This window comes from Glycomyces arizonensis DSM 44726, from assembly GCF_000482705.1.
GTDB classification, from domain to species: domain Bacteria; phylum Actinomycetota; class Actinomycetes; order Mycobacteriales; family Micromonosporaceae; genus Glycomyces; species Glycomyces arizonensis.
The window spans coordinates 1-53,743 of record NZ_AXWO01000032.1; the positions used below are offsets into that span (position 1 = coordinate 1).

Genomic DNA, 53,743 nt, shown 5'->3' on the forward strand with positions numbered 1-53,743 from the left:
GCTGATCCTGCCGGTCTGCTTCTCGGCGTGGAACCTCATCGTCTTGCGCACCTTCTTCATGACCAGCGTCCCCGGCGAGCTGATCGACGCGGCCAAGATCGACGGCGCCGGGGAGTTCCGGACCATGTTCAAAGTGGTGCTGCCGATGTCGAAGGCGATCCTGGCGGTCATCGGGCTGTTCTACGCCGTCGGCTACTGGAACACCTACTTCATCGCCGTGCTCTACACACCCGGACTGGAGACCAAACCCATCCAGGTACTGATCCAGCAATGGCTCATCGCCTCCACCCAGCCGGCCGGCCAGAACGCCGCCGCGGCCGCGGCCATCTCCTCGGGCATGGACAACGCCCCGGCCGCCTCACTCAAAATGGCCGCCGTCGTCTGCACCATCATCCCGATCGTGATCATGTACCCCTTCATCCAAAAACACTTCACCAAAGCCGTCATCACCGGCGCCATCAAAGGATGACCGAACCCGTCAGGCGTCCTTGCTCGACGGTCCTCACACCGGCCTCAGAGGCCTTGGCGGTCGAGGAAGTCCAGGACGGTGCGGTGCCAGGCGTCGGGCTGCTCCGCCATGAGGACGTGGCCGGCCTTGATCTGGGCGTACTCGGCGCCGGGGACGTGGTCGGCCAGATAGCGGTGGTTGGCCGGATCGACGAGCAGGTCTTCGGTCGCGGCGATCACCAGGGTCGGGACCGCGACGGAAGCGAGGTCGGCGGTCGTGTCGACCGCTCGGCCGAGGGCGACCTGGGCGGGGATGCCGTCGTGGACCCTCGCCGCGAGCGCCTCGACGGCCGCGGTGACCGCTTCGGGCGCCAGGCCGTTGGTGAAGTCCGCGCTGAAGGCCGCATGGAGCAAGAGCCGGGCGAAGGCGTCGTGGTCGCCCGCCCGCAGCAGCGCCGACCACAGGTCGAACGCCAGACGCAGCCGGTTGTCGGCCCGGGCGATCCCGGCGGCCAGCACCAGGCCGGAGACGCGGTCGGGGTGCCGCGTCGCCGCCCGCACCGCGACGGCGGTGCCCAGGGAGAAGCCGATGACCGCGAAGCGCTCGGTGGCGGCCGCATCGACCAGGGCGTCGGCGAGGCCGTCGAGGTCCAGTGGCGTGTCGTCGGTGGGGTAATCGGAGGCGGTGACGGTGTGGTCCTCGGCGAGCAGCGGGATGAGCGAGCCGAAGTTCGACTCGATGCTGCCTGCCGCGCCGTGGGCGAGGACGATGCCGGGGCCGGAGCCGGTGATCTCGGTGGCGAGGGCGATAGGGTTCGCGGAAATGTTCGTCATGGCGCCGACGTTATGGCTTCACACCAGTGTGAAGGTCCAGCAGAGGTGACGGAGGACATGATGTTGATCGGCGAGCTGTCGCGTCGGACGGGGGTGAGCGCCCGGCTGCTGCGCTACTACGAGGAGCAGGAGCTGCTGGTGCCGCAACGGGACTCGAACGGCTACCGCACCTACGCCGAGGACGCCCCCGCCGTGGTCGAGCAGATCCGGGGCTTCCTCGACTCCGGTTTGACCACGCGCGCCATCCGCGAGCTCATGCCCTGCCTGTGCGAGCAGGGCCTGCGGCACTGCGACCATTCCCGGGCGGTCCTCGACGACGGCCTCGACCGGCTCGAACGCCGGATCGCCGAACTCACCGAGCAGCGCGATCTCCTTGCCGAGCGGGTCGACGGGGTGGCGCGGCAACCGCTCAGGCCCGGACCGGGCTAGCTCAGTACGCGGCGGGGTTCGAACCCGGTCATCGCGGCGAGGGCGCGCCGCAGGGCCGCGGCGTCGGCGGGATCGAGGTCGGCGGTGAGGTCGGTGTCGATGGCTTCGGCGATCCGGTTGCAGGACTTGAGGAGCGCCGTGCCGTCGGCGGTGAGGGCGAGCACCTGGCGGCGGCGGTCGCCGGGGTCGCGCTCGCGGGTGAGGGCGCCGAGGTCCTGAAGCCGGTCGGCGAGGCCGACGAGGAGGCTCGGTGCGACCCCCATGGCCTCGGCCGCTTCCGCCTGCGAGCGCGCGCCCTGGTTCGCCAGGAGCGCGAGGAGGCCCGCGTGCTTCGGTTTCAGGCCGAGTGGGGCGATGCGGGCGGCGAACAGGTCGGTGATGGTGGTGCCGAGTACGCCGATTTGAAACGCCAGGGTGCCGGTCAGCTCAGCGGGCGATTGCTTGGACATGACGGCAATGATACATTGCAATAATGATTCACAATATGAATGATTCAACTCTTGCATCGAATGCGGACGCTCGCGTCCTGAGAGTCGCCCTGATGCTCAACCTGGTGCTCGCCACGGGCACCGCGGTTTCGGCGCTCCTCGCGCTGTGGCGACCCGAGCTGCTGCTCAACGGCACCCCGGCCGAGGCAGGCGCGGGGTTCTATGCGGCGGCGTACGCGGCGCGGGCGATCCCTCTGGGGATGGCAATCGCGCTCCTGGCCGGCGCGCGCGGGCTTCGGCCGCTCGAACCGCTGCTCCTCGTCGGCGCCGTCGCGCAGCTCGGCGACTTCGCCATCGCCGCGGCGGTCGCGAACCCGGGCATGGCGATCGGTTCGGCACTGTGCGCCGCGGGCCATCTCTTCGGCTGGCGGGCGCTCCGCGTCCGGCGACTGTCCGAGCGCCACCGGGAAGCCCCTGCTGAATCCGTGGTGCGGCAATAAGATTCGGACAACGGGAGGCTTCCTCGGCACGTCTGTCCGGGCGCGAGTATCTGACCGACGAGCAGCGGGAACGCCCGCGCCGGTGGGTCCCGGCCCGACCGCGGGCCGACCACCGGGCCGAGCCCGGCGTGGTCGGCGCGGGCCGGGTCGGCGATGCCGCGGAAGGGGACGTCGGTTTGCCGTCGCCTCCGGTCGGGTACATGCCGCGGCAAGCCAGTGAGGGACGTCTTGAAAGGCAGGTCGAGATGGCGTCGCGCACGATCAGCGTCTCCGGCCGCGATATCGACGTATCGAACCTGGGCAAGGAGTTCTACCCCGACGACCACGTCAGCAAGGGCGAGGTGATCGACCATTACCGGTCGGTCGCCGAGGCGATGCTCCCCCACCTCGCCGGTCGCCCGCTGACCATGCGCCGCTACCCCGACGGCATCGGCACTCAAGGCTTCTTCCAAAAGGACGCCTCGGACTACTTCCCCGACTGGATGCACACCGTCGAGGTGCCCCAGCGCGGCGGCGGCTCGGTCGACCACGTGGTGTGCGACGACGCCGCCGCACTGGCGTACCTGGCCAACCAGGCCACCATCGAATTCCACATCGCCTTGTCCACGATCGATGACCTGGATCGCCCCGACCGGCTGGTGATCGACATCGACCCGCCGCCCCAGACCCCGGTGGCCGTGCTCCGATCGGTGGCACGCCGAGCGCGGCACCTGTACGCCGAGATCGGCCTCACGCCGTTCGTGCAGGCCACCGGCGGACGCGGCTACCATGTGACCGCGCCGCTGGACCGCACCGCCGACTTCGCGTTCGTCCGCGACCTGGCCGCCGACATCGCCGACCGCCTCGCCGCGCGCGACCCCGACCTGCTGACCACGGCACAGCGCAAGCAGCGCCGCGGCGACCGGATCTTCCTGGACGCGGGCCGCAACGCCTACGGCCAGACCTTCATCGCGCCGTACTCGCTGCGCGCCAGGCCCGGCGCACCGGTGGCCACGCCCCTGGACTGGCACGAGCTCGGCCGATCCACCCCCGACGGCCACACCGCCGCGACGATCCGCAACCGCCTGGCGCAAAAAACCGATCCGTGGTCGGCCATCGACCACCACGCCACCGCACCAGACGCCGTCCGGAACCGGCTGGACACGATCGAACGCTGGTAAGCACCGCTCGCCGGGGCGGCCAACACCCCGACCCCGGGAGGCGGGCTGTGATTCGGGCTGTGTCAGGATGCGCAGTGGACTCACCTTTGCCTCTGAGAGGACACGGTTTCAATGCGACGTGTGTCAAGAATGGTCCGCCCCATCAACGCGGTGATGCAGCCGGCGTCCAACCGCCAAAGGAACGACGTCGACGCCGTCTTCGACAAGACCGTTCGCCGGGCCGAGGCCGCTTCGGGCGGCAGCGCCGCGGGCGACGAGGCCTTCGTCGAGGAATACCGCTTCCTGATGCGCCAGATCGCGGCCGTCCCAACGGTCTCGGGGCTCGGCTGGACGGGCATCGTCGGCGACATCCGCGGACGCATGACCAACCGCTTCCGCGTCCGCCGCCTGCTCGCCGAGCACCCCGAGATCGCCGACGAGCCGATCGAGCGGCCCATCATCGTCACCGGCCTGCCCCGCACCGCCACCACCCTCGCCCACAAGATCCTCGCCAGGCCCGAGTCCAACCGGGCCCCGCTGATGTGGGAGCTCCAGGCCACCGACCGCGCCGACATCGACCCGGCGATCCGTAAGCGCCGCATCAAGGTCGCCACCCAGGCGGCCAAGTTCGGCCACGGCTTCTCACCGGTGCTGCCACAGATCCACCCCATGGAACCCGAATCGCCCGAAGAGTGCGTCTTCGCGCTGCCCCACGGCCGCAACTGGCTGGTGTGCTTCCGCATGCCCGGATACCGCGACTGGCTCGCGTCGCACGACTTCCTGCCCGACTACCGGTACTACCGCCAAGTGCTCCAGGTCCTCCAGTTCGGCGGGCCTCGGAAACGCTGGGTCCTCAAGTCCCCGTACCACATGGAGCACCTCGAGTCCCTCCTGAAAGTCTTCCCCGACGCGACGATCATGTGGACCCACCGCGACCCGGGCACCGTCATGGGCTCGTGGTGCTCGCTCATGGAGACCGGCGTGGCCCTGTGCAACCGCGAATACGATCCCCACCAGATCGGCCGCGACTGGCTCGAGATGCTCGGCGACATGGTCCGCATCGGACGCGACGTGCGCGCCAGACTCCCGCGCGAGCGCGTCGTCGACGTCTCCTACCACCAGCTCACCGCCAACCCCTACAGCGAGCTGCCAGGCCTGTTCGCGAAGCTCGGCATGCCATGGACCGGCGCCGACGAGGACAACCTGCGCGACGTCCTCGCCCGTCCGGGCATGAAGCGCGGCCACGAGTACAGCCTCGCCCACTACGGCCTCGACGTCGACATGGTCGACCACACCTTCGGCGACTACGTCCGCATGGTGCACAACATGCGCGGCTGATCGTGAATGGAGGGGGCCTTGCCGCGTGTCGCGCTCTCCGGCGCTCGGACGGCTGCCGCTGAAGCGAGGGCGTCGCGGTCCCGCACTTCCGCAATAAAAGTACACCTCTTGGTGAATACACAGATCAGTGTATTGTTCAGTCATGGCTGTACTCACATACGGGGAGGTGCTGGCCCGCTTCGGTCACGCCCTCTCCGACCCCACCCGCTCGCGCATCCTCCTGGCCCTGCGCGACGCCCCCGGCTATCCCGCCGATCTGGCCGAGACTCTTGGCGTCTCGCGGCAGTCGCTGTCGAACCACCTCGCCTGCCTGCGCGGGTGCGGGCTCGTCGTCGCCGTCCCCGAGGGCCGCCGGACCCGGTACGAGCTCGCCGACGCGAAGCTCGGGCACGCCCTGACCGACCTCCTCGGTGTGGCCCTGGCAGTGGACCCCGAGGCGTGCGAGGCCACCGCCGAGGAAGGCTGCTGCTGATGGCCCGGCTCCCTCTCGCTCCGATCACGCCCGGCCGCCGCGATCGCCTCACCCGCATCGTGCGCGCGCTGGTCGCCGCCACGATCACCTACAACGTCGTCGAAGCGGTCATCGCCCTGTGGGCCGGGACGCTCGCCTCCTCGACCGCGCTGATCGGCTTCGGCCTCGACTCGGTCGTCGAGGTCTCCTCGGCCCTCGCCGTCGCCTGGCAGTTCTCCGCTCGCGACCACGCGGCCCGTGAAGCGCGCGAGCATCGCGCCCTGAAGGTCATCGCCGTGTCCTTCTTCGCCCTCGCCGCCTACGTCACTTACGAGTCGGCCACCGCCCTGTACTCCGGTCACCAGGCCGAGCACTCTGCCGCGGGAATCGTCCTTGCCGCGGTCTCCCTCGCGGTCATGCCGTTCCTGTCCTGGGCCCAGCGGCGCGCGGGCCGGGAACTCGGATCCGCCACCGCCGTCGCCGACTCCAAGCAGACCCTGCTGTGCACCTATCTGTCCGCCGTCGTGCTGGCCGGCCTGGTCGTCAACAGCCTCTTCGGCTGGTGGTGGGCCGACCCCGTCGCCGCCCTCGCCATCGCCGCCGTCGCCGTCAAGGAAGGCCGCGAAGCCTGGAAGGGCGACAACTGCTGCGCCCCCGCCGGTCTCGCCGCGACCGCCGACAGCGCCGAGGACGCCGGGTGCGCGGACGGATGCTGCACCCCGTCACCGGCCGCCGCGCCGCCCGCCCCGCTCCGGCTCGGACGCGAGGGCGGCAGGGTCGAAGAGTCCTCGCCGCGTCCGCTCTAGCAGTCGCACCCGGCGGCTTCGGTGGCGTTGGAGAGTCCGGCGAGGGCGCGCATGGGGGCGGTGAAGGCGTCGCAGCACAGCGCGTAGACGTTGCTGCGGCCCTGAGGCGTCACGGTGACCAGGCCGAGTTCCCGGAGCGGTGCCAGGTGGTGCGAGACGAGGGTCTGGGCCAGGCCGGTGGCCTCGGTGAGCTCGCGCACGGTCCGGTCGCGTTCGGACAGCAGCAGCACGATCGCGAGCCGGTTCTCGTCCGACAGCGCTTTGAACTGGGGTGCGAGGTCGCGGGCGCGGTCGATCAGGGCCCCGTCGGGCCCGGCGGCGACCGGCTTCGGCTTGCGATCGATCTGGGTGTCCATCCGTCAATTAAACCACGGAACTTGCCATCAACAGTAGATACTGATATTACTTAGATCAGTTGATGCAGTCGCGAGACGCGCGACCGCTGCCGATACCGGAGGACACCATGTCGAACCTCGAAGGCTCCCGCATCCGCACCGTGGCCGTGATCGGCGCGGGCCCGGTCGGGCTCGCCGCCGCCGCGCATCTGGTCGAGCGGGGCCTGACCCCGATCGTGCTCGAGGCCGGGGACGGCCCCGGAGCGGCGATCGCCCAGTGGGGGCACCTCCGCCTCTTCTCGCCGTGGCGGTTCGACATCGACCCCGCCGCCCGCCGCCTCCTCGAAGCCACCGGCTGGACCGCGCCGGACGAGGACCGGCTGCCGACCGGCGCGGAACTGATCGAGGACTACCTGGCGCCGCTGGCGAAGGCCCTCGACGAGCACGTCCGCTACGGCACCCGCGTGACCGGTGTCGCCCGACTCGGTGTGGACAAGACCAACACGATCGACCGGGACGGGCGCGCCTACCTGCTGCGCACCGCCGCAGAGGCGGGCGTCGAGGACGTCGTCGCCGACGCGGTCATCGACGCCTCCGGTGTCTGGGCCCACCGCAACCCGCTCGGCGCGCACGGGCTTCCCGCCGTCGGTGAAACCCCCGACGCGCCCTGGCAGGCCGGACCACTCCCCGACGTGCTCGGCTCCGAGCGGGACCGGTTCGCGGGCAAGCGGACCCTGGTCGTCGGGGCCGGCCACTCGGCGGCGAACACGCTCCTGCTCCTCGCCGAGCTCGCCGAGACCGAGCCGGGCACGAGCGTGATGTGGGCGATCCGCGGCACCGACCCGGGCAAGGTCTACGGCGGCGGCGCTGCCGACGCCCTCCCCGCGCGCGGCACCATCGGCACCCGCCTGCGCTCACTCGTGGAATCGGGCGCGGTCGAGCTGGTCACCGGCTTCACCATCCGATCGTTCACCACCCGCCCCGACGGATCGGTGGCGATCCGCGGCGCGACCGGCAGCCTCGCGGTCGAACTCGAAGTCGACAACATCGCCGCCGCCACCGGATTCCGGCCCGACCTGGAGATGCTGCGCGAGGTCCGCCTCGACCTCGACAGCGTGGTGGAGGCTCCGGCGCAGATCGCGCCGCTCATCGACCCGAACTTCCACTCCTGCGGCACCGTCCCCGCGCACGGCGAGGCCCACCTCACCCACCCGGACGCGGGTTTCTACATCGCGGGGGTCAAGTCCTACGGCAGGGCCCCGACGTTCCTCCTCGCCACCGGGTACGAGCAGGTCCGCTCCATCGCCGCCGCCCTCGCCGGCGACCGCGAAGCGGCCGACCGGGTCGAGCTCGACCTGCCCGAGACCGGCGTCTGCTCCTCTTCACGGGCCCTCGATGCGACCAGCATCGCCGACGCCGCCGAGGCGTCCGGGTGCTGCGGCAGCACCGCGACCGCCGAAGCGGACGAGGCCGACTCCGGGTGCGACACCGACGCGTCCGCCTGGGGCACGCCCGCGTCCAAGGAGCCGGTGGCGGTTCCGGCCCGGGGTCTGGCGACCGGGGTCCCGCACGGCCGGGCCGGACAGCGCATCGAACTCCCGCAGGTCAAGGCCAGCGGCGGCGGCTGCGGCTGACTGCGGGGAAATGCAGTGTCCCGGTTCGGGGCGGGCGGGGCGGCGGCTGCCGACTGCCTAGACACTTGTCAAAATAGACGCATGTCGAAACAGCACCTGCCGCTCGTGGACGACGCGGGCTGCCGGGTCCCGCTCGTGGCCGAGCCGCTCACCGCCGCGCAGGCCGAGAGCCTCGCGCCCGCGTTCAAGGCCCTCGGCGACCCGGTCCGGCTGCGGCTGCTGTCCCTCATCGCCTCACACGAGGGCGGCGAGTTGTGCGTGTGCGACCTGACCGACGCCTTCGACCTCAAGGCCCCCACCATCTCCCACCACCTCAAAGTCCTCAAGGCCACCGGCCTGGTCACCGCCGAGCGCCGCAGGGGACGGGTCTGGTACGAGGACCGGTTCCTGCCGAAGATCGGCCCGTTCGCCCTCTACGGACTGCTGTTCACCATCGTCGTCCTCTTCGCCCTTCAAGGTGAGGCGATCATCGCCCGGCCCTGGGACGTCGTCCGGATAGCCGTCCCGCTGCTGGTGTACTTCGGTCTCATGTGGGCCGGGTCCCTCGCCCTCGGCAAGGGCATCGGCCTGGGCTACGAGCGCTCCCCGACGCTCGCGTTCACCGCGGCGGGCAACAACTTCGAACTCGCCATCGCCGTCGCCATCGCGACCTTCGGCGCCGCCTCCGGCCAGGCCCTCGCCGGTGTCGTCGGGCCGCTGATCGAAGTCCCCGTCCTCGTCGGCCTCGTCTACGTCAGCCTGTGGGCCAGGCGGTTCTTCCCCGCCCTCGAACTCCGGGCGGCCAAGTCATGACCGAAACCGGCAAGCCCGAAGGCAAAGGAACACCCGCCATGTCCGCCAAGCCGTCCGTCCTCTTCGTCTGCGTCCACAACGCCGGCCGCTCCCAGATGGCCGCCGGGTGGCTCACCCACCTCGCGGGCGACCGCGTCGAGGTCCGCTCCGCCGGTTCCGCCCCCGCCGATCAGGTCAACCCCGCCGCCGTCGAGGCCATGAGAGAAGTCGGCATCGACATCGCCGACCAGAAGCCGAAGATCCTCGCCATCGACGCCGTCGAGGCCTCCGACGTGTGCATCACCATGGGCTGCGGCGACGCCTGCCCCGTCTTCCCCGGAAAGCGCTACCTCGACTGGAAACTCGACGACCCCGCCGGGCAGGGCGTCGAGGCCGTCCGCCCCATCCGCGACCAGATCAGAATCCGCATCGAACACCTCATCGCCGAACTCCTCCCCAGCGATCAGCCGACTCGCCACTGAGTTGCGGCCGCCCTTGACCTGACTTGACTGCCGTAGCGGCCGACTCGGCGCGACGCGGCACCGCGAAGCCGCCGCAGGACGTCCTCGCACCTCTGCTCGAACGCGGCCCGCCAGGTGGAGAAGCGCGGGTCGAGGAAGGGCCCGAAGCCGGTGCCCTTGATCGCGTCGAGTTCGGCGTTGCGGGCGCCGAGCTGCTCCCAGTAGTCGGCCAGCTCCCCTGGTGAGAGCGCTCCCTCGATGATGCCGATGTTGTCGGCGTCGATGCAGGGCATGAAGAAGTAGGGTGCGTCGCACACCTCCAGGCTCGTGTCGGCGAACAGGACCTCGGGGACGGGGGCGTCGGTGTGCTCACGGATGAGCGCGAGGGAGGCCAGTTCGATGTCCATGGCCCCTTGCTCGTAGGTCATCACCTCGACCCCGGGCGGGGGCGCGATCTTGAGCACGACGTCCCGCCCGCCGCGCAGCCGGATCTTGTAGGCGACGTTGAACCAGCCGTGGCCGAGCTCCTCGGCGAAGTCCTCGCCGGCCGGGACCCGGTCGGGCCCGAACGCTTTGGCGATCATGGCCTTGAGGGTTTCGGGGGTCTGGCGGTTCTCGGTGATGCTCTCCATCGGGGTTCCTCCGCTCATGGACTGGTGGACGGTGGTGCGGGTCAGGTGCCGATCGCGGTGATGCGCCGGACGGCTTCGGCGACGACCTGAGCGTCGTGGGGCTCGGTGTCGAGGGCGCGGTGAATGGTCAGGCCCTCGATGAGGGCGTCGACCATGCGAGCGGTGGCGGGGTCGAAGTGGCGCTCCAGAGCGGTACGGGAGCGGGTCATCCAGGCGTTGGTGAGCGCCCGGAAGGCGGGCTCGCGGGCGGCGAGGGTGTACAGCTCGTGAGTGAGGACGAGGTCGCGCGGGGAGGCGAAGACGGTGTCGGCGATGATCGCGACGACCGCTTCCACGGCGTCTTCGCGAGTGGCGACCGCTGCCATGTGCTGCTCGAACTCGTCGCTCACCGCCGTCGCGAAGCGGGTGAACGCCTCCTGGAGCAACTCGTCCATCCCGCTGAAGTGGTAGGTCATCGAGCCCAGCGGGACATCGGCGGCGGCCGCGACCCTGCGGTGGGAGGTGCCGGCGACGCCCTCCTCGGCGATGACGTCGAGGCAGGCGTCGATGATCCGCTCGCGGCGGTCGGGATCATGGCGGCGCCGCCGCCCCGGCTCACTCATGGCCGGTCCCCAGCGTGCGGATCACCTTGGCGGGATTGCCGACCGCGACGACATCCGCGGGGAGGTCGCTGGTGACGACGGCGCCCGCGCCGACCACGGTGTTGTCCCCGATGGTCACGCCGGGGCAGACGATGACGCCGCCGCCGAGCCACACGTTGTCGCCCAGCGTAATCGGCTTGGCCGCTTCGAGCTTGTCGCGCCGCGGCCCGGCCTCGACCGGGTGGGTGGGAGTCAGCAGCTGCACGTTCGGCCCGATCTGGCAGTCCTCGCCGATCGTGATGGCGGCGACGTCGAGCGCCATGAGCCCGAAGTTCACGAATGACCGCGCCCCGATCCGGAGGTTGGAGCCGTAGTCGACATACAGCGGCGGGCGGATGAAGACCTCCTCGCCAAGCTCGCCGAGGAGTGCGACAAGGTGCCCGCGGGCGGTGTCGTAATCCTCGGCGAACGCGGCCCGGTACCGCTCGGCGAGGACCGCCGCGCGCCGCATCAGCGCCTCGAGTTCGGGGTCGTCGGCGATATAGAAGTCCCCGGCCAGCATCCGCTCACGCATCGACCGATCGTCACCCGCGAAATATTCACCGTCCACCATGAGGACGACCGTACACGAGTTGCGTACGATTGTACCCATGACCCTGCCCCTGCGGCGATCGAGGCAGTGAACTGACCGCTTTCTCCTGTTCAAGCTGCGAGGCCTTCGAGGCAGGGTCGCTTTGCAAGCGCCCCTGTGGACGGCCACCGGGGCCGCCCGCTCGATGCGATCACCGCCTACGTCGAGCAGCGCCTCGCGAACATCGAGCAGTACCCGGCGATGACGTCGCTCCACACCGAGGTCCCTCGGCTGGGGCCTCATCCGGGCCCTCCTCCAGATCGAGGTCGGCTACTCGGGCGAGATGGGATGGGCCGGAGGCAAAGCCGACTGGAAACCCTTCGGCGAGGCCACGCTGCGGCGACTCCTCACCTGACCCCGCTCAGCATCTGCCGATTTCACTGCAACGGGACGGCCCGGACCTCAGCCTCGTGGCGGATCCACCACGGCCCCGCCGTCGCCACTGAGCCTTTCCCGGCAAGGCTCTCGTGACTGCTCGTGATGAGATCCCCTGAGGTGCAACGAAGCCCTGTGGCGCGGGGGGATGCCTGAAATGACGGCCTTGGCGCGCTTCCGGTGCATTGGAGGACCATGGGGGCTTCGGTCGTCGCGTCGTGCGGCCTTGGCGAGATGCGGTCGATGGCCCTCGCTACGGTGGTGCTGTGACCGATGCCAGAACCGCTGCCGAAGCGTACTTCCACAGCCTTGAAGCCCGTGACTGGACGGCCTTGACCGGCCTGCTCGCCGAGGAGGTGGTCTACGAGATGCCCCAGACCCGGGAACGCATCACCGGCCGCGACAGGTTCCTCCGATTCAATCAGGAGTACCCCGGCGACTGGCATCTGGCCGTGTACCGCCTCGTCGCCGAAGGACGGCGGGCCGCTGCCTGGATCGATGCGCGGGTGGCGAAGGAACACCAGGACGCCTGCGTCTGGCTGGAATTCGACGAGGCCGGACGGGTCGTCCGCGTTGTCGACTTCTGGCCTGAGGCATACGAGCCACCGGCCGGGCGGGAGCACCTCGCCGAACGCTACTGAACCACAGCCCGCTGCGGTTCATCGGCATCACACCGGTACCAGCGCTTCCGGCTCTCGCCCACGCCCTGACGAAGCCCTCTGGTGAACAATGGAGTCACCGCACAACACCGTTGCCCCACAACGGCTTCGCTTGTCCGCCAATGTCACATGCCGCTGTGTCCTGCCGGTCGACCGGGAGGTCGTCACCTGGAAGCTCATGCAAAAAGCCGCTTTCGAGCGACGGCGGTGCATCTGGAGTTCGAGCACGATCTGCAGCGTCCGGTCGGCCTTGCGGAGCGGACGGCGGTAGCCGGTCTTCAGGACTTTCCACGACCGCGGGCGCGCGATGCTCCGCTCAACGACCCAGCGGCGCCGGTTCGACCTTTGACCAGGACGATAGTCGCGAAGAAGGCCGGAATGCGGTACCGCCACGGGAACGCCGACAACGGGACGAAGAAGAACGAGTCCTCGCGCTCGTAGGCAATGCGCTGTCCAGTTCGCGGGTCGACATCGACTTCAGGTGTCTGCCGCAGCCGTCGGTTGCACCACCACAGGCCCGCGGCCCCGACAAGGCTGCCGAGCAGCCAGCCGAGGGCGGTCGCCCGTGACTCGCTCAGCGGCGCTGGCTGGAAGCGTTCGACCAGGCCTCAGATCAGAAGTCCCGGAACAAGAGCGACTGTGCCGCTGCCTTGCCGAATCACCATGCCATCGCCCTGTGACCCGGCCTTCCGAGCCGCCTACCGGCTGATGGAGCATCATGAGCCTCGATCATGACCAGGCTTCGCATACGAACCGGCCGTTGCACCCAACGAAAGCCGCGGTCCGCGACATGGCCGACCGTCTTTACCGTTCGGGGTCGATCGCCCTCTCGGGGATCGAGTACTCCAGGGTGCTGGAGTCGTCGCAGCAGGAGTCGGCGGCGTTCACGGCAGCGGTGATCAACGGGTGCCACCGGTTCCGCGCCTCGCAAGGTTGTCGTCGAAATCGAGCACCAGCTGTGCTCCCCTCCTTCCGGCTCTTCGTGGTGATGTGCGGGCGGGTTACCAGGGGATATAGCAAGGGCACGCCGTTCGCTCCAACTGAAGGAGGGCCGGCGCACGCAGCGGCCCCTGCGGCTACCGGAAGTCCCTGGAGCCGCCTGTCGGCGTCTGCAGGTCAAGCGGTCCCAGCTTGTCGGCGATGAGGTTCGGCATGGCGCCGTCGATCGCGTCGGCGGCGTGCTCGACGGTGCCCCGGATGCGCATGGCTTTCGCGCCTGCCGCTACCGTTCGCCAACGCGCCCATAGTCCCGGCGTGCAGATGACGTTGCCGATGCCGGTCTCGTCCTCGATGCTCAGGAAGGTCACGCCCCGGGCGGTCGGCGGCCGTTGCCGGTGGGTCACCACACCGGCGATCTCGACGCGCGTCCCGTCCGGGATGCCCGGGAGGCGGTCGATGGGGACCACGCCCGCGGCGGTGAGGGCTGCTCGTGCGAGCGCGATCGGGTGAGTGCGGGTGGACAGGCCGAGCCCGGCGTAGTCGGCGCGGGCCAGTTCGGCGCGGTCCATGCCCGGCAGGGTCGGGGCTGGGGCGGCCGGTCCGGTGCCGGGGATCATGCCGGGCCCCTCGCGCACCACTCCGGCGGTCCACAGTGCCCGTCTGCGGTCGGGTTCGAGGCTCGCCAGGGTACCGGCGATCGCCAGGGCTTCCAGGTGCGCCTTGCCGAGACCGGCCCGGCGGGCCAGCTCGGCGATGTCGCGGAAGGGCGCCTCGGTGCGGGCGGCGGCGATGCGTCCGGCCGGGTCGGGGCCGAGTCCTTTGACCTGGTCGAGCCCGAGCCGGATCGCCGCGGTCCCCCGCGCTGGGAAGACCGGCGCGGTGCCGGTGTCGACGAGGGACGCGATCGGGCCGCTGGCGTTCACGTCGGGGGCGAGGACGGTGATGTCGTGGCGCCCCGCGTCGGCGATCAGCGATGCCGGGGAGTAGAAGCCCATCGGCTGGGCGGCGAGGAGTCCGGCGTAGAACGCGGCCGGGTAGTGGCATTTGAGCCAGGCCGAGGCGTAGACGAGGTGGGCGAAGCTGGCGGCGTGGGATTCGGGGAAGCCGAAGTCGGCGAACGACTTGAGCTGTTCGAAGATCTGGTCGGCCTGCGCGCCGGTGATGCCGCGTTCGGCCATGCCGGTGTAGAGGCGCCCCTTCAGCTGCTCCATGCGCATCGTGGAGCGTTTGGCGCCCATGGCGCGGCGCAGCCGGTCGGCCTCGCCGCCGTCGAACCCGGCGGCGTCGATCGCCATGCGCATCAGCTGCTCTTGGAACAGCGGCACGCCGTAGGTCTTCTCGAGTGCGGCGTGGAGGATCTGGGGGACCTGGTCGCGCCAGGGTTCGCCTCGGCGGCGACGCAGGTAGGGGTGGACGGCGCCGCCTTGGATCGGGCCGGGCCGGATGAGCGCCACTTCGGCGACGAGGTCGGCGAACTCGCGGGGCCGCAGCCGCGGCAGTGTCGCCATCTGCGCGCGGGATTCGACTTGGAAGACCCCGACGGTGTCGGCCCGGCACAGCATGTCGTAGACGTCGGTGTCGTCCGGTGGGAGCATCGCGAGGTCGATCCGGTCGCCGTGGGCCTCGGCGATCAGGTCGACCATGTGGTGCAGGGCTTCGAGCATGCCCAGGCCGAGCAGGTCGAACTTCACCAGTCCGGCGTCGGCGCAGGCCTCCTTGTCCCACTGGAGGACGGTGCGGCCGGCCATGCGGGCCGGTTCGACGGGGACGATCTCGGCGACCGGCTGCTCGGTGAGGACCATCCCGCCGGGGTGGATGCCCAGGTGCCGCGGGAGGTCGGCCAGTTCGGCGGCGAGGTGTCGGACGTCGGCGGGGAGGCCTTCGGTCTCGGCGGGGTCGAGCCCGTGCCAGTGATGCAGCCGCTTCGACCACGCCACGGCCTGGTCGTGGCCGTATCCGAGGACTTTCGCCGCGTCGCGGACCGCCGAGCGCGGCCGGTAGGTGACCACGTTGGCCACCAGCGCGGCCCGGTCACGGCCGTACTTGCCGTACACGTACTGGATGACCTCCTCTCGTCGGCCGGACTCGATGTCGATGTCGATGTCGGGTGGGCCGTCGCGCTCGGTTGAGAGGAACCGCTCGAACAGCAGCCCGAAGGCGACCGGGTCCACGTTGGTGATGCCGAGGGCGTAGCAGACCGCGGAGTTCGCGGCCGACCCGCGCCCCTGGCAGTAGATGTCGTGCTCGCGGCAGAACGCGACGATGTCGGCGACGATGAGGAAGTACCCGGCGAAATCGAGCCCGGTGATGACGCGCAGTTCGCGGTCGAGTTGCCGCCACGCCCCCGCGACCCGCTCGGCCTCGGGCGGCCCGTAGCGCTCACGCGCCCCGGCGATGGTCAACGTCGCCAGATAGGAGACGTCATCGTGCAGGCCGGGGACGGGGAAGCGGGGCAGGCGGGGGGCGAGCAGCTGGAAGTCGAACGCGCACTCGGCACCGATTCGGGCGGCTTCTGTGACCGCTTCGGGGACGTCGGCGAATCGCAACGCCATCTCCTCGCCGCTGCGCAGATGCGCACCGCTGCTGGCGGGCAGCCACGGGTCGACCTGGTCGAGCGTGCACCTGGCCCGGACCGCCGCTAGCGCGGCCGCGACCTTCGATCGCCGCGGCTCGGCATAGTGGACGTTGCCCGTCGCCACCACCACAACACCGCAGCGGCGGGCGACCGCGGCGAGGGCTTCGATCCGCTCCGCGTCCTCGGGCAGGTCATGGCAGGTGACCTCGACGGCGACGTTGCCGGGCCCGAACCATTCGGCCAGCTCCCGCAACGCCTGCTCGGCGGCCGCGGCGCCACCGGTCTCGAGCGCGGTCGTGACCGGGCCTTTGCGGCAGCCGGCCAGGACCATCCAGTGCCCACCGGCGTGATCGGCGAGCCGGGCCAGGTCGTAGCGGGGCAGGTCCTTCTCACCGCCGGCCAGTTTCGCCTCGGTGATCGCCCGCGAGAGCCGCCGGTACCCGACCGGGTTACGGGACAGGACGATGAGGTGCTGCCCGGCGGGGTCGGCCTGGCCGCGCCGGGCCCGGTCCATGCCGAGGTTCAACTCGGCGCCGAAGACCGTGGGCAGGGCGTGCTCGGCGGCGGCCACGGCGAGCTCGGCGACCCCGTACAGGCCATCGTGGTCGGTCAGTGCCAGGCCGCGCAGACCGAGCCGGACGGCCTCGGCAACGAGTACGGCCGGTGAGTCGGCGCCGTCGGCGAAGGAGTAGGAGGAGTGGCAGTGCAGTTCGGCGTACTCAGTCATACCAGCCGACCACGCTCCACCGTCCGCTCTCGACATACAGGAGCGCGGCGCGGCCGTCGGCCAGCAGCACCTGGAGCCGGGCGTAGCGGCGGGCCCGCTCCGGGTCCCACCAGCGTTCGGTCACCGGCCACGGCCCGGCCCACGCGAGAATCGGGGTCCGCTCGCCGTCCACGGCCACCAGTACCGGAGCGGCCGACAGGTCACCCCGGGCGGCCACCGCGACGGCGGACCCCGCCGCGTCGAGCACGGCGACGTGCTCGCCGGTTCCGGCCCGTGTCGGGAGCGGGTCGGGCAGGGCACCGGGCCACGGCCGCGTCCGATGCGGCGGGACGGTCTCGCCCCAGGGGATCTGGTCGTACTGCTCGGCCAGGTCGCGGCCGCCGGCTTGGAGGACGATCCGCAGGTTGTCGGGCCCGAGGAGGCCTTGGGCGTGCCGCAGGGCGGCCTCGGCGCGGGCGGTGGCGGCGTCCTTGGTCTCCCACAGGCCGCGTCCCGCGTCCATGATGTTGAGCAGGCCACCGGGGGCGAGCTCGATCGCCGCGAGCGCGTCGGTGCCTCCTGCGGTGAGCCAGCCGTCGAGCTGCCAGCGGACCCGCCGCGCCAGGTCGACGGCGTCGGCGGTGGGATCGACCTGCCAGGTGCGCTCCCGCGCCAGGCCGCGCACCGTGTGGGCGGTGACGGTCACACGCGTGCAGGCCAGGCCCCGGCCGGTGAGGGTCGCCAGGAGCCGTTCGGCGAGCGGGCGGGCGGCGAACGCGGCCTGCTCGACCGTCGCGTAAGGCTCGGCGGCATCGACGCGGACGGTCAGCTCCGCCTCGGCCCGCCGGAGCGCGAGCGGACGGGCCAGGTCCCCGGCCGCCAACTGCTGTGCCTGGCGAGCCGCGGCGCCGAACCGCTCGGCCACGGCCGCGCCCGGCAACGCGCAGAAGGCGCCGAGCGTGCCGATGCCCAGGTGCCGAAGCGTCTCGACCGTCTCCTCGTCGACCAGACCGGTGGCCGTCAGGTTCGCGATGTCGAGCGGCGCGAGGAACGCCGCGTCGCCGCCGGGCGGGACGATCCGGCCCGTCCCGGCGGCCATCAGGGCGGCGAAGAGACCATCGGCGACACCGGTGAGGCAGTCCTGGTCGACCAGGCCCTGGACGGTGTCAATGAGCGCCTCGCAGAAGACGGCCTCGTCCCCGGCCAGGGGCCGCAGCGGGATCGCCACACGACCGGGTTCGAGGACTTCGATGTACGGGGTGATGCGGTCGAGTGCCTCAAGCACCGGCTCGAACGCGGCCTGGTCCTCGCTCTCCCAGTCCGGCAGCCAGGCCACGACCGTGCGGGCGGGCGTCATCGGCGCCTCCGCAGATCGATGACGTTGCCGGGCCGGTCGCCGCCGTAGGGCCAGATGGTGGCCTGCCGCGAGGCGCCGCCGCGCCACCTGGCGGCCACCTCCAACCCGCAGGCGTTGAGGCGACCGGCGCCCCATCGGCGCCCGGTGTTGGCGCGCAGGCCCTGCCAGTGCGCCCCGGTCACCTCCAGGCGGGCGTCGGCTCCGGCGACGGGCCGGGTCTGCCACCACACGATCGCGGTCCCCGAACGGCGAGCCCGGGCGGTCAGGCGACGCTCCTGTATGGGCGTGAACGCCGCGCTCGGCGCCACCAGGACCGGGACGCCGCCCGCCAGGGCTGCGGCCGCATCGAGCAGCCGCGGCCCGTCCGCCTCGACCAGGACGAGCCGCGCCAGGTCGACACCGGCCGCGGCCGCCGCTGACGGGTACATCCCCGACAGGCCGACCACCGCGCACCACGCCCCGGCGCTGGTGGGGCCCGCCAGCAGACGCCACAGCAGCGACGTGGCCCCGACCCGTGCCGCGGCGAGCGCGGTCGCCGCGGCCAGGCCGCCGTAAGGCAGGAGCCGGGCGATGTCGGAGGTGACCGGCACCATGGACCGAGAGGAGGTGACGACCCCGCCAGACGCCCGCTCGGCGGGCGCGAGCTCGCCTGCCGTGCGCAAACCGAGCTGGGCGGCCAGCGCGGCCGCGGTCACGTCCTTCGACACCTCGACCCCCGTGAAACATCGAACGTATGTATGAGTTCAACATACCGATCTGAGTCAGCGGCGCAAGATCAAAAATCTGTCGAATCAATCTCAACGCCACGCTCCCTACGGCCGCAGGTTCTCGAGCCCTGAGCCGGCGGGCGTTTCTCATCAGGAGTGACGACGCGAAACCACCCAACGGCCGCGCCGGCCAGCCTCCGCATCTGCCAGCAAGGAGGAGACCCTGCCTCGGCGTGTCGCACAATGTCCGTCGACGACCTCACCGGCACCTGCGCCGAGCCGACCGCCCTGGCGGGCTGCGCCCGATCCCAGCGGGCCCGCGCGAGACCGACGGATGCCACCGGCTCTACCGAGCGGTGATCGTTCGCATGCGACATCACGAACCGACCCGCGCCCACGTCGTCCGCCGAACCGAAGACGGCAAATCCAAAAAGGAGATCATCAGGTACCTGAAGCGTTACCTCATCCGGGAGGTCTACCGAGCGAGGAGGGTGCGGACCTGCTCGGCCAGCCCGCGGATGTCCTCAAGGCCGAAGGCCACCCATTGCAGGAGGATGCCGTGGATGAGGGCGATGGTGACGCGGGCGGCGCCTTCGGGATCGATGGCGGCGGACACTCGGCCGGTCTCCTGGCCGCGCCGCAGGGCCGCGCTGAGGGTGTTGCGCACCTCGTCGAACCCGCTCACGGCCTCTGCTCGTAGCTGTGGGTGGCGCAGGAGCTCGCCCCATGTCTGGACGGCGCATCGGAAGAGCTCCGCGACCGATGTCGGCGTGGCACCGGCGGTCTCCTGGTGCATCGGCTGTACCGCGAGGTCGACGAGGTCGGCGATGCCCGCGATGGTGGTCCCGCCGACGCCCTCGGCCGCGTCGATCACCGGGTCGAAGACCGATCGGAACGCCTGGCGGGCGATCTCGAGGATGATCTCCTCTTTGCTCGCGAAGTACCGGTAGGGCGCCCCGGTCGAGACGCCGGCCTCGGCCGCGATGTCGGGCATCGAGGTCTGGTGGAAGCCGTCTCGCGAGAAGCAGCGCCGAGCGGCCGCAACGATGTCAGCGCGGCGCGCCTCCCGGTTCGCGGGCGTGAGTCGTGGCATGGGCTACTCCAGGGACGCAATCCAAAATGAATGATCGTTCACCTTGACAAGGCTAGCATCCCGAGACACCATCAAAGTGAACAACCATTCACGGATGACTTGGGGGCATCTCATGACCGAGCCGAAATTGACACTCGGCACCTACCACTACGAGCACACCGACGCGCTGTTCGACGGCAGCGTGGGCGTCGAGGGATTCGACGCCGACGTGAGAACCGAAGGGCTCGTCTCCGACCTGTTCCACCACATGGTCCAGGGCGGATACCACGCGGCCGAACTCGGCCTGACCTACTTCGTCCGGCTGTGGAACACGGCGGAGTCGCCGTTCTTGGCGCTGCCGATCTTCCCCAACCGCAACTTCCGCCACGCCTCGGTCTTCGTCCGCGCCGACAGCGGCATCGAGAAGCCGCAGGACCTGGCCGGGAGGACGGTCGGCGAGTTCGCGCTGTGGGGCCACGACCCGGGCGTGTGGATGAAGGGCGTCCTCGCCGACGAGTACGGCGTCACCGCCGACCAGTGCAGCTGGGTCATCGGCGGCACCAACTTCCCGATCCCGCCGTTCGCGTGGATTCCCCAGCCGGTGCCGGACAACGTCACGGTCCGCCACGCCGGTGACGGGCAGACACTGGGGGCGATGCTGCTCTCCGGCGAGATCGACGCCCTCATCTCGGTCGACGTGCCCCAGCAGATCCTCGCCGGTGACCCGCGGGTGCGTCGCCTGTGGGTCGACTACGAGGCCGTCGAGCGCGACTACTACCGGCGCACCGGCATCTTCCCGATGATGCACGTGGTCGCCATCCGCAAGGACTACCTCGCCGACCATCCCCAGGCGCCCAAGGCGATCTACGACGCGTTCCTTCAGGCGAAGGACGCGAAGGCCGCCCACTACCGCGCCCAGGCCTCCAAGCAGCACATGGCCCTCATGACGCCGTGGTTCAGCGAGCTGTTCGCCGAGAACCTGCGGACACTGGGAGAGGACTGGTGGCCCTACGGTGTGGAGAAGAACCGTACCGCCGTCGACACCTTCCTGCGCTACGCCCACGAGCAGGGCCTGGTACAGGAACTGCTGACCTGTGAGGACATCTTCGTGCCCTCGCTGCTGGAGTCCTGATGCCGCTCGACGGGACGAGCAGGGCCTCGCCTTTCTCCCGGCATCACAGCGGGAGACCAGCCGCCTGCTGCTCGGCCTGGCATCGGGCCGTCATGGATGCTTTCCTGCCTGGGTCGCCGACCAGTGCCTTGTGCCGGTTGCGGCGTCCGGAGCCTGGTTTCGAGGATTGCGGCGCCTGGTCGGAGCGGGCAATGAGCCGGGGACGGTCCAGCTCAGGGTCTGTTCGAGGAACCGGAAGGCGTGCTCGACGTCGAACCCGCGCAGCCAAGCCGACCAGAGCGCATCGAGCAGATCAGTGTCGAGGCCGCAGGCGCAGATCCAGAGCCAGCGCGGCCGGGGTGTGCCAGTGAGCGGGAGTCGCTCGGTCGTAAGGCGTATGAGGGCGCCTTCGTGACCGGCGGCATGGAGCCCGATGAGGCGGCCGTTGTCTTCGGGGTCTCGAAGGACTCGATCCGCAACTGGCAGGCCCGCTTCGAGGCCGGCGGCTTCGACGCGCTCCGCTCGGACCGGCCCGGCCGCCAGACCGGGGAGGGCACCAAGCTCACGCCCTCCGAAGAGCAGGCCCTGATCGGCGCCGCCATCGATTACGGTCACCGCTCCCACGAGGCAACCATCTCATGGCGGGTGGGAGCCGGTGGGCGGTGCATGGTCGAGTTCATCGAAACGCATCCAGCGGCCTTGACACCGGGCCTACGGTCAGCATCCCGCTTCCCGCCCCGGCCGGCTCGCCTATCGCAGGGGCGAGCGCCGCTTCGACCTTCCTCATCATCGCCTTGTCGCCCAAGGTGACCGCCGCTCGACCGGTGAGCGCCCACATCGCCTCCATGAGCAGATCACCCGTCGGCACCGGCGTCCGACGCAGCGCGGCTCGCGCCGCTTCGCGGCGTCCCGCCTCCAGTAGGAGCAGCGGCCGTACCCAGGATGAATATGGGCCCCAATCGGTATCGTCCCCGAACCGCAGCGGCCGACCGTGCTGCAAGCGCAGACACAGCAAAGCCAGCGACATCGCCCACCGCTGCACGTGCTGGAAGACGCCGGACTGCCGCGCCGCCTTCGAGGCCGGGGACGACGGCGGCGAGACGCTCCTGGCCATCGGCGAGGCGAAACTGAACGAGACCATGGGCAAGGCACATCTCGAACGACTCGAGCACCTCCGCGGCCTGCTGTCGAACCGCTTTGACACCGAGCACACGAAACTGGCGCTGTGCAGCACTCGGCCGACCGCCCGGACGTGACCCTACTCGAACTCGCCGATCGGTACGACGGCCGAGCGGGATCTTGACCGAGCAGGACCGGCCGCTCCCGCGTGACCGCTGGCGAGTGCTCATGGTCGATGCCGGTATTCGCGTATACAACAATGGCCGAGGCCGGGGACCCCGGGCAGGCGGTCCCATCGGCGTCAGCACAAGCCCTGGAGTCAACGCCTTTTGTCCCGGCTTGACGGGCGCATGTCGCAGGTGTGGGGATCGGCAGTGAGTGTTTCCATCGTGGAGTAGCTTGCCGCTCTATGGGCTCGTTTCGCGCAGGATGCCGCTTGGCCCGCTCGGGAAGTTCAGCGGGAGTCCTGAACAAGCGTGGGCGCAGGCCAGGGATTCGGTGAGGCCTCAGCGAAGCGCGTGCTTCGGTTCCGGAATCCGCACGTCGGGCCGGGCAACCCGGTTGGACACTGGCCGGTCGAGTCGATCTGGACTGTAGTCGGGCAGGACCCAAGGCGAGGGCGGCCCCGGCCGCTGGGGCCGGGACCGCCTGACATCCGCTCGCCTGTCAGCCGATGGTGCAGGTCAGGTCCGGAGCGGTGTTCGAGCCGCCGTACGTGGCGTTGAACCCGAACGAAGTGGACTGCCCGGAGGCCAGCGTGTCATTGTAGGACGCGCCGGTCGCGGAGACCGACGATCCGGACTGGCTCAGCGTGGCCGACCAGCTGTTGGTGACCTGCTGGTCGCCCGGCCACGTCCAGCTGACCTCCCACGATCCGGAGCCGCCGGTGCTGGCAACCTCGACGTTGGCGGTGAAACCCCCACCCCAGGCGTTGGCGACGGTGTAGGTGGCGGTGCACTCGCCGTCGGCCGGCGGGTCGGTCGGGTCGTCGGTGGGATCGTCACTCGGGTCCTCGGTCGGGTCCTCGGTGGGGTCGTCGGTCGGGTCGTCGCCCGGGTCGGGCTGCGAGCCGCCGCCGAACCACACGTCCGAGCAGGAGTAGAAGGTCTGGTCGAAGTGGCTGGCCTGCCAGATCACGTAGACCACGTGGTGCCCCGTCCGACCAGGCGCGCTGACCGGGATGTCGACCGGCTCGCCCGGCTGGTAGACGCCGGTCTCGACGACGCGCTCGAGGTCGCCCCAGTCGAGCGCGTCGGTGGTGGCGTCGTACCCCTGCCGGGTGACGTACACCCAGTAGTAGTCCGCGCCGTGCGTCGCCTGGTCCTCGTAGTGGAGTGTGAAGTCGTTGTCGAGCGAGGTGGTGTGCCAGTTCCCCGGATTGTCAAGCGAGGCGTACTGGGCGTTGTCCCCGGAGCAGAGCTTGTTGTCCGGGATGAGCTGCTCGTGCTGCCCCTGCATGCCCTCGCGGAGCAGGCTCATCCAGCTCCACATGGTGTTGGGGTTGGCTTGGAAGGCCTGGTAGCACATGGGGTCCTCGGTGGCCATGTCGGGATTCATGTGGTCACTTCCCCAGCGTTCCCAGCAGCTGTACTGCCGCGACGCCGGCGAGGTCGCCGTGCCGTGTGCGGAGGCCGCCTGGGTGGTGAAGAACAGCGCCGAGGCACCGGCCATGGCCGCCACCGCGAATGCCAGGATGAGGCTTCTGAGGCGGTGTTTTCTCGATCTGAGCATGATAGCGCTCCCAATAAGATGCTACATTGACATCTATAAATGTAATATAGATATGCCGGAAATGGAAACGTCCCCCGTCAGCAGCGCCGGAGGATGCGAGACCACCACCGGGCGCCGTCGGAAGCGAGGCGGTCGCCCTCGCGGAAGTCACTGCGCCGCCATGCTTCGCCCCTCGCATCGGACGACGTCACCGCCCAGGCGCTGAAGAGCGCTCCGGGTCGGCGTCGCCGGCCCCGTGAACCGCTGCGGCACCATGGCGCTTCGCCAGCGGGGCGGCACTCGCAGGTTGAAGTCGTCGCTCGCGCCTCTGAGGACGAGGGCTTCGACCCGCTTCGACGCGGGTTCGAACGCGTCGAGGGCGAAGAACTTCGTGTCGGCGGTGAGGGCCAGCGTGTTCCTTCTGACGCCGAAGTACAGGACGAGCCCGCGATCGGCCCCGTCGTTCCAGGTGAAGGTGCTCGGCGGTACCGGCGCCTCGCCGTCAGGGCCGGATTCGGCGTGCGCTTCGAGCTCCGGGCCCGTCGCCCACCATCGCGGGTTGTAGACGCAGTCCTCCAGGATGGTGATCCCGCGAGCGTTTCCAACGGCCGCTTTCGACCCGCGCTGCTCCTCGGGGGGTACGAGGCGTGCCGGCAAGCGTTGAGCATCGCCCGATGCGTGTCCTTCAGGAGTCCCCAGAACGATTCCGTCCGCAGACGGACGCCGATCGGCGCCGTCTGCGAGCAGTTCGCGACGGAGCGCACGTTGCCGCGGTCCCCATTGGAGTAGATGAGGAACATGGAGTTCCCATCATGGAGGGTCGGCTCCCCGATCACCACCGAGAACGCCGTGAAGATCGCGGAAGAGGGCGTCGCGCCGCGCGCCTTGTAGATCTTGGCGACAGCGGGAAGCAGCGCGGGCGGACGCAGGCCTCCGGAGCGGTACCGCGGTGTCTCGGCCCGCTCGCGCCTTCCCCAGAACATGGCGGAGGGGACGTTCCGGAACTGCTCGGCATGGTGTGCCAGGCACCGTTCGCCGTGCCTGACCGCGGCGGGCCTTCGCTCGTACCGAAGCCGGTCGCTGGGCCGCCATGCGCCCGCGTACGCCGGGGCGGGGCCTTCCGCGGCAGGTTCCAGGAGCGCTGCCGGCTCCTTTCGGAACGCCTGCATCCCCAAGCCGTCCGCCGCCGTGTGCGACAGTCCGATGGCGACGCTTTGCGGCTCCTGTCCCAGGTGAACACCATGGCCTTTATCAGCGGCCCTTCCTTGAGGTCATAGCGATGGTCTCGCGGTGCCCGCATCGCAAGGACCGACCAGTGGCCCGGATGGGGGTCGTCGGTCTCATCGACGTCCACGACGAACGTCCCCTGTGCGATGACCTCCTGTGTCGGATTCGTGCTCTCCACGTCCGTGGAGGTCTTCTGGCTGTCCGGCTCGGTAACCACTGCGCCGAAGCGTCGACCTCAGCAAGAGGCGGAATCGGGTCCGCGAAATCGGGCGCACCGAGGACTTCGGAGACGCCAGAGCTTTGACTCCGGCGAGGATTACAACGTCGAGTACGGGCGCCACGGGCATGTGGATGCAACCGGTCTGGGCCGGATGAGGCCATGTCTTGATCATGCCGTCGCTGCCAGGCTTCCTCCACTCCGACCTGCCCGACGGGCACCTGACCCGAGCTGCGATCGCCGACACCCTCCACCGCTTGATGACCGATGTCCTGGGATTCGAGCGCTACGGCGCCTTCGGCGGAGACATCGGCGGTGTCGCAACCACATGGCTCGGCGCACTCCACCCCGAACAAGTCACCGGCGTCCATCTGATCCACCCCCCGTTCCCCGCCGGCTTCGACGACCCGCCCCCGACACCGGCCGAGCAGGCCTGGTTCGACGCTGAGACGGCGTACGACAAGCTCGACGGCGGATACAGCGCCATCATGAAGACCCGGCCCGACACGATCACCGCGGCACTGGTCGACTCCCCAGCGGGACTGGCCGCCTGGCTGGTCGACAAATACCGAGACTGGAGCGACTGCGGCGGCGATCTGGAGACCCGATTCGACCGCTACGGCATCGGCCTGACCAGCGTCAAGAAACTGATCCGAGAGGCCCGTCGGTCGGCTCCGGCTCGATGATCGCCGAGTGGCTGTCGCGGACTTCGGCCTCGCGTTCCTCGGCGAGCCGCTTGGCTGCCGCATCGAGCACGACCTGTGCGAACAGCCGCACCTCGATCGGCTTGCGCCACTCGATCCCGACGATGACCGGCTCGTTCTTCATCATGCCCATGATCGAGGCTAGGACCTCAGCTGCCGAGGGTGCCGAAGACCTTGGGCCACCAGGCGCCCTCTTCGAAGGCCCGCTCGTCCACGGCCCGGAGCGTGAACCGCATGCCCCGGTTCAGGACCGCGCGCACGTCCGCGGCGCTGGCGGACTCGACCGCCGCGCCGATCCGGCGGAGGAACTCGACGAACCACCGGTAGTTCGAATTGACCCCGCGGACGGCCACAGCGGCAGGGTCGAACTGGAGGACCTCCGCACTTGCCGGGTCGAGCACGTACAGCAGGCTGGACTGCGGTTCGACGGCGCCCAGTACGATGAACTTGACGTCGAGGTCGGTGCCGTCGGCGCTGACCCGGATCTGGTCGAACGCCCGCAAGCCTTCGGGGAGCTCGGTGCTGAACAGGCCCGGAACGCCGTCGGGGACCTCGAGGTCGTCGGGCAGTGCGGCGGGGTCGATTCCCTTCGCGATCCAGGCCTCGCGCGGGTACTCCATCACACCGTCCTCATCGCAGGTTGCCTTCGAGTTGCATGAGGGCGATCGACCACCAGGACTCCCGGTCGGCGAACGCACCGGGGTCGACTGCGTTCAGGGTGGCGCGGAGCGCCTTGGCCCGCAGGGACCGCCCGGCCGCGCCGGTGTCGGCGTCGACGAACAGGGCGAAGTGGTAGAGGAACTCGGTCAAGGCCTTGAACGTGGCGTTGACGAGTTCGAGCGTGCCCTCCGCGACGCCCAGGAGTAGGACGCGCCCGGTCTTGGTGTCGAGGCAGAACAGCATGTTCTCCCGGTCGGAGGGGACCGCGCCGATCACCTTGAGTCGCATGGTCTCCTCTCCGCCGAGATTGATCGTCGAGTAGAGCTCGAACCGGCCGGTGAGGTAGGAGGTGTAGACGGCGGACATGTCGATGGGCAGGAAGTCGACCTCGGGGTAGGAGGCCGCCGGGGCCGCGAACTCACGCATCCACTGGTCCCTTGGGAAGCGGATGACGTTGTCAGGCTCCCACGCCCGCAGATACGCGTCGCTGTCGGTCACTGCGCCTCCCGTTCCTCGATGAGCCCGGACTCGACCAGGTAGGCGTACCAGGGGTCGGCCTCCCACCAGGGCTCGCGCTGCCGGTCCACGGGGCCGCGGATCTCCTTGTGGCGCGGGCCGAGCGCCACCGTGTCGATGAACTCGGGGACGTCGGCGCAGGTGAGAACCACCGGCGAGTCCCAGCCGTACTTGAAGTAGGAGTTGACGTAGACGATGACCTCACCTGAGGCCTCATCCATGAGGAGGGCGTCTTCGTAACCGATGTCGCCGATCCGCAGCCACGTCCTGTCATCGATCGGCTCACCGTCCGCATCGACCGGCCTCGACGCCGTCACTTGGTCCTCGGGCCGGACGTCCACGCCGCCGAAACTCGCCGCGGACGTCAAACGGTAGAAGTCACCCAAGCCGCCGGGCCACGCTCGCGACGGCTCGGCGCCGTCCGCGATCTCGAGCACGGTGTAGGTCGCGTACGGCGGGTCCTCGTCGGCCTCCTCCCAGCGGCGTTCGAGCGCTTCGGCCGCCCCGGTCGAGCGCAGCAGCGCGATCTTGCGGGCCATCGCGTCGCGGTGGTTCATGGTGCGTCTCCTTCATGGGTTCGCGGTACGGCAGTGCTCACTCTACGATGTTGATTCTGACCAGCGCCCCGTCCGGGACCTGCCGGAGCTGCGAGTTGATCTGCCCGCCCATGCCGTGGTTGGTGACCGATTCGATGGCCCACATGTTGTCCTGGTTGTCCTTGCCGCCGAGCTGGAGTTCGTGGGCGTGGTCGATCTGCTGCCGGTCCAGTTCCTGGAGCCGCTGGTTGACCTCCGCCTGAGTCTCGGAGGTGTGCAGGATTTCATACTCCTTGTCGCGGCGCCACTGGTCGACGGTGCTGCCGCGCTCGTCGCCGTCGCCGGTCTTCTTCGTCAGCTGATCGTTGTCGCCGAGTTCTTTGAGGTGGTTCGCCTTCGCGTCGAAGTCGGCCTGGTCCCAGTCCTCATGCTTGCGCAGGTTGATGTTCCACGAGCCGTCCCGGTTCTGCGTCGGCGGGTCCAGGTCCTTGGTGAACCCCGAGGAGTAGTCGGGCTCCTGCTTCGGTCGATCGGGCGAGCCCTTCTTCGGGATCTCCAGGACGGTGCCGTCGTCCAATTTTCGCTTGCGCCGGTGCGGGTGCTGCGCGGGCGGGCCCGGCTGCTTCGGGCGGGCCGCGGTGATGCGAGTGCGGGTCTCGGCGGCGTCGTCGGAGTGGCTGCGGCCGGGGAGCGGGCTGCGGACGTGGGTGGTGCCGGTGTCGGTGTCGGTGTCCGGGCGGCCGGTGTCCACATCGACATCCACATCGGTGTGCGGCCGGCGGCGGTGGAGGCCGAGGAGTCCGAACAGGATCGGGACGAGAACGGCTTGGCGGAGGAGTCGGCGCATGGTGCTCACCCGAAGAGGAGGTCGCGGAGGGCGGTGATGGAGTCGATGAGGCCGGTGATCCAGCCGAAGATCTTGCCGACCCACTCGGTGATCTTGATGACCGCCTTGGGAATCACCCAGGCCGCTCCGATACCTACCGTGAAGGCGACCTCGGCCGCCCAGGCGATGAGGGAACCGATGCACTCGGCGACGAAGTCGCGCACGAATTCGCGGACCATCGACACCAGTTGCCCCGCACCGCGGGTGGCGGTGCCGAGGGACAGGGCGGTGCCGCCGACGCAGGCCAGAACTTCGGCATTGGCGTCGGACATGCCGCGGTAGGCGTCCGAGGCCGCGCCGGTCCATGACTGGACGTCGGCGAGGATCGAAGTCATCTGCTCCGACATCGCGAAACACTCATTGGCGACGTTGTCCCAGGTCATGGCGTGGGACTCTACGAGCGTGGGGTTCCCGGCGAGCATGTCGAGGGCCTCTTGGAGGGGCTGGACGTGTTCGATCAGCCAGCCCACCCCGGCCGATGCGAGCGTCCCGATCGGATCGATGACCGCGCCGACGGTCTCAAGCGCCACCCCCAACCCGGCGACCGAGGCGTCGATCCAGGAGCCGGAGTCGATGGCCATCGCGAGCCCGGCATAGGACTCGACGATGCCGGCACCGGTGAAGCCGGCACCGGGTTGGGCTGGGACGTCGGATGCGGTGGCTACAAGGTCGCTCATACCGATTCGCCTCAGATCTCGCCTTGGATGCTGTTGTACTCCCCGGCGACGGCCTCGTCGACGGCGTCGTAGTCGTCGGCGGTGCTGCGCACGGCTTCGGCCAAGAGTTCGAGATTCTCCTGCGCCAGGGTGGCAAGCTCCTTCTGCTCGTCCTGCCTGTTGGCGAGGATCGGCGGCAGGAACTGGCAGATGATCCCGTACGCCTCGTTGTCCTGCGAGACGGTGTCGATCGCGCTGAGGACGGCGCTGAACCGCTCGCGCACGGCGTCGATGTTGGCGGCGTGGCCGCGCAGGTCGTCGGGGACGACCGAGAACCGATCGCTCACCGCTCCTCCGCTTCGGGGAAGCGCATCTTGATGCTGTCGACCAAGGCGCGGGCCGTGGGGGAACTGGGATCGAGCCGCGCTTCGACGGCGGCGCGGGCGTTGGCGAGGAGGGCCTTGCCGGCGTTGCCGTAGGCCTCCATGAACTGGCGCTCGGCGTGGCGCAGCTGCATCCGCTGGAACTCGGAGGCGAACTGGACGCCGATGACGGCGCCGGAGGAGTTGAGCTTGACGACCACGACGCCGTTGGCGTCCATGCCGGTCGCGGTCAGCTCCTGGACGGCCTCGGAGGCGGCGATGGCATCGGCGGCCCGCTGCTCGGCGCGTTCCTTCCAGTCCGCGAGCGCGGCCCGTGCGTCCTCGGGCCCGGCGATGTTCGCGAAGGGGTTGTCATTATCCACAGTCGCTCCGTTCCGATTGAAGACCTGCGAACACCGTCGGCTCGGCGGTGGCTACATCTTCAAAATATTAGGCATATTCACTTTCCCTGGGATGCAGCATTGTTGCGAAAGAAGTCCAGTGGCGTGAAACATGATCAGTGGGGTCTCTTTGACTGAGGACTTGGCACGAACTAGGGAGCGAGCGGCCGCCTCCGGTACCGCCCTGGTGGATGGTCGTCTCTGAAGCCGTCATGGGCTCCGGTGAGATCGCCGAGCGTCATCACCGCCTGCCGCGGCACAGCTCCGTTCCCGAGGATGCACAGTTCGGCGGTGCGCGGAAGCCGGCGGCAGGTCACCCGCAGACTTCTCAGCACTGACGTGGCGGACAGCCACGGCTTTCACGAGATAAGCACGCTTGGAACTGTTGTTTGATGTCGGCGATCCCGAGGATCGCGAGTGGTGCGGTGTAGGCCTGGGAGCCGATCCGGTCGCGCCAAGCGGTGACACCGTTGCCGCCCTTGACCTTGATACGGCCGAGGCGTTTGAGGATGGCGATCGCGGCGGCGCGAAGGCTGGCGAGGTTCGCGACCAGGTTTCCGGCCGTGGCCGTGGACCGGTCCTCGTCGAAGACCGCATCGCGCACCCGGTGCCAGGACTCCACGCCCCAATGGCCGCGGATCGCGTCAGCGAACCAGGCCGGCCGCACACCGCGCGCTTCCCGACTGGTCAGATAGAACGTGACATGGTGGGCCACTTCACCGGTGGCCTCCTCACGCGTCCAGCGCCTGATGCGGGCGATCTGGGCCAGGCCCGGGAACGGCAGCCGCACGCCGCCGCCGGCGGCCAGGGCCTTGACGGTGCGGGTCTCGCTGCGTCCGTGCCCGCTCTCGCTGGTCTGGCAGGCGTTGTCGACCTCGTTCCACGGCAGGTGCTTCGCCAGCGCGTGCAGTGTCGGCTGGTTGCCTTTCAACGCGAGGCAGTAATCGGCTCCGGCATCGAGGACCGCCCGCGCGGTCTCCTCGTTGCAGTGCAACGCGTCCGCGCTCACCGGGGCACCCTCCGCGTCGAGACGCTCGCACAGCACCCGGAGCGCTTCGATCTCATCACCGTCATCCACGACGACCTGGCCGACAAGACGGTCCCGGCCCGCCAGAGCGCCCACCAGGATCAGGTTCGAGCCGTCCCCGGCAACACGCCCGGCGCTCACTGGGCGCTTCCGGTCGATCCGCACCGGCACGACCGGGCCCGGACCCTCGTGGGCGGGAACGATCCGGGACGCGAACCGGGCCACCTCGTCGGGATCGAGCAGGGACAGCACCTCGACCATGCGGTTGTACGATGGCAGCGACCACCACGAGGCGCCACCGACCTCCAGGCCGATCCCGCCCAGAGCCTTGACCACTTCCTCGGGCGCGTCCTCGGCCCACCCGGCCCATTCCAGCGGCGTGTTCCTCCCGCACAGCAGGCCCGCCAAGGCGACCGCGACAAACACCGACAGCGGATAACACCGGCCCTGCATCCCACGCGGATCGGTCAACTCCGCCACGCACTCCTCGAACCGAGCCACGCCAAACACCTCACCGAAATCCATACGCGGCAACGACTTCCCCCATTCAGCAACAGCGTGTTCGAACCACTCAACGAGGAAACCCCAGCCGAAGACTCGGCCTCACCACGGCAAACATCAACCCGACCACACCTCGTGAAAGCCGTGGCTCAAACCACACAGAACACAGACGAATCGAGGCTAGTCACGTTCCCCTTGCGTGATTCCATATCAAGGAGTTTCTTTTTATCGTCAGCAGTAGCGAGCTATCGCTGCCATTTGCGGAATGATTTTATGACATCCCCATTTCGGATATTCCCTGCTGACTCTCTCCATGAGTTCGTCAATTGTTCGCCGAGCGAGTCGACATCGAGTCGGCCAGGAGTTCTGGTGGCGACCGACCAAGTCGCGGCCGCTCGGATGCCCTGGGTATCGACGAGCCTCTCAGCGGTGCTACTCACTAGTTTTCTGTCCTTGCCACTCAACCCGAAAGACGCCCATACTCCGACGATGATGCGGTCTTTCGCCGTCATCCACACCAGGTGCGTCAGTGGGCCGCTCTTCCAGTCCTGGATTTTGATGCCCTTGAGGTTGGAGTGAGGAATGGAGCCGTTTGAGTGGCGCACGCGCTGTATTTCCGCTTCCAGTGTGCGGTAGGAATCAGGATGGATATCCGATAGGAATGAGAGTAGGAATTCGCCCGAGTCGGGGAGGCGGCTTGCGATCTGATGATCGACTGAGATCTCGCCTGGTTCAGAGAAGTTGATCTCCTCACGGCTTCCGAAAATCCCCATATTGCTCCGTTCTTTATCTTCAGTTCCGCGGGTACGGGACAGGAGGGCGCCGGCACTTCAGGCCGAGTAGCGGTTTTCGAGCTCCCATAGTCGGTTGCGCACATGCCTGGCGCGGGGGAATTGCAGTTCGGCGTAGACGGTGAGGGATTCTTGGAGGAGCGGGCGGGCGAGATCGGGTTTACCCGCTTCCAGAGCCGCGTCACCGAGGCCCTTGAGCGCGGTGCCGAGTCCGACCCGGTTCCCGATGTCGGTGAAGATGTCGGCGGCGGCCCTGTATCGGCGGCTCGCCTCGTCCCAGTCGTGATCGATCAGTGCGATCGCGCCACGTCCGAGGAGCGCATTGGCCTGTCCGTTGCGGTCACCCAACTCGAGGTAGACGGCGTTGGCATCGTTGTAGCATCGATCGGCCTCGACCGAATCGTCCATGGCCCGCAGGATGTCGCCGTATCCACGGAGCGCGTCGGCCCGCCGAATCGGGTCCCCCAGCTCGATCGCCAGCTGGAAGCGTTCGGCGGCTTCGTCGTAGCGGCGCATGAGGCGGAGCGTGTGCCCGGCCCCGGCGAGTGCTCGCGACTGCGACACCCGGTTCCCGACCGCCGAGGCGAGGTCGGCCGCATGGTCGAACTCCCTGAGCGCCTCTTCTTTCTGGCCGCTGAGCCTCGCCACATGCCCCAAGGCGATGGAGGCCTTGATCATTCCGGCGTGGTCGTCGTCAGCGGCGGTGAAGATCGCGACCGCCTGACGGCACAAGTCCAATGAGCGCTGATGGTCGCTCTGCCGGCGGGCGGCCTCCGCCAGGCCAACGAGCGCGTAGCCGTACTCGACTGTGCCGGTGTCTCGGTAGATCTCGGCGGCATGCCCGTACACGGCACTCGCCTCGGTGAGACGGCCGAGCGCGAACAGTTCGTCGCCCGCAGCCTGTGCGAGGTCGGCGTGCGCCCATGTGGTCCCGGTCATCGCGGTGGCGGCAATGCTGTCGAGTTCGACATTGCGCCAGTCGGAATCGAACCGGCCGCTCCGCAAGGCCCCCTGGTAGTAGGCGACGAGTTCGGACCGCACGCTGGCGAGCTTGCGCTCATTGTCGGCCAGGTGAGCGGCATACGCGTGCAGGATGTCGTGCGCGGTGTAGCTGATCAGTTCGCGAGGCGGATCGGCCAGGTCGAGGTGGTGCCGCTCGGCCATGCCGACGTCCACGAGGTCGTCCATGAGGCCCAGCGCCTCGTCGAGATCGCACCCGAGGAGTGCCGACGCGGCATCGGCGGTGATGAACAGGCCGGGATGGGCGCCGAGAATTCGGAAGGCGTACTGCTGGTCGGGATCGAGGTGTTCATATGAGCCGGCGAGGAGTTCGAACATGGCCTCTTGCGTCCGCGGCCGCGGTTCGATCGTGGCCTTGGGAAGCTCGGCGAGGATCTCTGCCAGCCTGCGCCGTCCGGTCTGGATCGATCGGGCGTGTGTCTTGATGAGGATGGGGATGAGCAGATCGGCTTCGACCAGCCGCCGGACCTGCGCCGGGTCATGGTGGTCACCGGCGATGCCGGTGAAGAGCCTGCAGGCGGTCTCAGGGTCGAGCCCGCCCAGCCAGAGCCGATCGGAGTCGAGGTCGATCTGGTCGCGGCTGGTCACGATGGTGGCGCACCCTCCATGGCGCAGCAGCAACGGGCGAATCTGATCGACGGACTTGACGTTGTCCCACACGACCAGCAGCCGACGTCCACTGGTCGTCTCCTCCCACGCGCTCAGGCGACCGGTCTCGGACATGGCCTGGACGCTGTTGCTGGACAGGTCCTCGCGGACTGTCGGAAGGATTCTCACCAGCGCCTGATCAGCGGTGCCGGGAGCGTGGCCGACGGTGTAGGACTCGAAGTCGTAGAAGATACGGCCGTCGTAGCGGTCGCCATGATCATGGGCGAAGGCGGTGGCCAGTTTGGTCTTGCCCATGCCGCCGATGCCTCCGAGCATGACGAAGCGGCCGCTGTCGGGTTCCGGTTCGAGTGCTGCGGCGAGCGTCGCCAGCTCCCGCTCGCGGCCGATGAAGCCGTCCTCGGTCGTGTGGGGGTGCCAGTAGTCGCGCAGCCGTGCTCCCTGTTGGGAAAGCAGCGGCTTGAGGCACATGATCTGAAAATCAGCCCATAGCGGGTGGAGAACGTGGCCGGTGCGGGTGGCCTCGCGGCGGATCTGCTCCAGGATCGTCCGGCACAGTAGACCGGGGAGTGAGTGGTCCGGGTCGATCGCCGTCGACTCGCCGTCATCCCCGAGCGGGGGTTCGAGCACCGCGACCCAGCGGATGACCGCGTGATCAAGCTCGATCAGGTCGGTGCCGTCGACGACTGGGAGGATGTCCTTGCGTTCCAAGAGCGTTGCGGCCGCATAGCGCTGCTCCTCAACGTCATCAGGGTAGACTTCGGCGACTGCAATGTCGACCGCCGCGGCGATCGCGGCGGTCAGGGCTGCTCGCACTTTGGGGGAGTCTTCCCCGCGGTGCAACGCGCTCGCGGCGCGGTCCAACACCTTTCCGGTCGTTCGGGCCGCGGCTTGATCGGCGAACTTCTTGGCCACCCAGGCGGTGATGGCAATCGAAACAGGGTCCAACGGGGGTGTGCCCTCTCAACGAAGCAGATCAATCCACCTTAGATTAGCGTCTCGATTGCTCGCTCAGCTCCCCTGAAAGGTGGAAAGTTTCGTTGACCGGCTCTTGCCGTGAGACACTCAGATACTACGGAACATAATTGAACCTCAGGTGTATCAGTAATGCTCAGAGGTGGACTCATGAATAAGATTCCTGGATGCTTTCAGAGCGGCCTGAGAATCGGCCTGCAAGCTGACCGAACTCCGGCAGGGAAGAACTTCACTGCGAAAGAGGCACAGGCACAGCTATCAATTCATCGCGCCAAGGGCCGATGAAGCCCACGCCTGCACCACCTAGTGACGCAACCGCTGACCAGACCGAACGCCCCAAAGGGACGGCGTTGCTACCAGCGCCACCTCGACTGCAATGCTATGTCAGGAATCCTGACAGTAGGTGAGGGCGTATTTGTTGCATATCGAAGTTATTGAGCACCGTTTTGTCGGCTTATGATTGATAAAATATGGTTCCGTTGCCAAGCAGGGCAATGTGGACCGGCTTAGCACTCCGTCCGTGATTTGTGAGGTCGCTTCTGGCGATGAGGTGGACGGCGCTTCGGAAATCGGGGGTACCGGGATTCAGTTCTGGTTCACCGGCCAGACTGCGGCCGGGTCGCAATGGTCCGGGCACGCCAGCAGGTAGACCTCGTTGCCGAGGAAGAGGTTGTAGGTCCCGCCCCAGCTGTAGGGCTGCTCCGGCGCGCCGGGGTATACGGCGAACTCCCAGTTTTCCTTTACCTGGCAGAGATACACCAGATCCGCTCCGCACGCGCACCGGTACAACTCGGGGTATTGCGCCCAAGACGGCGCACCACCCACTTTGCAAATCTGAGATCCCAGCCCCTTCGCGTCGGGGACATCTTCGAAGGGGCGCAGAGAAAGCGGTAGAGCGCACACGGACGGTTCGCGCTCCGCCGCTGGCAGAGTCGCCTGGCGCTGGACCAGCACTTTCCAGAACGGACTCGGGCCGGGCATCTGTGGAGCCTCCCAGTACCGGTCTGCAAGACGGCCTTCGGTCAAGGGCGGGTCGGCGTAGTCGTTGTGCATTCGGCAGTGGAACACCGCGAGGTGGTCTCCGCCGAACGGTTCCACGTCCGAGGGGATGTCGAGCTGGAAGAACAACGCCATCCGCTCACCGCAGAAGCACTTCGGCCACTCCTGATCCTCAGCGAGGAAGGGCCAGCCGCCAAGCGAATTCCGCGTCGGCACCGTCAGCGGCACCGCTCCTTCCTCGATTGCATACGCACGCAACCCGACCCGCGCATCAGGCACCTCAGCTTCCACCATCCGCTTATCCTAGTACTCCATCTATGATCGTTGGCGTTCGAGGAGTGTGACGCCTCGATGCCGTAGAGGCTCACGGGGTTTGGGTGCGGCAGAAGCAGCCGATCTCGCGTGGTTCCGGTTGTGGCACAGGAAAACAGAAGAGCGGTTGCGGAGGCCAGGATACCGCAGGAGGCGTTCAGCGCTGCCGGGCAGGCAGTGTTCGCTGCGATGGCGGATGTTCGGCTCGCGGCCGTGCCGGATGAGCGCCCGCGACTACACGAGAGGGCTGCTGGCGAGCCTGGAGCGGAAGAACTGCGTCACGATCGCCGAGTGGGCCGGGCACTCCAGCCCGGACCGCCTGCACTACCTGCTCGAACGCGCGGTCTGGGACGAGCGGGAGCTGCGGGGCCGCCTCGGCGCCCTCGCCGTCGAGCACCTCGGCGGCGACGGCGTTCTGATCTTCGACGAGACCGGCGACCTCAAGAAGGGACGGGCCTCGCTCGGGGCCGCCCGCCAGTACACCGGCACCGCCGGACGGGTCGAGAACGCCCAGGTCTCCACCTGGGCCGTCTGGGCCACCGCGGCCGGTCACGCGTTGATCGACTACGAGGTCTACCTCCACTCCGAGTGGTTCGCCGAAGGCGATACCCGGCTCGGGGAAGCGCACGCGCCCGGCCCGGTCGCCAAGCGCACCAAGGACCAGCAGGCCGCCGAGATGCTCCGGCGACTCCTGGCCGGCCCCGCCAGGCCCTCGGCCGTGTCCGCGACCGGCGACGAGATCTACGGCAACTCCCCGCACCTGCGCCGCAGCCTCTACGACGCGAGCCTGCCGTTCGTGCTGGCCTGCGCCTCCTCCACGAAGCTGCGCACCGATGCGCTCATCGAACCGGCGCGGGCCGACGAGCTGGCCGCCTCGATCCCGACCCGGAACTGGCAAATCCACGCGATCGGCAAGGACGCCAAAGGACTGCGCGAATACTCGTGGGCCTGGCTCGACCTCGCCGTCGCCGAAGAGACCACCGGCCACCACTACCTCCTGGTCCGCCGGCACCTCTCGACCGGCGAGCAGGACGTTTCTATGTCTGTCAAGGGGTGGTTGTGGTGGGTTTTAGGAGCCTGCAGACCTCTCGGGCGATGGCGCGTTTGAGGATCCGGATGATCTCTTCTTTGGTCTTTCCTCGCCGGCGCCCGTTGGGCGATCGAGGAGTCGTTCCCAGCAGGCCAAGGGCCGCGTCGGTCTCGACCAGCACCAGGTCCGCACCTGGGAAGCGACCCACCGGCACCTCACTTGACCGATCGCGACTTCACGTTGATCGATCTGCTCGGCCGGCATCGGGTCTTCACCATCGACCAGATCACCGGCCTGCTGTTCTCCTCCACCCGCTCGGCCCGCAACCGCATCACGCGGCTGCTGGACCTCGACCTGATCGACCGGTGGCGCACCGCACAGCGCCCCGGCAGCCAAGCCTTCCGCCATACCCTCGGCTACACCGGCGCCTACCTGTACAGCGCCGCCCGCGGCCTGCCCGTACCGCGACGAGTCGCCTTCCAACACCAACAGGCTGAACTGGTCGCCTCAGCGAACCTGAGCCACCGGCTCGCCGTCAACGACTTCTTCGCCCGCCTGACCCAGGCCACCAAAGACCGCCCCGACCTCGCGCTGCACGAGTGGCTCTCCGAGAGCGAAGCCGGAGCGCTCACCGGCGGCCTGGTCCGCCCCGACGCCGCCGCCACCATCACCGGAGCAGACGACCCCGTCGAGTTCTGGTTCGAGCACGACCGCGGCACCGAAACGCTGCACCGGGTGGTCGAGAAAGTCGGCCGCTACCGCACCCGACTGCCCAGCCTGCACCGCGCGCTCGTCTTCGAACTCACCAGTGAGGCCAGAGAAGACCACCTCCACGCCGCCCTCGCCGGAACCGAGCCGCACTTCACCGTCGCCACCGCGACCGCCGACCGCACCACCGACCCGACCAAGGCGATCTGGCGCATCCTCCACCGGCCGGGTCTCCGGCGGCTCGATCGACTCACCGATCCCACATCGTGATAACCCAAGGGCGGCCAACATCGGCCGCCCACCCAGATCATCGCGTCGGTGCAGGGCATTCTCTGGTTCATGCTCCAAGTAGCAACGGGTTTCGGCGGCGCCTACGGCTCGGACAAAACGCTTGCGGCGGCGGTCGTCGAGCGCCTGAGCCCTCGAAGCGATCCGCCGCCGCTCTCGTTCCACCGTTCAGGATCTAGTCCATGAGCACGGTGTCGGGATCGAAGTACGGGCACGAGCCCTTCACGGTGCCACTGCCGGCACTGACCCTTCCGCTGAAGGGAACGTAGTAGTACTGAACCTGCTCTCCTTCCACGACCATGGCGACATAGCAGATGGTGCTGTCCTCGGGCATGTCGAAGTTGTAGTACTGGCACGAACCGTCACCGTCATAGGCGCCAACCTCGAACCAGCGGCTGTCGGCCGAGCCGCGGACGGCCGCCGAGGCGTGGCGTCCGTCGCCGTCGGTGTCGCACACCCGCAACCACTCGCCCTTGGGTTCGAAGCAGACCCTTGCCCCGGTTTCGTCACCGACGCAGTTGCTGTACTCAGCTTGTGCGGGGGCTGCGATCAGGCCTGACAGACCGATGGCGGCCACCATCGCTAGCAGCACTGCCGCGAGCCGTGACCGGTTGCGGCCCCATCTGTTCGATCTCATGAGTCCTCCTTGAAGACGATCTGAGGAGATCATGAGACGATGCCGCATGCGAACTGCACGATTTCGGCATAGCCGCCAGAGCTGTTGCTGCACAGGGGCTTGAATCAGGTCTGTGGTTGTGAGAGGCGACGGCCGTGCCGTCGTCGGAGACCGGTCATGTGCCTGTCCGCTGTTGAGCAGACGATACGAGATTCTTACCGGACAATTCCAGCCCTACCGCATCAAAACACGCTGCAACAGCGACCGCGGCCGCAACATTCGGTCAACTTTCCACAGGTACTCAACCGGCGAGTTCCGTACCAGTGCCGAACGCTGTTTGGCATGTTCGTGACGGACACTGAGCGCTGCGAATGCGGCTCCTGCGGCTCCTGCGGCTCCGACAACGAGATTGCCGGTCGCGATCGGCCCGCCGATACTTACGATCGCAGCACCTGCCAACTCGACTTTCACCGCGGTTGCGTTGAGTGCGGTATCGATGCCAAGGTGTCGTACGGCGCGTTCGAGTTCAATCGTCGGAAGTGAGTGGAATGACGACCATCGACTTGCGGCCGACCGCCTCTGCAGACAGCGAGTGCTGCTTCGAGTTGCACAAAGCCGCCATGGGCGCCTACGTCACCGCCATCTGGGGCTGGGACGAAGAGCTCCAACGCGACTACCATGCCCGTGCGTTCACCCCCGGCCAATGGCAGATCATCACCGTCGGCGGCGCGCAGGCCGGCATTCTCGACGTCGAGCACCGGGCCACCGAAATTTACCTGAGACGAATCTCGATCCACCCCGACTACCAGGGGCGCGGTATCGGCAGCCAGCTCATCCGGGACCTCCTGCGCCAGGCCCGTGAGCAAGGCCAAGACCTCATCTTGGACGTCCTCGTCGTCAACCAGCGAGCACAGGCCCTCTACCGCCGCCTCGGCCTGCACGAAGTCACCCGCCACGGTGAGAACGACATCAAGATCAGAATGTCCACCGCACCCTCGCATCCTGGCCCGATCCACCGAACTTGACCCCGACTCCTCACGGAGCAGCGCAGACCGTTCACCCGCACAAACCGGCGTCTGTGCGGGTGTGTGCGGGTGGCCGACCCGCACAACCAGCGCAAATGCGCCTTGTCGGCGGTAGCGTCGAAGCATCACACGAATTTTTGATGCATAACCGCTACGGCGAGAGCCGAGCCCTTCCGGGCATCCGCTGACAGCCGCCAACCGGCATCCCGGTCTGGCACTGCAGCCGCCCGAGGGCCGCTCAAATCGCCAAGCGGACCAGCCACCACCGTGGCCTTCCCGCCGCGCTCCGCGCGGTATTCCGTGCTGCCTTGCGCAGCTGCCGCTGTGCGCTCCACACAGCGCTTCTTTCTGTCGACAACCTCCATTCACCTGAAAGGAGGCGCACCATGCTGCGCTTTTTCAAGAACCGGTTCACCACTACCACCGACAACACCAGCGATGACAACGTCGCACCCCCGCCCGCTGTCGCCGAGGCCACCGTCGACGCCTTCGTCGACGCCGTCTGCGGCACCGACGCCGACCCGCTGACCGACCTGGTCGCCCGCACGCGCCGCTGCGCCGAGCTCGTGACCGCCAACCCGGGGGCCTACGCCCCGGCGCGTCTGGCGCACACCGTCGCCGCCGTCACCGCGTCACTGGCGCAGATGGGGGACGCCACGGCCGCCTACGTGGCCGAGCACTGGAGCAGCCTGGCCGGTGAATACGCCGACCCGGCCGCGAAGCACCTGTGGGAGGCGGTCAAGCACACCGCGCTCACCGCCGGGCTGATGGACGTGGCCGCACCGGTCGATCCGGCCCCGTCGGTCGGGCACGCCGACCCGCTCATCGCCCTGAAGCAGGCCGCCGAGGCGTGCAGGGACGCAGTCTGCACCAGCAAGGGCGACCCCGTCGCCTCGCCCGCACAGGTGGCGCGCGCCATCGCGCAGACCCTGGCCGCCCTCGCTCCGGTGTTCTTGCCGGTGGCGGGCTTCGCCTACCACCACATCCCCGGACGGGGCCGGACCCTGCCCGAGCAGGCCCGCATCCACCTGGCCGAGGCCACCGGACGGTGGGCGCCCATCGCAGGCCTGATCACCCACCTCCCGGCCGACCCCAAACCGCCGACGCCGCCCGCGGCCGGTGCGCAGGGGCGCCCGAGGAAGCAGGCCAACCGGTAGCAGACCAGCGGGCAAGGACCACGAGTCCACCCGAAATTCCCAGTGGCGGCGCACCCGCGTGGTGCGCCGCCTTTTTCGTGCTCGGGCAATTCGAGCGACACGCCGTGAAAGGAATGACCGCCATGTCCAACCACCACCACACCGCCCCGAACCTGACAGCCGCTCGCCGCAGCTACGAAGTCTGCGCCATGAGCTACCGCGACATCGCCGACTGTCTCATCGGCGACGAACCGGCCTTGGCCGAGGCGATCTTGCGCCTGGGCGCCCGGCTCGACGAACTCGACCGCGGCTTCATGGAGCGCCTTGACGTCCTTCGGTGCCGCATCGACGGCACCGAGCAACAGGGGGCACGCGATCAGCAGGACGGCAGCGATGACTGGGCCACCGGCCCGGCCGACCAGCTCCTCGACCACGCCGTCGAACGCGACGGCGTCCTGGGCGAGTTCGAAGACGCCCTCGCCGACGCCGCTCGCCGCTGCCGCCCGAACAGCGCAGCGGCGAAGGAACGACCGGTGATCCGCTTCAACTGTTAGACGCACCCCTATCAGGCGGCGCACCGACTCGGTGCGCCGCCTTTTTCGTGCCCTGCATGAGGGCCCAACAAGAAAGGAACGAACCCGATGAGCCCACCAGGAGATGTCCGGGCAGCAACGCCGCTCGCCATCGACGACCACCGCATCCATCACGTATCGCATTGGAGGAACCACCACCATGGGTGACAGCCGCACCACCACCATCGGCATGCTCGGCACGGCCGGCACTGTCCTGACCGTCGAAGCCTCGTTCGCCGCCCCGGCGTCGGACCATGACCGCCAAGTCCGCGTATCGGGCCTGGCCGACAACATCGCCAACCAGATCCAGGTCCGGGTCCGCGCGGCCATGGCCAACTCGGCGCTGCACTTCCCGCACCAGTCGGTCACGATCACCATCAGCCCGGCCGCGCACGGCCTCACCGGTTCGGCCGCCGATCTCGCCGTCGCGGTCGCGATCATGAGCGCGACTGGAATGGTGCCCGCCGGTCGGCTGACCAATGCGGTCCTGCTCGCTGAGCTCGGCCTGGACGGCAGCCTACGCGTTGTCCCGGGCGCCTTCCCGGCCGTGACCGCCGCCCGCAAGGCGGGCTTCGGCACCGCGATCGTCGCCCCGGACAACGCCGCCGAGGCGGCCCTGGTCGCAGGGATGACCGTCCTGGCGCCGTCCAACCTGTCCGGACTCGCGGCATGGCTGCACGGCCAGACCGAGCTAGAACCGGCCCGCCGCAACCCAGGCACACCGGCGCACCCGCTCCCGGACTTCGCGGACCTGCACGCGCGCCCGAGGGAACGGCGCGTGCTGGAGGTCGCCGCCGCGGGCGGACACCACCTGTTCCTCGTCGGCCCGCCCGCAGCGGCCAAGACAGCGCTGGCCGAGCGGCTCCCCTCGATCCTGCCGCCGCTGTCCGAGGCCGAAACCGTGGAGGTGACGGCCTTGCATTCGCTGCGCGGACGGCTCATCGGCGGCTCGACCGAGCTGATCGGCCATGCGCCGTTCGAGGCACCGCATCATTCGATGACCGCGCAGGCGCTCATCGGCGGTGGCCACTCCGGCGGGCCCGGCTCGCTGGCGCTGGCGCACCGGGGCGTGCTGTTCATCGACGAAGCCCCCGAATGGCGACGACACGTCCTCGACACCCTCCTCCGGCCCCTTGAGCGCGGGGAGGTGCTGGTGCGCAACGCCAATTCCACGGTCCGGTGGCCGGCGCGATGCCTGCTGGTCCTGGCCTCGACACCGTGCCCGTGCGCGCCGAGCCCTGGCACCGAATGCCGATGCTCGGCCGGTGAGCGGCGGCGCTATCTGGGACGGCTGGCGCGGCCGTTGCTGGACCGGATCGATCTGCACTGCGAGGTCGACGCGTCCTCTGGCGTGGCCCAAGCCGACTGGTTGGAACTCCAGTCGGCACGGTCGGCCGCCGCACGGGTCAGACGCGCTCGCGAGATCGCCGCCGCCCGCTGGCGTCTGACCGGGGAGTCCTGGCGGCTCAACAGCGACGTCCCCGGCCAGGCACTGCGTTCGGCGCGTTGGCGGCTGCCCGCGAAGGCGACCAAGACCGCCGACGGCCTCTTGCGGTGGGAACGGATCACGGTCCGCGGCTACGACCGCATCCTCAGCATCGCCTGGACACTCGCCGACCTGCGCGCACAAGCACAACCCACGTCCGACGACGTCGACGCGGCCGTTGAACTGCGCCTCGGCTACCCGATCCACTAGGAGGATTCGTGAACACCATGCTCGATAACCCGCGAGCCGCGCTCATGGTCTTGTCCTCGATCGTCGAACCGGGTGATGCCGATCTGGACGACCTGATCGGCGAGGCAGGTCCGGTCGGTGCCGTCGAGGCATTGTGGTCCGGTCAGGTCACCGAGCGCTTGGCGCGCCTGTCCGGCGCCACGGTCGCCGCCGGCCCGGACCCGGCCAGGCGTGCGGCGGCGTTGCAGGAGGCGACCGAGGCGTGCGGTGCGCGGGTCCTCATCCCCGGTGATGCGGACTGGCCTGTTCGGCTCTGCGACCTGTATCGCCTCGGTGAGGACGACGACCCGCACCTGCGTCCGCCGCGATGCCTGTGGGTGCGCGGCGAGGGCGACCTCGCAGCGGTGTGCCGCCGGTCGGTCGCCGTCGTCGGCGCCCGGGCGGCGAGCGAGTACGGCAAGCACATCGCAGGCTGGCTCGCCGCCGACCTCGCCGAGGCCGGCCACACCGTCGTCTCCGGTGGCGCGCTCGGCATCGACCGGGCGGCACATCAGGGGGCGCTGGGTCGTGGCGGGTCGACCGTGGCGGTGCTGCCCGCCGGGGTCGACCGGCCCTATCCGCGGGCCAATCAGGCGATGTTCGACCTGATCGTCCAACGCGGGCTCGCGGTCAGTGAATGGCCGCCAGGTACGGCACCGGCCCGCCACCGGTTCCTGGCTCGCATGCGCGTGATCGCCGCCTTGACGGCCGGGGTCGTCGTGGTCGAGGCCGCCCGGCGATCGGGGGCGCTGCACACGGCCGAGTACGCGGCCCGGCTGGGGCGGGTGGTGATGTTCACGCCTGGTCCGGTGACCTCATCGCTCTCCGAAGGCGTGCACCGTCTGGCGCGGCAGCACCGGGGCGCCCGGCTGGTCACCCGCGCCGAGGAGGTCATCGAGGACCTCACCGGCCGAACCGACAGCACACGATCGCAGCCAGCGGATGTCACGCCGTTCGAGGCGTTGACCGCCGTCGAACAGTGGCTGGTCGAGGCCATGCCGCGCGGTTTCATAGCCGAAGACACCCGGCTGGCCGCCGCCGCGGGCGTCCCGGTCGACGCGGCAACCGAAGCGCTCCAGCGGCTCCAGCACCGCGGCTGGATCGAGCAGATCAACGACGGCCGATGGCGTTTGAGGGCTGTCACCGGTTCATAGCCCGGCCAACGGGCCGCTGAAGCCCTCGGTCCGGCCCGATGCCGGACCGAGTCCGGCCACCGCGGCCAATCGCCGCCGGTGGCTCCATCCAATAAAGACAGCAGTGCCGTCGACGCGCGCCCCTGACCCGGGCCGTGTCGGCGGCGCTGCTGTCTTGCGCGCGAAAGGAAAACCACACATGGAACAACAAGCACAAGGATTGCCGCCCCACGCGCTGGGCGTGGGACGAGTGGTCGTGCCACAAGGAGAGATCGACTCCGGCCGATGGGGAACGGTCCTCATCGTCGACGGGCAGGGCCATCCCGTCGCCCTCCGGAAAGCGGAGTTTGGTGGGCGGCGGTTCCTGACCGCGAGCCTGCTGCCCGGCGCGGATCCGATCGAGCCGGGCGCCGACCGGACCCACCTGCTGGGGGCGGGCCGGTATTTCTGCGAACGCTCGCAGTGGCAGGGCCGGCCCGGCGTCGCCGTCGGGGTCTGCCCCGATCAAGGCCGCCTGACCGGGTGGCTGCACGTGCCGAGCCGGGCCGACATGGCCGGGCCGCCGGTCCTGCTCGAAGCGCACCCGGCCTGGCCGTGCCCGTGCGAGCCGGGTCGGCGGCACCAGTGGTTCGTCGGCGGGGAGGCCTCATGAGCGTCGACGTCGTCTACCCGCTCGGCGAAGGCATCCTCTACGTCTTCGACGCCGAGCGCGACGGTGCGCTGCGCGGTGCGGTCGCGCTCAAAGACGAGAGCGGCATCGTCGCACTCACCGGGATCCCGATCGGCACGCACGCGGTGCTGATCGCCGTCGTGCGCCGCGTGTACGCCCGCCGCAGCCGCCGCCGCTGGTGCGGCCCGGGTCGGGTCATCAGCGAGCGACGCGTCGAGGTCCCCGTCCGGCTCGGTGCCGGTCGGCCCTGGACGGCCTCGGTCGACCAGCCGGGTATCGCACAGGCCATCGGCGTCGAACCGGACTATCCGGGCCGCCAGGGTCTCTGGCTTGACCCGGCCGCGCTCGCCCGCGCCAGCGGCCGGTGGGTGCGCCTGGAACTGCGCCGACCACGGGAGATGCGGGAGCTGCCCGAGGCGCCGATTCCCCGGCAGCGGGGCGGTGAGCAGTAATGGGACGCTTCCACACGTTCGGGGAAGGCGTGCTGCGCTGGTCGGCCGATACGGCCGAGGACCCGGCCATGGTCGCCTTCCAGCATGCCCAAGCGGTAGGGCTGATGGCCGAAGGCAACCGGTGGGTCCACTTCGACCGGGTCCCGGTGGGCAAGACGGTACGGCTGCTCGCCACCGTGATCGCCCTGCGCGGCCCGGTCCTTGCCGAGGACGCTTCGCGCGGCATCGTGCCGTCCATGCCCTGGCTTGGCGAAACCGTCGAGCTTGGACACGGCACATTGTTCGCCTGCGACGCGTTCGACGGGGCACGGACCGGTGTCGGCGTCGTGCCCGAACAAGCCGTGGCAGTCGGCGACTGGCTCGATCGGGGCCGGCTCTACCGCACCCACAACCACATCGTCCGGCTCGGCTACGTCGAAGACCGGCGGTGGCATTTCCGCACGCTGCGTCAGCGCGATCCGCTGGCGGCCTAGGCGTGCGGCCGAGATGAACGCGAACTCACTCGGCCGCACCAGAACCCAACCAACCAACTACGAAAGGAAGGATCCGATGCGATCCTACGCGTTCGGCACCGATTTCGATGCCCTCGACCCGGCCGTGCTGGCCGGTCTCGCACCATACCTGCGCTCGCAATTCAGCGACGGCGACCTGGTCGCCGTCGGCACCCGCGACGGCCACCCGGTCGACGCGGTCGTCTGGCCCCTGGCCACCCTCGCCGAGGTGGGCGGGGCCGCCCAATTCGGCGAGTACTGGCAGCGGTCACCGGCCCAGGCGCTCCACCTGGTCGCCGTCACCGCCGACCGCCGGAGCGGCGCGGCCGTGATCGGCCAGGTCATGGCCGCCTTGACGGCGGCCCAGCCCGGTCTGGTCGATGCCTACCGGTGCCTGGTCACCACCGCCGGGCGGTGGGCCTACGCCCATGATCTGCTCGACGGGCACGAGCGGCTGCGGCCGGTCGCCTTCGGCGGCGACGAGGCGACCGCCGTGGTCGAGGCGCTCGCGGTCCGAGCCGCGGTGCGCCGATTCGGCGAACTCGGGCGGCTGCGCCCGCTCGGTCCGGAGTCGATGCGGCGGACTCGTTGCCGCGCCGAGCAGATCCGCCGCGACCGCGATGCCGTCGGCGACCCTCACGAGCGGACTGCCGCCGACGTGCAGCTGTACCTGGCATGCGCGGCAGCCGAAGAGCGGTCCGAGGGCGAGGTGATCGCCGTCGGCATCGCTGCGGCCGCGAACGCCGAACTGCGCTCGTGGCTGGTCGACCGCCTCCTCCACATCGCTGACGGCGACAGCCGCCTGTGGTGCGAGGTCGCCGCCCACTGCGAGGGCACTGAGCGGGCCGTCGCCTGCGCACTGGCGGCCCTGGCTGCCTGGACCGGCGGCGAGGACTTCGCCATGGCCGCGGCCGAAGCCGCACTCGAGGCCGACGACGAATGCGCGCTGGCCTGGACGGTCTGGGGCCTGCTGGAGACCGGCATCGCCGCGGCGAGCATCAACGCGCTCGGGCTCCGGGCCGCCTCGCCACCGCACGCCGGGGGCCCAGTCGCGCCGCGTCAGCGCGCCTGATTCCCCGATTCCGACGAAGGCGAGCGCGCAAGTGCGCGCTCGCCTTCCCTATCCCATCCGCTACAGCGGCGAGGTCATGCGGTCTCGCCGCTGTTCCATGCCCTGACCAGGGCGCAACGCAATCACATCAAGGAAAGGACATACCGATCATGTCGATCGCACCAGAGGCCATGGCCACGATCATCGAATGGCTCGACAAGAACGACACCGATCACACCGGGCGCGTGGTCGCCCAGATCGCCAAAGGCACCGAGCTGAAGCGCGAAGACGTCCGCGAGGTGCTCACTACCCTGCAAGAGGCTGGGCAGGTCGTCTCCGAGGGCAAGGGCGCGACCCAGCGGTGGCGGCTCGATCTGCACCCGGCTCCGGCGTTGGATGCCATTGAGACCGGCAGCGCTGCAGCCGACGACATCGAAGTGGACACCGTCGCCGGCCATGGCGACGAGGACGAAAGCATCGCCGAAACCGAGGCACTCTCCGAGGAAGAAGCGCTCGACTGCAGCGATGAGAGCCAAGACGACACGGCGGTGCCTGGTCGCGGCTCGACGGCATCTCAGACATCGCCGAGCTTCCAGTTCGGCGCGATCGATCTGGAGGTGCTGTGCGTGTTCAACATGTTGCCCACGCACGATGCCGACTCCGGCATCGACATCGGCTACCTGGTCAGGCTGACCGGCGGCGCCATGACCGCCACGCGCATCACCAAGGCGCTGTGGGGCATGCGCCAGGCCGGCTTGGCGCAGTCGACGGCGCCGTGGCGGCCCGATCGCGGCCAGTGGCGCCTGACCGAGGAGGCGAACATGGACGACCTCCGTCAGGTCGTCATGTCCCAGATGCCGCGCAGGGTGACCTGCCCGGACTGCGGGCACGACGCGGCCCTGAACTACAAGCAGGGCACGGTCGGGCCGGTCAAACCGTTCGACCCTGACGCGCCGGTGCCCGCACGGCTGACCGAGCGGTCGACCGACCCCGGCCACCGCAGGGATCCGGTGATCATGTTCGTCGCCATGGTCCTCGACCAGGAAGGCGAGCAGCTCACCGCCGAACGCGTCGCGGCCTTCACCGGACACAGTTCGGGTGTGGTCCTCCAGGCGCTGTGGGCGCTGCGGGCCTGCCGGTTCGTCGAATGCTCCGATCTCCACCGGCCCGACGGAGGCACCTGGAAAGCCACGGAGGGCACGCTCGACAACGCCCCCCTCGCGCAACTCGGTGACGCACCTGCGGCTATCGGCTGCGCGGCCTGCGGTCAGGCGATCGCCACTCGCGGCGGCCGCAGCACCGGCGGCAAAGCCACCAAGGGCGTTCCCAGGAAGGAGACCAACGACGGCGGCACACCGCTGCCGATCGGCTCACTGCCGCTCATGATCAAAGCGTGGGCACTCCAGGCACCGAGTCTCGTCCCCACGAAGGAGAACGACGACCCGGCGGTGCGCACGCCGACCCGCCTGCTCGGCGACCTCCAGGAGGCATGCCGGTCGGGGGCGATGCTCGACTGGCTGACCACCTGGGCCGAACGCTGCCCCGAGGACACCGAGATGGCGGACAAAGCCAGCGAGGCGATCGCCCGGGGAAGCCACCCGCGTTCGGCCGGTGCGGTGAAGAACGTGCTGGTCGCCTTGCAAGGGAACGGCCTGATCGCGCCGGTCCGGGACGCCAAGGTCGAGACCTACCGGTCGATCGCCGAGGCCCCTGCCGCTTAACCCCAATACCGCTATGCCGGGCAGTCACGCACCGCGTGACTGCCCGGCGCTGTTCGAAAGGACCACATCAATGGACCGCAGTGAACGGATCGTACGGAAGGCGCTCAGCGCGGGCAAGACCGCCGACGAGGCCGCCGACATGGCAGCCATCGTCGCCTTCGTCGACCAGCAGTTGTTCTGCCCCCAAACGAAACGGCGACTCACCGATGCCGACACCGTCGTCATCACCATCAGCAGCACCGACACCGGCCGACGCTGGAACCTGGCGCTCAGCAGCGAGGCATTCGAGAGCGACCAGACCCAACAGGCACTGGCCGCAGCCCGGGCTCGCCGGTCGATGAGCGTCGAGATCTGCGACGGCCGGACACTCTTCACCACGCCAGCACGGGAGCAGCGATGCGACTGACGCCGCACACCAGACACATCGAGACCGCCACCGACGGTCTCGCACTGAACGGCCTGAGTGGAGCATCGACATGACGGGCCTGTCCGCGTGGATCGGGTGCTGGCGCTGCTACACCGAGGGCCGCCTGGTCGGCGACTGGTTCGACCTCACCGACGAGCGCCCCACCAGTGCCGACGTCCACCAGCGCGGCGAACCACTCGGCCGCACCAGCGCACCCGACCGGTTCGATCCGACCGAGCACGAGGAACTCGGCGTGTTCGACCTCAACGGCGACCTCACCTTGTTCACGGACGCGATCGGGGAATCGCTGCAAGCGGCCGTGCAGGTAGTCGAGGCCCTAGTCGAGATCGAGCCCGACCGCATCGCCGCGTTCGCCGCCTTTGCCGCCACCATCGACGAAGCGGTCGACAGCGCACTCGCCCGGCAGTTCGAGGACCACTACGTCGGCGCGTTCGAGTCGATCCGCGACTTCGGCATGGACTACTGCGCCGACCTGGTCGGCTGGGAGAGCCTGCCCGACGAGGTCCAACAGGCCCTCGCCCCGCACCTCGACTGGGAAGGGCTCGGGCAAGAACAGCTCGACCACGGCGGCTACGACGCCGCCCTGCTCGGCCAGCGGCTCTACGTCTGGCACGAATCGTGAACCCGCCCGCCGCCCCAGCGGCGGTCACCAAGCGGTCGGCACCCACCGGGTGACGACCGCTTCCGTTTTGCAACACCACAAGAAAGGAACCATCACCATGTCTGAACACGACCAACACGCCATGCCGTGTCGGCTGTGCGGTCGCAGCGCTCGTCTGCAGCGAGAGCTCTGCCCAGAGTGCATTCGCACCATCGTGCTGCACCGCGCCACCATCGCCACCGATCCCGATCAGCCCATGAGCGGGGAGACGGCGCTCGCGCGCCTGATCGTCCAGCGTGAACGGTCCTGGGCCTCGGCAAACGCGTCGCCGACGTCCTACCGTCTCGACTTGGCCGTGGTCGTCGTCGAACTCGCCAGCGTGAACCGGGCCTCGGCGTTCATGCTCTGGTCCGCGCACGACTTCCGCCGCTACGGCCGAGCGCTGATCGACCTGGCCGAGAACGCCGACGACTTCGACGCGGTCCATTTCCACGTCCACGACGGACGGGAGCTGTTCGCAGACCGACACGGGCACTCCACCCGCCACCAGGAGCGTGGCCAACTCACGCTCCCGGCCACGGTGGCGGTATGGGCCGGGCACGCCGGACGAGGCGCCTGCGCCGTCCGCGTCGAACACGCCCAGGGCGCGCACCCGGCTCAGGCGATCGGCCAGGCCGCCTGGTCCCGCATCGAGTGCGCGGTTCGGGCCTGCGGCTTCGAGCTCGACCCGGCAGACCGCACCATCCGCTTCGAACACGGGCCGGCCCCCGACTTCGCCCACGACGACACCGCGCACCCGGCGGACCTGGCCGTGGCGGTCGCGCTGCTGGTCGAGGCCGACCTGGTCGATCCGGTGATCGGCGAGGACGCGGTCTTCTCCGCCCAGCTCGGCGCCGACGGGACGCTCTTCCCGCACCCGGCGGGCAAGTCCGGACTCGTCCACTGGGCCGTCGAAGGCGCCTGGACCCGCCTCCACCTGGCCGACCTCGACACCGCCGCCCTGTCGGCCACCGGTCTGGAGATCTGGGGGTATGAGCACCTGGGCGACCTCATCGACGCCTGGAAGTCCGTCCCAGGCGCCGTATCCGGACCCGCCAGCAGCGGGGCAGACGACCGGCTGTGACCGGTACCGAACCACCGGCCATGCCCGGCAGTGATATCGCCGAGGCCGATCACGGCCGCGGTAGCGACCGGCACGTCCCGCCGCAGCGGCCGAGCCGGTGAACGAGCGGCCGGAGCCCTGATGCCAACCCGGGCTCCGGCCGCAGGCAACCCATCTCCACGAACACGAAGAAAGGAATCGAGCTGCCATGAACAGCACACCACAACCGTCCGACGAGGCGCCGGGCGAGGCGAACCCGAGCAACGACGACGGCACCGGGTATTGGATGAGCGAACGTCTCGACGACGGGGCCGAACGACGCTGGACCGATCTGGGCCGCGACTACAGCGAAGCTCCCGGCGACCGGGACCGGCTCACCGAAGCGATGGCGGCGATCCGCTGGTACCGGCACGGGGAGTCCATGCCGTTCTCGCCGGGGATGCTCCTCCAGGAGATCATCCGCGCCTCCGGGATCGGGGCCATGGCGGTCGCCATCAGCGCGCTCCCGGTGGAGTTCCCCGAGCCCGACCTGCTCGACCGCGACCGGAACGAGCTGCAGCCCTGGGAGTACCAGACCTGCTCGACCGTGGCGATCTGCTACCGCTACCGACGCCGCGTCTTCGTCACCCACTTCCTGGACCTCGGTCTCGAAGCCGTCCCGATCGCGCACGACATCCGCGAGGCGGCCCCGCTCAAGGACCACAGCCTCGCCTGCGCCGCCGGACTCCACGGCGCCTGCCGAAAGCACCGCACCACGGATGAAACCGGCGAGGCATGCCGGTGCGAATGCGGGCACGCCGCCAGGCAAGCCGACACCGCCTGAACACGCCGAACACGGGGAGCCGCAGCCGGATCGAACCTGCTCGATCCGGCTGCGGCCGGTGCACGCCATGCCACCCGCAAACCCGGCCACCGACAAGCCCAGCTTCCACACCACGAAACCGCACTAGAAAGGAAACACGATGGGACGCAACAACAAACGTCCGCGGCTGATTGAACTGTGGCACGACCCCCGCGAGGTCGTCTTCCAACACGACGAACGCGGCACCTTCGCCACCGACCGCACCGCGATCTGGAGCCTGCACGGCCTGCCACTGGCCGATCCGCGGCTCGTCCCCAACCAGGACGGGTTCTACCGGGTCGGCAAGACCGTCGTGACACGGCTGTCCAAACAGATCAATCCCGAACGCGAAGGCCACCTGGCCGACAAGTTCACCCAATGGGCCGCCGACGACGCCGACCGGCCCTGGCAGCCGGTCACGCTCACCGCGTGGCGGCTGCACCGGTGCCGCGTCGGCATCACCGAAGGCGGCCCGGTCCTGATCGGGGAGCACGTCGCCGACCTGTGCGACCGGTACGGGCCACTCGCTCTGGCCCTCCGCCACGCCGACGGCGAGGACCACAAACTGCGCCTGGCCTGGAGCCGCATTTGGCGCCGGACCGAATACGGCGGCGACTACGACCAGCACACCGCCGTCGCCATCGTGCAACCAGCGACCATGCCGCACTCCGGCCCGGCACGGACGGTCCTCGAGGCGATCACCACCTCCCACCAGCGCGACCGGACCCTGATCTGACCGAGCCAGCACGACACCGACGACACGGCCGAGACCCGAAAGGGTCTCGGCCACTTCCATTTCCACACCGCGAAAGGCAAGCCATGCACAACCGCAACCATCCACAACACAACGATGCCCAACCGCCTGCCACGATCCGCATCGAGGCCCACCGCCTGGTCATCGACGCCGAATCGACGTACGCGCGCTTCACGTCGGCCTTCGGCACCGGCCCGGCGATCGAACTCGAGCGCATCTGGGAATACAGCGAACACGCAGGCGGGCAACTCTTCGCGCACCGCCCCGATCGGCCGCTCACCGCGAACGAGCTCGCCCTCGACTCGGGACTACCGCCGGTCGACCTGGATCGGCCATGGTTCACCGATAGTCACCGCCTCGCCGAAGGGCTGGTCCGAGCCGGGTTCGACGTGACCTACACCCACCTCGCCCACGACGGCGGGCACGGCACCTTCTGCGAACACCTCCGCGACATCGGAGTGCTCAGCATCGGCGAACCCGTCGGCATCACCGCCGCCAGCTATCCCCAGCGAGGCCATCTGGCGCTGAGTCTGATCGAAGCCCCAGCACCGGGCTCCTGCCGCCGGTTGGGCTCGGTAGTCCTGCCAGCCGGGCATTACCTGACCTGCGCCAACAGCACCTGGTACAGCTGGAGGCTTCGCGCGGCCTGCCGAATCGCCAGCGTCCCCAGCGCCGACACCGTCACGGCAATTCCGGAAACGCAGATCGACCGCATCACCGCCACCTGCAACCAATGCGCCGCCTCATGGACCGCCGAGCACGGCGCGCTGCTGTTCACGCCCAATCCGGACAGCCGAGCGCGGGAGTGGCACTTCCGCGATGCCACCGGCCGTGACCCGTTCGGCTTCGACTGCCCAAGCCGGTCCTGCACCGGGCGCATCCGCTTCACCAACTAGCCGACCCCCGGGGCCCGACGCCTCGGCCTGAGGGGCCTCGGGTTTTCTGGACAGCCAGCGTTACGATCGCTGGTAGAACGGAAAGCAGGAATTGTGAGTCAGGGACGCACCTACAAGCCCGAGTTCAAGCAGATGGCCATCGATATGGCGCTCGATGGCGGCAAATCCGTTGCCAAGGTGGCCGCGGAACTCGATATCAACGAGTGGACGCTCCGGAATTGGGTGAAGCAAGCCCGCAAGCAGCGACGGATTACCGGCGCAACTCCCGATCAAACCAGTGAGTCCATGTCCATGGAATCACCGGAGATGCGTCGGGCCGAACAACGCATCCGTGAACTCGAGATGGAAGTCGCGTTCCTAAAAAAAGCAGCC

The 53,743-nt window shown here is 69.0% G+C and carries 60 protein-coding genes; 34 read left to right on the forward strand and 26 right to left on the reverse strand.

Annotated features, from left to right (window positions below):
- Positions 1–469, forward strand: a 469-nt coding sequence (locus tag H613_RS0118325; RefSeq protein ID WP_026924224.1) for a carbohydrate ABC transporter permease, incomplete at its 5' end; no start/stop codon positions are given.
- A 44-nt stretch (positions 470–513) separates the two neighbouring features.
- Here the strand turns inward: H613_RS0118325 and H613_RS0118330 are convergent.
- Positions 514–1,281, reverse strand: a complete 768-nt coding sequence (locus tag H613_RS0118330; RefSeq protein ID WP_026924939.1) for an alpha/beta fold hydrolase — start codon at positions 1,279–1,281, stop codon at positions 514–516.
- A 57-nt stretch (positions 1,282–1,338) separates the two neighbouring features.
- Here H613_RS0118330 and H613_RS0118335 point away from each other — a divergent pair, with 57 nt between their 5' ends.
- Positions 1,339–1,710 carry a MerR family transcriptional regulator gene (locus H613_RS0118335; protein WP_245598606.1) on the forward strand — a complete coding sequence of 124 codons (372 nt, stop codon included), beginning with the start codon at positions 1,339–1,341 and terminating at the stop codon, positions 1,708–1,710.
- Here H613_RS0118335 and H613_RS0118340 read toward each other — a convergent pair.
- Entirely contained in the window at positions 1,707–2,159 is a 453-nt protein-coding gene (locus tag H613_RS0118340) for a MarR family winged helix-turn-helix transcriptional regulator (protein WP_026924941.1), read from the reverse strand. The two genes, H613_RS0118335 and H613_RS0118340, sit on opposite strands and share 4 nt — an antisense overlap.
- A gap of 92 nt (positions 2,160–2,251) precedes the next feature.
- Between H613_RS0118340 and H613_RS27565 the strand changes: the two genes are divergently transcribed.
- The 5 genes from H613_RS27565 (at position 2,252) to H613_RS27570 (ending at position 6,372) form a co-directional block, all read left to right on the forward strand.
- On the forward strand, positions 2,252–2,638 hold the full coding sequence (locus H613_RS27565; RefSeq protein ID WP_051393538.1) for a hypothetical protein: 387 nt from the start codon (positions 2,252–2,254) through the stop codon (positions 2,636–2,638).
- A gap of 245 nt (positions 2,639–2,883) precedes the next feature.
- Positions 2,884–3,798, forward strand: coding sequence for a non-homologous end-joining DNA ligase (ligD, locus tag H613_RS0118350; RefSeq protein WP_035738535.1), 915 nt, complete (start codon positions 2,884–2,886; stop codon positions 3,796–3,798).
- Between the two features lie 129 nt (positions 3,799–3,927).
- A complete protein-coding gene (locus tag H613_RS0118355) occupies positions 3,928–5,115 on the forward strand; it encodes a sulfotransferase family protein (RefSeq protein WP_051393539.1) in 1,188 nt (395 codons plus the stop codon).
- A gap of 142 nt (positions 5,116–5,257) precedes the next feature.
- Positions 5,258–5,587, forward strand: coding sequence for an ArsR/SmtB family transcription factor (locus H613_RS0118360; RefSeq protein ID WP_026924944.1), 330 nt, complete (start codon positions 5,258–5,260; stop codon positions 5,585–5,587).
- Positions 5,587–6,372 carry a cation diffusion facilitator family transporter gene (locus tag H613_RS27570; protein WP_084546758.1) on the forward strand — a complete coding sequence of 262 codons (786 nt, stop codon included), beginning with the start codon at positions 5,587–5,589 and terminating at the stop codon, positions 6,370–6,372. The genes H613_RS0118360 and H613_RS27570 overlap by 1 nt, the downstream gene beginning before the upstream one ends.
- On the opposite strand, the gene H613_RS0118370 is transcribed toward H613_RS27570, so the two are convergent.
- Positions 6,369–6,728, reverse strand: coding sequence for an ArsR/SmtB family transcription factor (locus H613_RS0118370; protein WP_035738537.1), 360 nt, complete (start codon positions 6,726–6,728; stop codon positions 6,369–6,371). The two genes, H613_RS27570 and H613_RS0118370, sit on opposite strands and share 4 nt — an antisense overlap.
- 107 nt (positions 6,729–6,835) lie before the next feature.
- Between H613_RS0118370 and H613_RS0118375 the strand changes: the two genes are divergently transcribed.
- The 3 genes from H613_RS0118375 (at position 6,836) to H613_RS0118385 (ending at position 9,594) form a co-directional block, all read left to right on the forward strand.
- On the forward strand, positions 6,836–8,341 hold the full coding sequence (locus H613_RS0118375; protein WP_026924946.1) for an FAD-dependent oxidoreductase: 1,506 nt from the start codon (positions 6,836–6,838) through the stop codon (positions 8,339–8,341).
- Positions 8,342–8,422: 81 nt separating this feature from the next.
- The gene (locus H613_RS30295) at positions 8,423–9,133 is read left to right on the forward strand and encodes a metalloregulator ArsR/SmtB family transcription factor (RefSeq protein ID WP_084546759.1); all 711 of its coding nucleotides are present in this window, start codon (positions 8,423–8,425) and stop codon (positions 9,131–9,133) included.
- A 38-nt stretch (positions 9,134–9,171) separates the two neighbouring features.
- Complete coding sequence (locus H613_RS0118385; protein ID WP_026924947.1) at positions 9,172–9,594, forward strand: arsenate reductase ArsC; 423 nt, start codon at positions 9,172–9,174, stop codon at positions 9,592–9,594.
- Here the strand turns inward: H613_RS0118385 and H613_RS27580 are convergent.
- The 3 genes from H613_RS27580 to H613_RS0118400 are packed head-to-tail and all read right to left on the reverse strand — an operon-like array spanning position 9,576 to position 11,360.
- Positions 9,576–10,205, reverse strand: coding sequence for a phosphotransferase family protein (locus H613_RS27580; protein ID WP_051393540.1), 630 nt, complete (start codon positions 10,203–10,205; stop codon positions 9,576–9,578). The genes H613_RS0118385 and H613_RS27580 overlap by 19 nt on opposite strands.
- Positions 10,206–10,246: 41 nt before the next feature.
- The gene (locus tag H613_RS0118395; protein WP_026924948.1) at positions 10,247–10,807 is read right to left on the reverse strand and encodes a TetR/AcrR family transcriptional regulator; all 561 of its coding nucleotides are present in this window, start codon (positions 10,805–10,807) and stop codon (positions 10,247–10,249) included.
- Entirely contained in the window at positions 10,800–11,360 is a 561-nt protein-coding gene (locus H613_RS0118400; protein ID WP_281171205.1) for a sugar O-acetyltransferase, read from the reverse strand. Before H613_RS0118400 ends, H613_RS0118395 begins: the two co-directional genes overlap by 8 nt.
- A 698-nt stretch (positions 11,361–12,058) precedes the next feature.
- Here H613_RS0118400 and H613_RS0118410 point away from each other — a divergent pair.
- Positions 12,059–12,433 carry a nuclear transport factor 2 family protein gene (locus tag H613_RS0118410; RefSeq protein ID WP_026924950.1) on the forward strand — a complete coding sequence of 125 codons (375 nt, stop codon included), beginning with the start codon at positions 12,059–12,061 and terminating at the stop codon, positions 12,431–12,433.
- A 1,094-nt stretch (positions 12,434–13,527) separates the two neighbouring features.
- Here the strand turns inward: H613_RS0118410 and H613_RS27585 are convergent.
- The 4 genes from H613_RS27585 to H613_RS0118445 all read right to left on the reverse strand — a co-directional run bounded on the left by H613_RS27585 (position 13,528) and on the right by H613_RS0118445 (position 19,828).
- Complete coding sequence (locus H613_RS27585) at positions 13,528–16,692, reverse strand: error-prone DNA polymerase (protein ID WP_211234881.1); 3,165 nt, start codon at positions 16,690–16,692, stop codon at positions 13,528–13,530.
- Entirely contained in the window at positions 16,685–18,028 is a 1,344-nt protein-coding gene (locus H613_RS27590) for a DNA polymerase Y subunit UmuC family protein (protein ID WP_051393542.1), read from the reverse strand. The genes H613_RS27585 and H613_RS27590 overlap by 8 nt, the downstream gene beginning before the upstream one ends.
- The gene (gene imuA' / locus H613_RS27595; RefSeq protein ID WP_051393543.1) at positions 18,025–18,735 is read right to left on the reverse strand and encodes a DnaE2-dependent mutagenesis accessory factor ImuA'; all 711 of its coding nucleotides are present in this window, start codon (positions 18,733–18,735) and stop codon (positions 18,025–18,027) included. The genes H613_RS27590 and imuA' overlap by 4 nt, the downstream gene beginning before the upstream one ends.
- A 475-nt stretch (positions 18,736–19,210) precedes the next feature.
- On the reverse strand, positions 19,211–19,828 hold the full coding sequence (locus tag H613_RS0118445) for a TetR/AcrR family transcriptional regulator (protein WP_026924951.1): 618 nt from the start codon (positions 19,826–19,828) through the stop codon (positions 19,211–19,213).
- A gap of 112 nt (positions 19,829–19,940) precedes the next feature.
- Between H613_RS0118445 and H613_RS0118450 the strand changes: the two genes are divergently transcribed.
- From H613_RS0118450 to H613_RS30305, 3 genes are all read left to right on the forward strand, one after another.
- Entirely contained in the window at positions 19,941–20,939 is a 999-nt protein-coding gene (locus H613_RS0118450) for a periplasmic binding family protein (RefSeq protein ID WP_026924952.1), read from the forward strand.
- 240 nt (positions 20,940–21,179) lie between these two features.
- Positions 21,180–21,728 carry a helix-turn-helix domain-containing protein gene (locus H613_RS30300; RefSeq protein ID WP_084546760.1) on the forward strand — a complete coding sequence of 183 codons (549 nt, stop codon included), beginning with the start codon at positions 21,180–21,182 and terminating at the stop codon, positions 21,726–21,728.
- Positions 21,729–21,742: 14 nt separating this feature from the next.
- Complete coding sequence (locus H613_RS30305) at positions 21,743–22,174, forward strand: hypothetical protein (protein ID WP_084546761.1); 432 nt, start codon at positions 21,743–21,745, stop codon at positions 22,172–22,174.
- A 529-nt stretch (positions 22,175–22,703) separates the two neighbouring features.
- Here the strand turns inward: H613_RS30305 and H613_RS0118465 are convergent.
- Positions 22,704–23,768 (reverse strand): lytic polysaccharide monooxygenase auxiliary activity family 9 protein, encoded by a 1,065-nt coding sequence (locus H613_RS0118465; protein WP_026924954.1) that lies wholly within the window; start codon positions 23,766–23,768, stop codon positions 22,704–22,706.
- Between the two features lie 147 nt (positions 23,769–23,915).
- Positions 23,916–24,404 carry a hypothetical protein gene (locus H613_RS0118470; protein WP_026924955.1) on the reverse strand — a complete coding sequence of 163 codons (489 nt, stop codon included), beginning with the start codon at positions 24,402–24,404 and terminating at the stop codon, positions 23,916–23,918.
- A 960-nt stretch (positions 24,405–25,364) separates the two neighbouring features.
- Here H613_RS0118470 and H613_RS27600 point away from each other — a divergent pair.
- On the forward strand, positions 25,365–25,877 hold the full coding sequence (locus tag H613_RS27600; protein ID WP_211234882.1) for an alpha/beta fold hydrolase: 513 nt from the start codon (positions 25,365–25,367) through the stop codon (positions 25,875–25,877).
- On the opposite strand, the gene H613_RS0118485 is transcribed toward H613_RS27600, so the two are convergent.
- The 12 genes from H613_RS0118485 to H613_RS0118540 all read right to left on the reverse strand — a co-directional run bounded on the left by H613_RS0118485 (position 25,831) and on the right by H613_RS0118540 (position 36,125).
- Positions 25,831–26,022, reverse strand: a complete 192-nt coding sequence (locus tag H613_RS0118485) for a hypothetical protein (protein WP_156926117.1) — start codon at positions 26,020–26,022, stop codon at positions 25,831–25,833. The genes H613_RS27600 and H613_RS0118485 overlap by 47 nt on opposite strands.
- Before the next feature lie 22 nt (positions 26,023–26,044).
- On the reverse strand, positions 26,045–26,515 hold the full coding sequence (locus H613_RS0118490) for an SUKH-4 family immunity protein (RefSeq protein ID WP_026924957.1): 471 nt from the start codon (positions 26,513–26,515) through the stop codon (positions 26,045–26,047).
- A gap of 10 nt (positions 26,516–26,525) precedes the next feature.
- The gene (locus tag H613_RS29475; RefSeq protein ID WP_051393544.1) at positions 26,526–27,053 is read right to left on the reverse strand and encodes an SUKH-4 family immunity protein; all 528 of its coding nucleotides are present in this window, start codon (positions 27,051–27,053) and stop codon (positions 26,526–26,528) included.
- Positions 27,050–27,628, reverse strand: coding sequence for a hypothetical protein (locus H613_RS0118500; RefSeq protein WP_026924958.1), 579 nt, complete (start codon positions 27,626–27,628; stop codon positions 27,050–27,052). The genes H613_RS29475 and H613_RS0118500 overlap by 4 nt, the downstream gene beginning before the upstream one ends.
- Positions 27,629–27,665: 37 nt before the next feature.
- Positions 27,666–28,454, reverse strand: a complete 789-nt coding sequence (locus H613_RS29480; protein WP_156926118.1) for a hypothetical protein — start codon at positions 28,452–28,454, stop codon at positions 27,666–27,668.
- Positions 28,455–28,459: 5 nt separating this feature from the next.
- Positions 28,460–29,170 carry a hypothetical protein gene (locus tag H613_RS0118510; RefSeq protein WP_026924960.1) on the reverse strand — a complete coding sequence of 237 codons (711 nt, stop codon included), beginning with the start codon at positions 29,168–29,170 and terminating at the stop codon, positions 28,460–28,462.
- A gap of 11 nt (positions 29,171–29,181) precedes the next feature.
- Complete coding sequence (locus H613_RS0118515) at positions 29,182–29,496, reverse strand: type VII secretion target (RefSeq protein WP_026924961.1); 315 nt, start codon at positions 29,494–29,496, stop codon at positions 29,182–29,184.
- On the reverse strand, positions 29,493–29,894 hold the full coding sequence (locus H613_RS0118520) for a hypothetical protein (RefSeq protein WP_026924962.1): 402 nt from the start codon (positions 29,892–29,894) through the stop codon (positions 29,493–29,495). The genes H613_RS0118515 and H613_RS0118520 overlap by 4 nt, the downstream gene beginning before the upstream one ends.
- A 346-nt stretch (positions 29,895–30,240) precedes the next feature.
- Positions 30,241–31,440, reverse strand: coding sequence for an ISAs1 family transposase (locus H613_RS29485; RefSeq protein WP_169732021.1), 1,200 nt, complete (start codon positions 31,438–31,440; stop codon positions 30,241–30,243).
- 245 nt (positions 31,441–31,685) lie between these two features.
- Entirely contained in the window at positions 31,686–32,213 is a 528-nt protein-coding gene (locus tag H613_RS31050) for a hypothetical protein (protein WP_156926119.1), read from the reverse strand.
- A gap of 57 nt (positions 32,214–32,270) precedes the next feature.
- On the reverse strand, positions 32,271–34,673 hold the full coding sequence (locus tag H613_RS0118535) for a tetratricopeptide repeat protein (RefSeq protein WP_156926120.1): 2,403 nt from the start codon (positions 34,671–34,673) through the stop codon (positions 32,271–32,273).
- A 744-nt stretch (positions 34,674–35,417) separates the two neighbouring features.
- Complete coding sequence (locus H613_RS0118540) at positions 35,418–36,125, reverse strand: hypothetical protein (protein WP_051393546.1); 708 nt, start codon at positions 36,123–36,125, stop codon at positions 35,418–35,420.
- 238 nt (positions 36,126–36,363) lie between these two features.
- Here H613_RS0118540 and H613_RS27620 point away from each other — a divergent pair, with 238 nt between their 5' ends.
- Both H613_RS27620 and H613_RS27625 read left to right on the forward strand, forming a co-directional pair.
- Positions 36,364–37,251: an IS701 family transposase gene (locus H613_RS27620; protein WP_169732022.1), complete on the forward strand. Its 888-nt coding sequence runs from the start codon at positions 36,364–36,366 to the stop codon at positions 37,249–37,251.
- A 141-nt stretch (positions 37,252–37,392) separates the two neighbouring features.
- Positions 37,393–38,151, forward strand: coding sequence for a replication-relaxation family protein (locus tag H613_RS27625; RefSeq protein ID WP_051393548.1), 759 nt, complete (start codon positions 37,393–37,395; stop codon positions 38,149–38,151).
- A gap of 193 nt (positions 38,152–38,344) precedes the next feature.
- On the opposite strand, the gene H613_RS31055 is transcribed toward H613_RS27625, so the two are convergent.
- Positions 38,345–38,806 (reverse strand): hypothetical protein, encoded by a 462-nt coding sequence (locus H613_RS31055; RefSeq protein ID WP_156926121.1) that lies wholly within the window; start codon positions 38,804–38,806, stop codon positions 38,345–38,347.
- A gap of 213 nt (positions 38,807–39,019) precedes the next feature.
- Entirely contained in the window at positions 39,020–39,370 is a 351-nt protein-coding gene (locus H613_RS32815) for a DUF6236 family protein (RefSeq protein WP_369333548.1), read from the reverse strand.
- Here H613_RS32815 and H613_RS0118560 point away from each other — a divergent pair.
- The 17 genes from H613_RS0118560 to H613_RS30310 form a co-directional block, all read left to right on the forward strand.
- Positions 39,334–39,810 carry a GNAT family N-acetyltransferase gene (locus H613_RS0118560; RefSeq protein ID WP_026924967.1) on the forward strand — a complete coding sequence of 159 codons (477 nt, stop codon included), beginning with the start codon at positions 39,334–39,336 and terminating at the stop codon, positions 39,808–39,810. The genes H613_RS32815 and H613_RS0118560 overlap by 37 nt on opposite strands.
- Before the next feature lie 386 nt (positions 39,811–40,196).
- The gene (locus H613_RS0118565) at positions 40,197–40,967 is read left to right on the forward strand and encodes a hypothetical protein (RefSeq protein WP_026924968.1); all 771 of its coding nucleotides are present in this window, start codon (positions 40,197–40,199) and stop codon (positions 40,965–40,967) included.
- 122 nt (positions 40,968–41,089) lie between these two features.
- Positions 41,090–41,500, forward strand: a complete 411-nt coding sequence (locus H613_RS0118570) for a hypothetical protein (protein WP_026924969.1) — start codon at positions 41,090–41,092, stop codon at positions 41,498–41,500.
- A gap of 178 nt (positions 41,501–41,678) precedes the next feature.
- Positions 41,679–43,214, forward strand: a complete 1,536-nt coding sequence (locus H613_RS0118575) for a YifB family Mg chelatase-like AAA ATPase (protein ID WP_026924970.1) — start codon at positions 41,679–41,681, stop codon at positions 43,212–43,214.
- 17 nt (positions 43,215–43,231) lie between these two features.
- Positions 43,232–44,386: a DNA-processing protein DprA gene (gene dprA, locus H613_RS0118580; protein ID WP_035738570.1), complete on the forward strand. Its 1,155-nt coding sequence runs from the start codon at positions 43,232–43,234 to the stop codon at positions 44,384–44,386.
- A gap of 178 nt (positions 44,387–44,564) precedes the next feature.
- Positions 44,565–45,017 (forward strand): hypothetical protein, encoded by a 453-nt coding sequence (locus H613_RS0118585; protein ID WP_156926123.1) that lies wholly within the window; start codon positions 44,565–44,567, stop codon positions 45,015–45,017.
- Complete coding sequence (locus H613_RS0118590; protein WP_026924973.1) at positions 45,014–45,487, forward strand: hypothetical protein; 474 nt, start codon at positions 45,014–45,016, stop codon at positions 45,485–45,487. The genes H613_RS0118585 and H613_RS0118590 overlap by 4 nt, the downstream gene beginning before the upstream one ends.
- Entirely contained in the window at positions 45,487–45,960 is a 474-nt protein-coding gene (locus H613_RS0118595) for a hypothetical protein (RefSeq protein ID WP_026924974.1), read from the forward strand. The genes H613_RS0118590 and H613_RS0118595 overlap by 1 nt, the downstream gene beginning before the upstream one ends.
- Before the next feature lie 76 nt (positions 45,961–46,036).
- Positions 46,037–47,050: a DUF4192 family protein gene (locus tag H613_RS0118600; RefSeq protein WP_026924975.1), complete on the forward strand. Its 1,014-nt coding sequence runs from the start codon at positions 46,037–46,039 to the stop codon at positions 47,048–47,050.
- Between the two features lie 170 nt (positions 47,051–47,220).
- The gene (locus H613_RS0118605) at positions 47,221–48,750 is read left to right on the forward strand and encodes a hypothetical protein (protein WP_156926125.1); all 1,530 of its coding nucleotides are present in this window, start codon (positions 47,221–47,223) and stop codon (positions 48,748–48,750) included.
- A gap of 70 nt (positions 48,751–48,820) precedes the next feature.
- Positions 48,821–49,156: a hypothetical protein gene (locus tag H613_RS0118610; RefSeq protein ID WP_026924977.1), complete on the forward strand. Its 336-nt coding sequence runs from the start codon at positions 48,821–48,823 to the stop codon at positions 49,154–49,156.
- A gap of 70 nt (positions 49,157–49,226) precedes the next feature.
- Positions 49,227–49,799: an antirestriction protein ArdA gene (locus tag H613_RS27630; protein WP_035738541.1), complete on the forward strand. Its 573-nt coding sequence runs from the start codon at positions 49,227–49,229 to the stop codon at positions 49,797–49,799.
- A gap of 97 nt (positions 49,800–49,896) precedes the next feature.
- On the forward strand, positions 49,897–50,901 hold the full coding sequence (locus H613_RS0118620; RefSeq protein ID WP_156926126.1) for a hypothetical protein: 1,005 nt from the start codon (positions 49,897–49,899) through the stop codon (positions 50,899–50,901).
- A 187-nt stretch (positions 50,902–51,088) separates the two neighbouring features.
- Positions 51,089–51,703: a hypothetical protein gene (locus H613_RS0118625; RefSeq protein ID WP_026924979.1), complete on the forward strand. Its 615-nt coding sequence runs from the start codon at positions 51,089–51,091 to the stop codon at positions 51,701–51,703.
- Positions 51,704–51,842: 139 nt separating this feature from the next.
- On the forward strand, positions 51,843–52,457 hold the full coding sequence (locus H613_RS0118630) for a hypothetical protein (protein ID WP_026924980.1): 615 nt from the start codon (positions 51,843–51,845) through the stop codon (positions 52,455–52,457).
- Positions 52,458–52,540: 83 nt separating this feature from the next.
- A complete protein-coding gene (locus H613_RS0118635) occupies positions 52,541–53,371 on the forward strand; it encodes a hypothetical protein (protein WP_026924981.1) in 831 nt (276 codons plus the stop codon).
- 93 nt (positions 53,372–53,464) lie between these two features.
- On the forward strand, positions 53,465–53,743 hold a 279-nt coding region (locus H613_RS30310), incomplete at its 3' end, for a transposase (protein WP_051393346.1).

Excerpts from the sequence above, each read along its gene's own strand:
- H613_RS0118465 (WP_026924954.1), bottom strand. The coding sequence starts at position 23,768 with ATGCTCAGATCGAGAAAACACCGCCTCAGAAGCCTCATCCTGGCATTC.
- H613_RS27580 (WP_051393540.1), bottom strand. The coding sequence starts at position 10,205 with ATGGAGAGCATCACCGAGAACCGCCAGACCCCCGAAACCCTCAAGGCC.
- H613_RS0118385 (WP_026924947.1), top strand. The coding sequence starts at position 9,172 with ATGTCCGCCAAGCCGTCCGTCCTCTTCGTCTGCGTCCACAACGCCGGC.
- H613_RS0118375 (WP_026924946.1), top strand. The coding sequence starts at position 6,836 with ATGTCGAACCTCGAAGGCTCCCGCATCCGCACCGTGGCCGTGATCGGC.
- H613_RS0118610 (WP_026924977.1), top strand. The coding sequence starts at position 48,821 with ATGGACCGCAGTGAACGGATCGTACGGAAGGCGCTCAGCGCGGGCAAG.
- H613_RS0118635 (WP_026924981.1), top strand. The coding sequence starts at position 52,541 with ATGCACAACCGCAACCATCCACAACACAACGATGCCCAACCGCCTGCC.
- H613_RS0118340 (WP_026924941.1), bottom strand. The coding sequence starts at position 2,159 with ATGTCCAAGCAATCGCCCGCTGAGCTGACCGGCACCCTGGCGTTTCAA.
- H613_RS0118575 (WP_026924970.1), top strand. The coding sequence starts at position 41,679 with ATGGGTGACAGCCGCACCACCACCATCGGCATGCTCGGCACGGCCGGC.
- H613_RS0118500 (WP_026924958.1), bottom strand. The coding sequence starts at position 27,628 with ATGAACCACCGCGACGCGATGGCCCGCAAGATCGCGCTGCTGCGCTCG.
- H613_RS27565 (WP_051393538.1), top strand. The coding sequence starts at position 2,252 with ATGCTCAACCTGGTGCTCGCCACGGGCACCGCGGTTTCGGCGCTCCTC.
- H613_RS0118355 (WP_051393539.1), top strand. The coding sequence starts at position 3,928 with ATGGTCCGCCCCATCAACGCGGTGATGCAGCCGGCGTCCAACCGCCAA.
- H613_RS27630 (WP_035738541.1), top strand. The coding sequence starts at position 49,227 with ATGACGGGCCTGTCCGCGTGGATCGGGTGCTGGCGCTGCTACACCGAG.
- H613_RS0118400 (WP_281171205.1), bottom strand. The coding sequence starts at position 11,360 with ATGCGTGAGCGGATGCTGGCCGGGGACTTCTATATCGCCGACGACCCC.
- H613_RS0118540 (WP_051393546.1), bottom strand. The coding sequence starts at position 36,125 with ATGGTGGAAGCTGAGGTGCCTGATGCGCGGGTCGGGTTGCGTGCGTAT.
- H613_RS27590 (WP_051393542.1), bottom strand. The coding sequence starts at position 18,028 with ATGACGCCCGCCCGCACGGTCGTGGCCTGGCTGCCGGACTGGGAGAGC.
- H613_RS27585 (WP_211234881.1), bottom strand. The coding sequence starts at position 16,692 with ATGACTGAGTACGCCGAACTGCACTGCCACTCCTCCTACTCCTTCGCC.
- H613_RS0118605 (WP_156926125.1), top strand. The coding sequence starts at position 47,221 with ATGGCCACGATCATCGAATGGCTCGACAAGAACGACACCGATCACACC.
- H613_RS31050 (WP_156926119.1), bottom strand. The coding sequence starts at position 32,213 with ATGGGGATTTTCGGAAGCCGTGAGGAGATCAACTTCTCTGAACCAGGC.
- H613_RS27600 (WP_211234882.1), top strand. The coding sequence starts at position 25,365 with ATGCCGTCGCTGCCAGGCTTCCTCCACTCCGACCTGCCCGACGGGCAC.
- H613_RS0118395 (WP_026924948.1), bottom strand. The coding sequence starts at position 10,807 with ATGAGTGAGCCGGGGCGGCGGCGCCGCCATGATCCCGACCGCCGCGAG.
- H613_RS31055 (WP_156926121.1), bottom strand. The coding sequence starts at position 38,806 with ATGAGATCGAACAGATGGGGCCGCAACCGGTCACGGCTCGCGGCAGTG.
- H613_RS0118560 (WP_026924967.1), top strand. The coding sequence starts at position 39,334 with ATGACGACCATCGACTTGCGGCCGACCGCCTCTGCAGACAGCGAGTGC.
- H613_RS27570 (WP_084546758.1), top strand. The coding sequence starts at position 5,587 with ATGGCCCGGCTCCCTCTCGCTCCGATCACGCCCGGCCGCCGCGATCGC.
- H613_RS0118630 (WP_026924980.1), top strand. The coding sequence starts at position 51,843 with ATGGGACGCAACAACAAACGTCCGCGGCTGATTGAACTGTGGCACGAC.
- H613_RS0118595 (WP_026924974.1), top strand. The coding sequence starts at position 45,487 with ATGGGACGCTTCCACACGTTCGGGGAAGGCGTGCTGCGCTGGTCGGCC.
- H613_RS0118625 (WP_026924979.1), top strand. The coding sequence starts at position 51,089 with ATGAACAGCACACCACAACCGTCCGACGAGGCGCCGGGCGAGGCGAAC.
- H613_RS0118330 (WP_026924939.1), bottom strand. The coding sequence starts at position 1,281 with ATGACGAACATTTCCGCGAACCCTATCGCCCTCGCCACCGAGATCACC.
- H613_RS0118570 (WP_026924969.1), top strand. The coding sequence starts at position 41,090 with ATGTCCAACCACCACCACACCGCCCCGAACCTGACAGCCGCTCGCCGC.
- dprA (WP_035738570.1), top strand. The coding sequence starts at position 43,232 with ATGCTCGATAACCCGCGAGCCGCGCTCATGGTCTTGTCCTCGATCGTC.
- H613_RS27620 (WP_169732022.1), top strand. The coding sequence starts at position 36,364 with ATGAGCGCCCGCGACTACACGAGAGGGCTGCTGGCGAGCCTGGAGCGG.
- H613_RS0118450 (WP_026924952.1), top strand. The coding sequence starts at position 19,941 with ATGACCGAGCCGAAATTGACACTCGGCACCTACCACTACGAGCACACC.
- H613_RS29480 (WP_156926118.1), bottom strand. The coding sequence starts at position 28,454 with ATGCGCCGACTCCTCCGCCAAGCCGTTCTCGTCCCGATCCTGTTCGGA.
- H613_RS0118590 (WP_026924973.1), top strand. The coding sequence starts at position 45,014 with ATGAGCGTCGACGTCGTCTACCCGCTCGGCGAAGGCATCCTCTACGTC.
- H613_RS0118335 (WP_245598606.1), top strand. The coding sequence starts at position 1,339 with ATGATGTTGATCGGCGAGCTGTCGCGTCGGACGGGGGTGAGCGCCCGG.
- H613_RS0118485 (WP_156926117.1), bottom strand. The coding sequence starts at position 26,022 with ATGATGAAGAACGAGCCGGTCATCGTCGGGATCGAGTGGCGCAAGCCG.
- H613_RS0118510 (WP_026924960.1), bottom strand. The coding sequence starts at position 29,170 with ATGAGCGACCTTGTAGCCACCGCATCCGACGTCCCAGCCCAACCCGGT.
- ligD (WP_035738535.1), top strand. The coding sequence starts at position 2,884 with ATGGCGTCGCGCACGATCAGCGTCTCCGGCCGCGATATCGACGTATCG.
- H613_RS0118600 (WP_026924975.1), top strand. The coding sequence starts at position 46,037 with ATGCGATCCTACGCGTTCGGCACCGATTTCGATGCCCTCGACCCGGCC.
- H613_RS0118620 (WP_156926126.1), top strand. The coding sequence starts at position 49,897 with ATGTCTGAACACGACCAACACGCCATGCCGTGTCGGCTGTGCGGTCGC.
- H613_RS0118490 (WP_026924957.1), bottom strand. The coding sequence starts at position 26,515 with ATGGAGTACCCGCGCGAGGCCTGGATCGCGAAGGGAATCGACCCCGCC.
- H613_RS0118565 (WP_026924968.1), top strand. The coding sequence starts at position 40,197 with ATGCTGCGCTTTTTCAAGAACCGGTTCACCACTACCACCGACAACACC.
- H613_RS0118360 (WP_026924944.1), top strand. The coding sequence starts at position 5,258 with ATGGCTGTACTCACATACGGGGAGGTGCTGGCCCGCTTCGGTCACGCC.
- H613_RS0118585 (WP_156926123.1), top strand. The coding sequence starts at position 44,565 with ATGGAACAACAAGCACAAGGATTGCCGCCCCACGCGCTGGGCGTGGGA.
- H613_RS0118370 (WP_035738537.1), bottom strand. The coding sequence starts at position 6,728 with ATGGACACCCAGATCGATCGCAAGCCGAAGCCGGTCGCCGCCGGGCCC.
- H613_RS30295 (WP_084546759.1), top strand. The coding sequence starts at position 8,423 with ATGTCGAAACAGCACCTGCCGCTCGTGGACGACGCGGGCTGCCGGGTC.
- H613_RS0118445 (WP_026924951.1), bottom strand. The coding sequence starts at position 19,828 with ATGCCACGACTCACGCCCGCGAACCGGGAGGCGCGCCGCGCTGACATC.